At 65.5% G+C, this 51,113-nt stretch carries 54 protein-coding genes; 23 read left to right on the top strand and 31 right to left on the bottom strand.

Translation table 11 applies throughout. From position 1 onward, the window contains the following. The first annotated feature begins 56 nt into the window (after positions 1 to 56). From ccmA to ER13_RS17605, 7 genes are all read left to right on the top strand, one after another. A complete protein-coding gene (ccmA, locus tag ER13_RS02590) occupies positions 57 to 680 on the top strand; it encodes a heme ABC exporter ATP-binding protein CcmA (protein ID WP_035306138.1) in 624 nt (207 codons plus the stop codon). Further along, positions 677 to 1,384, top strand: a complete 708-nt coding sequence (ccmB, locus tag ER13_RS02585; protein WP_081836095.1) for a heme exporter protein CcmB — start codon at positions 677 to 679, stop codon at positions 1,382 to 1,384. Before ccmA ends, ccmB begins: the two co-directional genes overlap by 4 nt. 54 nt (positions 1,385 to 1,438) lie before the next feature. Further along, complete coding sequence (locus ER13_RS02580; RefSeq protein ID WP_035306135.1) at positions 1,439 to 2,158, top strand: heme ABC transporter permease; 720 nt, start codon at positions 1,439 to 1,441, stop codon at positions 2,156 to 2,158. Between the two features lies 1 nt (position 2,159). Continuing rightward, positions 2,160 to 2,378 (top strand): heme exporter protein CcmD, encoded by a 219-nt coding sequence (gene ccmD / locus ER13_RS02575; protein ID WP_035306132.1) that lies wholly within the window; start codon positions 2,160 to 2,162, stop codon positions 2,376 to 2,378. Next, positions 2,375 to 2,941 carry a DsbE family thiol:disulfide interchange protein gene (locus ER13_RS02570; RefSeq protein ID WP_035306130.1) on the top strand — a complete coding sequence of 189 codons (567 nt, stop codon included), beginning with the start codon at positions 2,375 to 2,377 and terminating at the stop codon, positions 2,939 to 2,941. The genes ccmD and ER13_RS02570 overlap by 4 nt, the downstream gene beginning before the upstream one ends. Before the next feature lie 58 nt (positions 2,942 to 2,999). Beyond that, positions 3,000 to 3,266 (top strand): hypothetical protein, encoded by a 267-nt coding sequence (locus ER13_RS02565; RefSeq protein WP_035306128.1) that lies wholly within the window; start codon positions 3,000 to 3,002, stop codon positions 3,264 to 3,266. Positions 3,267 to 3,435: 169 nt separating this feature from the next. Next, positions 3,436 to 4,044 (top strand): MarR family winged helix-turn-helix transcriptional regulator, encoded by a 609-nt coding sequence (locus ER13_RS17605; RefSeq protein ID WP_052004757.1) that lies wholly within the window; start codon positions 3,436 to 3,438, stop codon positions 4,042 to 4,044. A 62-nt stretch (positions 4,045 to 4,106) separates the two neighbouring features. On the opposite strand, the gene ER13_RS02555 is transcribed toward ER13_RS17605, so the two are convergent. Further along, positions 4,107 to 5,834, bottom strand: a complete 1,728-nt coding sequence (locus tag ER13_RS02555; RefSeq protein WP_368664381.1) for a methyl-accepting chemotaxis protein — start codon at positions 5,832 to 5,834, stop codon at positions 4,107 to 4,109. Positions 5,835 to 6,364: 530 nt separating this feature from the next. On the opposite strand from ER13_RS02555, the gene ER13_RS02550 reads away from it, so the two are divergent. Beyond that, positions 6,365 to 7,657, top strand: a complete 1,293-nt coding sequence (locus tag ER13_RS02550; protein WP_035306125.1) for a site-specific integrase — start codon at positions 6,365 to 6,367, stop codon at positions 7,655 to 7,657. 128 nt (positions 7,658 to 7,785) lie between these two features. Here ER13_RS02550 and ER13_RS17600 read toward each other — a convergent pair whose 3' ends face one another. Next, entirely contained in the window at positions 7,786 to 8,604 is an 819-nt protein-coding gene (locus tag ER13_RS17600; protein ID WP_052004755.1) for a hypothetical protein, read from the bottom strand. Positions 8,605 to 8,628: 24 nt separating this feature from the next. Beyond that, positions 8,629 to 9,501, bottom strand: a complete 873-nt coding sequence (locus ER13_RS17595) for a DUF2726 domain-containing protein (protein ID WP_052004753.1) — start codon at positions 9,499 to 9,501, stop codon at positions 8,629 to 8,631. Between the two features lie 190 nt (positions 9,502 to 9,691). Between ER13_RS17595 and ER13_RS02535 the strand changes: the two genes are divergently transcribed. The 7 genes from ER13_RS02535 (at position 9,692) to ER13_RS17590 (ending at position 15,595) form a co-directional block, all read left to right on the top strand. After that, a complete protein-coding gene (locus ER13_RS02535; protein ID WP_035306123.1) occupies positions 9,692 to 10,018 on the top strand; it encodes a hypothetical protein in 327 nt (108 codons plus the stop codon). A 12-nt stretch (positions 10,019 to 10,030) separates the two neighbouring features. Further along, positions 10,031 to 10,963 carry a hypothetical protein gene (locus tag ER13_RS02530; protein WP_035306121.1) on the top strand — a complete coding sequence of 311 codons (933 nt, stop codon included), beginning with the start codon at positions 10,031 to 10,033 and terminating at the stop codon, positions 10,961 to 10,963. Positions 10,964 to 11,163: 200 nt separating this feature from the next. Continuing rightward, positions 11,164 to 11,715 (top strand): hypothetical protein, encoded by a 552-nt coding sequence (locus tag ER13_RS02525; RefSeq protein ID WP_035306119.1) that lies wholly within the window; start codon positions 11,164 to 11,166, stop codon positions 11,713 to 11,715. Positions 11,716 to 11,791: 76 nt separating this feature from the next. Further along, on the top strand, positions 11,792 to 12,127 hold the full coding sequence (locus tag ER13_RS02520; RefSeq protein WP_035306118.1) for a helix-turn-helix domain-containing protein: 336 nt from the start codon (positions 11,792 to 11,794) through the stop codon (positions 12,125 to 12,127). Positions 12,128 to 12,368: 241 nt separating this feature from the next. Beyond that, complete coding sequence (locus ER13_RS02515; RefSeq protein ID WP_231492452.1) at positions 12,369 to 13,367, top strand: type II toxin-antitoxin system HipA family toxin; 999 nt, start codon at positions 12,369 to 12,371, stop codon at positions 13,365 to 13,367. Then, positions 13,364 to 14,215 (top strand): hypothetical protein, encoded by an 852-nt coding sequence (locus ER13_RS02510; RefSeq protein WP_035306115.1) that lies wholly within the window; start codon positions 13,364 to 13,366, stop codon positions 14,213 to 14,215. The genes ER13_RS02515 and ER13_RS02510 overlap by 4 nt, the downstream gene beginning before the upstream one ends. Before the next feature lie 3 nt (positions 14,216 to 14,218). Next, the gene (locus ER13_RS17590; RefSeq protein WP_146756759.1) at positions 14,219 to 15,595 is read left to right on the top strand and encodes a hypothetical protein; all 1,377 of its coding nucleotides are present in this window, start codon (positions 14,219 to 14,221) and stop codon (positions 15,593 to 15,595) included. A gap of 71 nt (positions 15,596 to 15,666) precedes the next feature. Here the strand turns inward: ER13_RS17590 and ER13_RS02500 are convergent, their stop codons facing one another. Genes ER13_RS02500 through ER13_RS02490 form a run of 3 tightly spaced genes read right to left on the bottom strand, consistent with a single transcriptional unit; the run spans position 15,667 to position 18,180 of the window. Continuing rightward, the gene (locus tag ER13_RS02500) at positions 15,667 to 16,710 is read right to left on the bottom strand and encodes a hypothetical protein (protein WP_035306163.1); all 1,044 of its coding nucleotides are present in this window, start codon (positions 16,708 to 16,710) and stop codon (positions 15,667 to 15,669) included. Between the two features lie 7 nt (positions 16,711 to 16,717). Beyond that, positions 16,718 to 17,485 (bottom strand): hypothetical protein, encoded by a 768-nt coding sequence (locus tag ER13_RS02495; RefSeq protein ID WP_035306114.1) that lies wholly within the window; start codon positions 17,483 to 17,485, stop codon positions 16,718 to 16,720. Then, the gene (locus ER13_RS02490) at positions 17,482 to 18,180 is read right to left on the bottom strand and encodes a hypothetical protein (RefSeq protein ID WP_197019704.1); all 699 of its coding nucleotides are present in this window, start codon (positions 18,178 to 18,180) and stop codon (positions 17,482 to 17,484) included. Before ER13_RS02490 ends, ER13_RS02495 begins: the two co-directional genes overlap by 4 nt. 13 nt (positions 18,181 to 18,193) lie before the next feature. Between ER13_RS02490 and ER13_RS18235 the strand changes: the two genes are divergently transcribed. Continuing rightward, the gene (locus ER13_RS18235; RefSeq protein ID WP_146756758.1) at positions 18,194 to 18,835 is read left to right on the top strand and encodes a sce7726 family protein; all 642 of its coding nucleotides are present in this window, start codon (positions 18,194 to 18,196) and stop codon (positions 18,833 to 18,835) included. Here ER13_RS18235 and ER13_RS02485 read toward each other — a convergent pair. From ER13_RS02485 to ER13_RS02460, 6 genes are all read right to left on the bottom strand, one after another. Further along, the gene (locus tag ER13_RS02485; RefSeq protein WP_035306113.1) at positions 18,792 to 19,877 is read right to left on the bottom strand and encodes a beta family protein; all 1,086 of its coding nucleotides are present in this window, start codon (positions 19,875 to 19,877) and stop codon (positions 18,792 to 18,794) included. The two genes, ER13_RS18235 and ER13_RS02485, sit on opposite strands and share 44 nt — an antisense overlap. Positions 19,878 to 19,884: 7 nt before the next feature. Beyond that, positions 19,885 to 21,144, bottom strand: a complete 1,260-nt coding sequence (locus tag ER13_RS02480; RefSeq protein WP_035306112.1) for an XRE family transcriptional regulator — start codon at positions 21,142 to 21,144, stop codon at positions 19,885 to 19,887. Next, complete coding sequence (locus tag ER13_RS02475) at positions 21,144 to 21,608, bottom strand: hypothetical protein (protein WP_035306160.1); 465 nt, start codon at positions 21,606 to 21,608, stop codon at positions 21,144 to 21,146. Before ER13_RS02475 ends, ER13_RS02480 begins: the two co-directional genes overlap by 1 nt. Before the next feature lie 260 nt (positions 21,609 to 21,868). Next, positions 21,869 to 23,119: a DUF6035 family protein gene (locus tag ER13_RS02470; RefSeq protein WP_035306109.1), complete on the bottom strand. Its 1,251-nt coding sequence runs from the start codon at positions 23,117 to 23,119 to the stop codon at positions 21,869 to 21,871. Between the two features lie 168 nt (positions 23,120 to 23,287). Beyond that, complete coding sequence (locus ER13_RS02465; RefSeq protein ID WP_197019703.1) at positions 23,288 to 23,977, bottom strand: HNH endonuclease signature motif containing protein; 690 nt, start codon at positions 23,975 to 23,977, stop codon at positions 23,288 to 23,290. A gap of 129 nt (positions 23,978 to 24,106) precedes the next feature. Beyond that, on the bottom strand, positions 24,107 to 27,085 hold the full coding sequence (locus ER13_RS02460; RefSeq protein ID WP_035306104.1) for a TrlF family AAA-like ATPase: 2,979 nt from the start codon (positions 27,083 to 27,085) through the stop codon (positions 24,107 to 24,109). 731 nt (positions 27,086 to 27,816) lie between these two features. Between ER13_RS02460 and ER13_RS02450 the strand changes: the two genes are divergently transcribed. After that, positions 27,817 to 28,389 carry a hypothetical protein gene (locus tag ER13_RS02450; RefSeq protein ID WP_035306100.1) on the top strand — a complete coding sequence of 191 codons (573 nt, stop codon included), beginning with the start codon at positions 27,817 to 27,819 and terminating at the stop codon, positions 28,387 to 28,389. Positions 28,390 to 28,470: 81 nt separating this feature from the next. After that, entirely contained in the window at positions 28,471 to 28,716 is a 246-nt protein-coding gene (locus ER13_RS02445; RefSeq protein ID WP_035306098.1) for a hypothetical protein, read from the top strand. A gap of 17 nt (positions 28,717 to 28,733) precedes the next feature. Here the strand turns inward: ER13_RS02445 and ER13_RS17865 are convergent, their stop codons facing one another. The 15 genes from ER13_RS17865 to ER13_RS02365 form a co-directional block, all read right to left on the bottom strand. After that, positions 28,734 to 29,138 (bottom strand): AlpA family transcriptional regulator, encoded by a 405-nt coding sequence (locus tag ER13_RS17865; protein WP_081836093.1) that lies wholly within the window; start codon positions 29,136 to 29,138, stop codon positions 28,734 to 28,736. Then, the gene (locus tag ER13_RS02435; RefSeq protein WP_035306095.1) at positions 29,126 to 29,332 is read right to left on the bottom strand and encodes a hypothetical protein; all 207 of its coding nucleotides are present in this window, start codon (positions 29,330 to 29,332) and stop codon (positions 29,126 to 29,128) included. The genes ER13_RS17865 and ER13_RS02435 overlap by 13 nt, the downstream gene beginning before the upstream one ends. Before the next feature lie 270 nt (positions 29,333 to 29,602). After that, entirely contained in the window at positions 29,603 to 30,208 is a 606-nt protein-coding gene (locus ER13_RS02425; RefSeq protein WP_035306091.1) for a lytic transglycosylase domain-containing protein, read from the bottom strand. Next, positions 30,202 to 30,717 (bottom strand): S26 family signal peptidase, encoded by a 516-nt coding sequence (locus ER13_RS17860; protein ID WP_081836092.1) that lies wholly within the window; start codon positions 30,715 to 30,717, stop codon positions 30,202 to 30,204. Before ER13_RS17860 ends, ER13_RS02425 begins: the two co-directional genes overlap by 7 nt. Then, a complete protein-coding gene (locus ER13_RS02415) occupies positions 30,714 to 31,931 on the bottom strand; it encodes a TrbI/VirB10 family protein (protein WP_035306090.1) in 1,218 nt (405 codons plus the stop codon). Before ER13_RS02415 ends, ER13_RS17860 begins: the two co-directional genes overlap by 4 nt. Beyond that, positions 31,928 to 32,956, bottom strand: a complete 1,029-nt coding sequence (locus ER13_RS02410) for a TrbG/VirB9 family P-type conjugative transfer protein (protein WP_035306088.1) — start codon at positions 32,954 to 32,956, stop codon at positions 31,928 to 31,930. The genes ER13_RS02415 and ER13_RS02410 overlap by 4 nt, the downstream gene beginning before the upstream one ends. Then, positions 32,935 to 33,618: a conjugal transfer protein TrbF gene (gene trbF / locus ER13_RS02405; RefSeq protein WP_035306087.1), complete on the bottom strand. Its 684-nt coding sequence runs from the start codon at positions 33,616 to 33,618 to the stop codon at positions 32,935 to 32,937. Before trbF ends, ER13_RS02410 begins: the two co-directional genes overlap by 22 nt. A 2-nt stretch (positions 33,619 to 33,620) precedes the next feature. Next, the gene (gene trbL / locus ER13_RS02400; RefSeq protein WP_081836091.1) at positions 33,621 to 35,030 is read right to left on the bottom strand and encodes a P-type conjugative transfer protein TrbL; all 1,410 of its coding nucleotides are present in this window, start codon (positions 35,028 to 35,030) and stop codon (positions 33,621 to 33,623) included. Between the two features lie 11 nt (positions 35,031 to 35,041). Further along, complete coding sequence (locus ER13_RS02395) at positions 35,042 to 35,791, bottom strand: conjugal transfer protein TrbJ (protein WP_035306149.1); 750 nt, start codon at positions 35,789 to 35,791, stop codon at positions 35,042 to 35,044. Continuing rightward, positions 35,742 to 38,165, bottom strand: coding sequence for a conjugal transfer protein TrbE (trbE, locus tag ER13_RS02390; protein ID WP_035306084.1), 2,424 nt, complete (start codon positions 38,163 to 38,165; stop codon positions 35,742 to 35,744). Before trbE ends, ER13_RS02395 begins: the two co-directional genes overlap by 50 nt. Before the next feature lie 7 nt (positions 38,166 to 38,172). Continuing rightward, positions 38,173 to 38,451: a VirB3 family type IV secretion system protein gene (locus tag ER13_RS02385; RefSeq protein WP_035306146.1), complete on the bottom strand. Its 279-nt coding sequence runs from the start codon at positions 38,449 to 38,451 to the stop codon at positions 38,173 to 38,175. Further along, the gene (locus ER13_RS02380; protein ID WP_035306083.1) at positions 38,451 to 38,771 is read right to left on the bottom strand and encodes a TrbC/VirB2 family protein; all 321 of its coding nucleotides are present in this window, start codon (positions 38,769 to 38,771) and stop codon (positions 38,451 to 38,453) included. Before ER13_RS02380 ends, ER13_RS02385 begins: the two co-directional genes overlap by 1 nt. A gap of 477 nt (positions 38,772 to 39,248) precedes the next feature. Beyond that, a complete protein-coding gene (gene merA / locus ER13_RS02375; protein ID WP_035306082.1) occupies positions 39,249 to 40,679 on the bottom strand; it encodes a mercury(II) reductase in 1,431 nt (476 codons plus the stop codon). A 186-nt stretch (positions 40,680 to 40,865) separates the two neighbouring features. After that, entirely contained in the window at positions 40,866 to 41,174 is a 309-nt protein-coding gene (locus ER13_RS02370) for a heavy-metal-associated domain-containing protein (RefSeq protein WP_035306081.1), read from the bottom strand. A 22-nt stretch (positions 41,175 to 41,196) separates the two neighbouring features. Next, a complete protein-coding gene (locus tag ER13_RS02365) occupies positions 41,197 to 41,598 on the bottom strand; it encodes a mercuric transporter MerT family protein (RefSeq protein ID WP_184279841.1) in 402 nt (133 codons plus the stop codon). 80 nt (positions 41,599 to 41,678) lie between these two features. Between ER13_RS02365 and ER13_RS02360 the strand changes: the two genes are divergently transcribed. Both ER13_RS02360 and merC read left to right on the top strand, forming a co-directional pair. After that, positions 41,679 to 42,128 (top strand): helix-turn-helix domain-containing protein, encoded by a 450-nt coding sequence (locus ER13_RS02360; RefSeq protein ID WP_035306075.1) that lies wholly within the window; start codon positions 41,679 to 41,681, stop codon positions 42,126 to 42,128. Between the two features lie 267 nt (positions 42,129 to 42,395). Then, entirely contained in the window at positions 42,396 to 42,806 is a 411-nt protein-coding gene (gene merC, locus ER13_RS02355; RefSeq protein ID WP_035306144.1) for an organomercurial transporter MerC, read from the top strand. A gap of 378 nt (positions 42,807 to 43,184) precedes the next feature. Here merC and trbB read toward each other — a convergent pair whose 3' ends face one another. The 4 genes from trbB to ER13_RS02335 all read right to left on the bottom strand — a co-directional run bounded on the left by trbB (position 43,185) and on the right by ER13_RS02335 (position 47,040). After that, positions 43,185 to 44,141, bottom strand: a complete 957-nt coding sequence (trbB, locus tag ER13_RS02350; RefSeq protein WP_035306072.1) for a P-type conjugative transfer ATPase TrbB — start codon at positions 44,139 to 44,141, stop codon at positions 43,185 to 43,187. Then, a complete protein-coding gene (locus tag ER13_RS02345; RefSeq protein WP_035306069.1) occupies positions 44,141 to 44,578 on the bottom strand; it encodes a hypothetical protein in 438 nt (145 codons plus the stop codon). The genes trbB and ER13_RS02345 overlap by 1 nt, the downstream gene beginning before the upstream one ends. After that, complete coding sequence (locus ER13_RS02340) at positions 44,571 to 46,442, bottom strand: type IV secretory system conjugative DNA transfer family protein (RefSeq protein ID WP_081836097.1); 1,872 nt, start codon at positions 46,440 to 46,442, stop codon at positions 44,571 to 44,573. Before ER13_RS02340 ends, ER13_RS02345 begins: the two co-directional genes overlap by 8 nt. 193 nt (positions 46,443 to 46,635) lie before the next feature. Then, on the bottom strand, positions 46,636 to 47,040 hold the full coding sequence (locus ER13_RS02335; RefSeq protein WP_035306061.1) for a thermonuclease family protein: 405 nt from the start codon (positions 47,038 to 47,040) through the stop codon (positions 46,636 to 46,638). A 101-nt stretch (positions 47,041 to 47,141) separates the two neighbouring features. Here ER13_RS02335 and radC point away from each other — a divergent pair, with 101 nt between their 5' ends. Genes radC through ER13_RS02320 form a run of 3 tightly spaced genes read left to right on the top strand, consistent with a single transcriptional unit; the run spans position 47,142 to position 50,835 of the window. Then, positions 47,142 to 47,822: a DNA repair protein RadC gene (gene radC, locus ER13_RS02330; protein WP_081836096.1), complete on the top strand. Its 681-nt coding sequence runs from the start codon at positions 47,142 to 47,144 to the stop codon at positions 47,820 to 47,822. Next, positions 47,819 to 48,730 carry a toprim domain-containing protein gene (locus ER13_RS02325; RefSeq protein ID WP_035306060.1) on the top strand — a complete coding sequence of 304 codons (912 nt, stop codon included), beginning with the start codon at positions 47,819 to 47,821 and terminating at the stop codon, positions 48,728 to 48,730. The genes radC and ER13_RS02325 overlap by 4 nt, the downstream gene beginning before the upstream one ends. Before the next feature lie 38 nt (positions 48,731 to 48,768). Continuing rightward, positions 48,769 to 50,835, top strand: coding sequence for a ParB N-terminal domain-containing protein (locus tag ER13_RS02320; protein ID WP_052004749.1), 2,067 nt, complete (start codon positions 48,769 to 48,771; stop codon positions 50,833 to 50,835). The last annotated feature ends 278 nt before the right edge of the window (positions 50,836 to 51,113 follow it).

Genomic DNA, 51,113 nt, shown 5'->3' with positions numbered 1-51,113 from the left:
CACCCAGTCGCTCCGCGACGCCCCTCCCCGGAACGGGGAGGGAGAGTGTCGCCGTCATGATCCACACCCTCTCGATCTCCGACCTAACCGTCTCACGCGGCGAGCGTCGTCTGTTCCAGGGCCTCGACCTGCGCCTCCAGGCCGGGGAAGCCGTAGTGCTGACGGGCGCCAATGGCGCAGGCAAGACCAGTCTTCTGCGAACCATCGCGGGCCTGTTACGCCCCGACGCCGGCGAGGTCGCCTTCCATGACGGCGACGGCAATCCGCTGGATGAGCGGCTGGCGCGCGGCCGCGAAACCCATTTCCTCGGCCATCAGGACGGACTGAAGACCAGCCGAACGGCGCGCGAAGAACTGGGCTTCCAGTGCGATTGGCTGGGTCATGTCCAATGCGGCATGGACGATGCGGTCGAAGCTTTCGGCCTGAAGCCTATGCTCGATCTCGAGGTGCGACGCCTGTCCGCCGGGCAGCGCCGCCGCCTGGCCATGGGCCGGCTGGTCGGATCGCCGCGCGCCCTGTGGCTGCTGGACGAGCCGATGGCGCCGCTGGACGCCCGCTGGCGCGCCGTCTTCGCCGACCAGATGCGCCGCCATCTCGACGCCGACGGCCTGATCCTCGCCGCCGTCCACGACCCCCTGCCCCTGCCGGCCCGCACCCTGGACCTGGGAGGCCTGACGTGAGCCGTCCTGTCGACGCCGAACCCCGCCCGCCCGGCCTGCGCGGCGCGACGCGCGTGCTGCTGGAGCGGGAGTTGGACCTGGCCTGGAGCGGCGGAGGCGGCCCCCTGCTGGCCTGCGGCTTTTTCGCCTGTCTGACCGCCGTCCTGCCCCTGGCCGTGGGGGGCGATCCGCGCACGCTTTCGCCCGTGGCGGGAGGGATCGCCTGGCTGGCCCTGGCCCTGGCCTCGCTGCTGTCGCTGGAGCGGCTGTTCGAGCGGGATCTCGAGGACGGCGCCCTGGACCTGCTGGCCCTGGGCCATCTGCCGCTGGAATCGGTCGTTCTGATCAAGGCCCTGGCCCAGTGGATCGCCGTCGGCCTGCCCCTGGCCCTGACCGCGCCCGTCGCCGCCCTGGCCCTGGGCCTGCCGCCGGCCTTGGTCCCGCTTACCGCCCTGTCGGCCCTGATCGGCGGCGCGGGCTTCGCCTGCACCGGAACCCTGGGCGCCGCCCTGGCCCTTGGGGCGAAGCGGGGCGGGCTGTTGATCGCCGTCGTGGTCCTGCCCCTGTTCATCCCCCCGGTCGTCTTCGGCGCCGGGGCGCTGGAACGCGCCGCCTCGGGCCAGTCGCCCGCCCCGGCCCTGGCATTCCTGGGCGCCTATGTCCTGTTCGCCGGCGTCATCGCCGCCTTCGCCGGAGCAGCGGCCGTGCGAAATGCCCAGGGATGACTGAGTTGATCCGCCGCTTGCCCGCCGTCGCGACCCCGCGTAATCGCTGAGCCCATGTTCGGCCTGTCCAATCCGCAGCGTTTCATGGCCTTCACCGGCCCTCTGACGCCCGTCCTCTGGGCGGTCGCGGCCGTGTTGCTGGCGGTCGGGATCTGGCTCAGCTTCTCCGTTCCCGCCGATTATCAGCAGGGCGACACGGTGCGGATCATGTTCGTCCATGTGCCCGCCGCCGTCTGGGGCCTGGGCGCCTATTCGGCCCTGGGCGTCTCCAGCTTCTTCGCCCTGGTGTTCCGCCACGCCCTGGCCGACGCCGCCGCCCGCGCGGCCGCCCTGCCCGGCGCCGCCTTCACGGCCCTGGCCTTGTTCACCGGCTCGCTGTGGGGCCAGCCGATGTGGGGAACCTGGTGGGTGTGGGACGCGCGCCTGACCAGCGTGCTGGTCCTGTTCCTCTTCTACCTCGGCTATATGGCGCTGCGGGCCTCGATCGACGACGAGCAGAAGGGCGCGCGCGCCGCCGCCGTCCTGGGCCTGGTCGGCCTGATCAACCTGCCCATCGTCAAATTCTCGGTCGACTGGTGGAACACCCTGCACCAGCCGGCCAGCTTCCTGACCCCCGGATCCTCAGGCCTGGACCCCGTCTATCTGCCGCCGTTCCTGACCATGCTGGCGGCCTATGGCGTGCTGTTTTCGGCCCTCTGGCTGACGGCGATCCGCACCGAGATCCGCCGTCGCCGCGTCCTGACCCTGCGCGCCCGTCAGGCCCTGGAGGCGTAAAATGCTCGACCTCGACATGACCCCCTACGCCGCCTTCGTCTGGCCCGCCTGGGGCGTCAGCGCCCTGGTGCTGATCGCCCTGACCGCCCGCGCCGTCATCGCCTCGCGAAAATGGAAGCGGGAACTGGAGCGTCTGGAAGAAGACCAGAGCGCGACATCAGACGCGGCAGTCTCCCGGCGTCCTCAAGTAGCGCGAAGCGCGGTAGGACCCCAAAAGTGAACCGCTGGCTGGCCCTGCTCCCCCTCGTCGTGGTGGTGGCGCTCGCCGCCCTGTTCATCGGCTGGTCGCTGAAACGCGATCCGGCCTTCAAGCCCGACGCCATGGTCGGCCAGCCCATCCCCGAGACGGTGCTGCCCATGCTCACCGGCGACACCGCCGGACCCGGCAATCTGGACCTGAAGACGGCAGGCGTGGGCCGGCCCATGCTGGTCAATGTCTTCGCCTCGTGGTGCGCCCCCTGCCGGCTCGAACACCCCAAGCTTCTGGCGTTGAAGGCGCGGGGGATCGCTGTCGTCGGCGTGGCCTACAAGGACGAGCCGGTCGCCACCCGCGCCTTCCTGGACGAGCTGGGCGACCCCTATTCGATGGTTCTGGTGGACCACGAGGGTCGGGCCGGTCTGGACCTGGGCATTTCCGGCGTGCCCGAGACCTTCGCCGTCGACGCCATGGGCCGGATCACCGCCAAACAGTCTGGTCCCCTGCTGAACGACGCCGACATCGAACGACTCGTCGCCTCCATGCAGGCCCCGCCCCGGCCCGCTCCCGGTGAAAAATCGCATTAACTCTCTTTCGAGAGGCCTTGTTAACGATTGATCGCTCCGGATGCGTTAACGTTTGGGCATGAGCGCGATTCGCCCCGGTTTGCCGCAGCCCGTCCCGTCGCAAGGTCTCGACCTGCCGACGGCGCGAAACGCGCAGGCCGCCTTCTTCCGCGCCGCCCTGGATCAGCCCTCACGCGCTCAACCCAGTCAGGAGCCCGCCGCCGCCGTCATGCCCACGGTGCGCACCGCCAATCCGGCGCGCCCCGTCGAACCCGCCCCGGCGGCGCCGGAACGCGAAGAGCCCCGGATCATGCGCCCCGGCTCCTATCTCGACATCAAGGTCTGATCCGACCCAAGCAGAGCGCGACCCTCGGGCCGCCAGGGCGATGCGCTTTGCCGTAGAGCGCGTCGGGACACGTCGTCCCTCAGGATTTTGAGCTGGACACGGAGGGATACCCCTTATTGCGCTCACCTGGGCTTTCAAGGACTCTCAACGCCGAAAACGAGAGACGGCGATGGCAGAGCGCTTCGAAACCGGCCGCTGGGAGAAGACGACGTGCCAATGTCCCAAGTGGGGCGACGTGCAAACCTGCGGACCGGCCAATCATCACGCGGTGGGGACCATGCTGCAGTCCGCCGTCATCCGGCTTGCGCGTCGATGGACGGCGCGGGTGGACGAGGTGCTGGCGGAAGGCGGCCTGAACGCGGGCCAGCTGGCGGTTCTGAACCTTCTGGCCCAACGCCCCTCCGGCTTGATCCAGAGGGAGGCGGCCGATGCGCTGGCGCTTTCGGAGGCCGTCATGTCGACGCGTGTCACCGGCCTTCTTGCGGCGGGTCTGGTGGAGCGCCAGGCCCTGAAGGGGGATCGACGCGCCCACCTCCTGCGCCTTACCGACAGTGGACGAGAGGCGGCGAAACTCTGGTCGGCCTGCGCCTCATGCGTGCAATACAGCGTCGAAAGCTCTGTCTCGCTCCAGGACCTCTCGACCGCCCTCGCCGTCCTGTCCCGGATGAACGCCGCCCTTGGCGCGCACGATTGTTCCGTTACGACGGACGCAGACCCGGCGCCGCAGCCCCGAGGCTGCGCCTGCATGCCCGGACCGGTCTCTATGCTCGGCGCGTGACCGGTATTCCCATTCGCTCCTGAGCCGCGCCTGGGCGTCCCGAAGATCGGGACGGCGGCTCGCTAGAACGCCTCCCAGTCCGATGTCGCCGGCGCAGCCTGGACCCGTCCGCCGCCGACGGCGACGAGGCGGACCGGGCGAGGCTCGGGCGCGGCCTGCTGTCGGGGTGAGCTTCCCGCCGTTCCCAGCTGAAACCGCCCGATCATCGTCATCAGCCCTTCGGTCTCCTGACGGAGCGAATGTGAAGCGGCCGTGGACTCCTCGACCATGGCGGCGTTCTGCTGGGTGACCTGGTCCATCTGGTTGACCGCCACATTCACTTCGCTCAGGCCCGAGGACTGCTCACGGGCCGAGGTGGCGATGTCGCTGATCAGGGCGTCGATTTCGGCCACGCGCTCGACAATGACCCCGAGAGCCTCTCCGGTCTCGCCGACCAGTTTGACGCCCTTGGTGACCTGCTGCGAGCTGCCCGCGATAAGTCCCTTGATTTCCTTGGCGGCTTCCGCAGATCGTTGGGCGAGCGCCCGCACTTCGGAAGCGACGACGGCGAAGCCGCGGCCGGCCTCTCCAGCGCGCGCCGCCTCGACCCCGGCGTTCAGGGCCAGAAGATTGGTCTGGAAGGCGATCTCGTCGATCACCCCGATGATGTTGGTGATCTCCACGGCGGATCGCTCGATTTCCGACATGGCGGAGATCGCCTCGCCCATGACGTCGCCAGAGCGTTGGGCGTCCCCCCTGGCCCCGAGCGCGACGGCGGCCGCCTTCTGCGCATTGGCGGCGCTGCTGTTGACGGTCGAGGTGAGCTGATCAAGCGCCGCGGCGGTCTCTTCCAGACTGGAGGCCTGCTGTTCGGTCCGGCGCGACAGTTCGTCGGAAGCGACGCCGATCTCGTCGGCGCCCGCGCGAATCGCGCCCGCGGTCGCGCCGACGCTAGTCATGGTCGCCTGGAGGGTTTCAACGGCGCTGTTGAAGTCGATCCGGAGCTTGTCGAGTTCGGGTATGAATTTGGTCGTTATCCGCTGCTGGAGATCGCCCTCGGCCAGCGCCGTCAGCGCATCGCCGATCACGGTTACGGCCTCCACGCGCTGCGTCACGTCTGTGGCGAATTTGACCACCTTGGCCACCTTGCCGTCAGGACCGAGGATGGGGTTGTACGATCCCTGGATCGTGACGACGCCCCCGTCCTTGCGAACCCGCCGAAACTCGCCGGACTGGAACGCGCCGCTCGCGAGCGCCGCCCAGAACTGCTGATAGTCGGGGCTGTCACGGTATTCCTGTTCGGCGAAGATCTCGTGTTTGCGGCCGACGACTTCATTGAGCTGGTAGCCCATGACATCGAGAAATCGCTCGTTGGCGTTGACGATCGTGCCGTCCAGCTTGAACTCGATCATCGCCTGGGATCGCCCGATCGCCTGAATCTGGGCCGCGAAATCCTCGCTGGCGAGCCGGTGATGGGCGTCCGCCCACTCCACGACAAAGCCGGCTGGCTTGCCCCGCCGCTTCAGCGGGCTGACGTGAAGGTCGAAGGCCAGGTCTCCGACGCGGATGGTGGCCGAATGCGGCTTGGTCAGGGCCGCCAGCATGCCGCGCTGATGGGCCGGGTTCTTGTGAAAGATGTCGATGTTGCTGCCGACCAGTTTGGCGACGCTGAAGTTCGGAAGTTCCTTGCGCAGATCCGCCTCAGCGGCCTGCAGCAGGTCTTGAACCGCAGGATTCAGATAGGTGATGTTCAGGTCCTTGTCCGCGATCATCACATTGGTTCGCAAGGCTTCGACAGCTTCTTCAAGCACCAGCGACGCCGATCGTTTTCCCTTGCCCAACATTGCGTCCCAGTCTTTGCCCGGTTGATTCCCTGCTTGGATATCATCCATTCGCTACCAAGACGTATGGATATGCTCAGCCCCCGAAGCATCTGAATCGACACGCCGTTTTACGCTTCAGCACGGTGGGTTCCGGCGCCTGTCGGCCCGGCCTTTCATGACGAACCCGCCGCCTCCGACGGCGCCGGGACAACGGACGTCCACCGTGATGACCGAAGGGATGGAGGAAACAAATCGGGGCCTGCCGCGAAACGACAGGCCCCTGATTTTGTCAGTCTCGACTTGGAGCGGGCGAAGAGATTCGAACTCTCGACCCCAACCTTGGCAATGTTGGGGATCAGCATTTCCGGGCTTTTCAGCACGTTCCAAAAATCAGTTTTGTATATTGTTTTAACTAGGTTTTCTTGTTTATCCGGTTACGGAGCGTTTCGCCCGGTTTCACTTGAGTTGGTAGCGGAGTGGTAGCGGTGGCTCGGAAATGAGCGTAGATTTCCATCGCCATGACGAAGCAAAAACTCACCAAGCGCGTGGTTGAGAGCGCGCCCGTTCCGGAGAGCGGCGAGGGTCGAATTTGGGACAGCGAGATCGCAGGCTTCTGCCTCCGGATCTATCCCGGGACCGAAACCCGACAGGGCCATGCCGCCAAGCCTGTCCGAAGGATGTTCGCCATCAAATATCGGGTCCGCGGGATCCAGCGCTGGCTGACGCTTGGCGAGCATGGGGATGGGCCGGACAAGCTCACGGCGGATCGGGCTCGCAAGGAGGCGGCGTCGGTGGTGGTCGATGCGCGGCGCGGCATCGATCCCGGAGAAGCCCGCAGGCGCATCGAGGGCCTCACCGTCAAAGGCCTGGTCGAGTTGTATCTGGAGAAAGGGCCGGACGACAAACCGACCAAACGGGATTCGTCATGGGCCATGGACCGGACCAACCTCGAGCGCCACGTCGCGCCCCTGCTTGGGAAGATGGCGCTTGATACGGTCACCCGCGACCACATCACCGGGATGATCCGATCGATCACGGCCGGGAAGACCGCCAAGGATGTAAAGACCAAATTTCGTGGTCGATCCATCGTGAAGGGCGGAGCAGGCATCGCTGACCGCACCTATTCCACCCTGCGGGCGACCTTCAACTGGGCGATCGATAAGGGCCATTTCGCCGGCCCGAACCCCTGCGCGAAGGTCGAACGCAAGCGCCGACCGGCGGTCGAGCGCTTCCTGTCCGAGTCCCAGGCCCAGGACCTGATCGCCGCGCTCGACGCTCTGGAAGCGGATGCGACGATCTCCGAACGGCAGGGCGCGGTCTATCGGCTTCTGCTTCTGACGGGTGCGCGGCGCAACGAGATCGCTGGTCTGCGCTGGACGGAGGTCGACTTCGACCGGCGCCGGCTCGTGCTGCCGCCGAGCCGCACCAAGGCCGGTGGGCGCACGGGGGATCGTCGGATCTCGCTCAACGACATGGCCTTCGGAATCCTGCAGCGTCTCTACAAGACGCGCGGGCGAAGCCAGTTCGTCTTCCCGGCCACCAAGGGCGACAACGGATATGCGACGTCCGAGTCCAAGATCTGGCGCGACAAGGTGCTCCCCAAAGCCAAGCTGGAAGGCGTGCGCATCCACGACCTGCGCCACAGTTTCGCAAGCTTCGCCTTGGCCGACGGGGCCAGCCTCCCGATGATCGGCAAGGCGCTGGGACACGCCAACAGCCGCGCTACAGAACGGTACGCCCATTTGAGCGATGACCCAGTTCGGGCGCTTGCGGAACGGATTGGCGAGCGCTTCAGTCCTAAGGTGACTTAGCAAGCGTCTCTCTGATGGGCAGGTATGCCATAAGGATCCAATCCGAGTTTGACAGGCCGCAAGTTACGACACTCAGGGCGCCCCAATAGGCCGACCAATAAACCTGCAATTTCGATCAATCCGACCCTTCAGCATTGGCTGGATGTCTCGGGCGGAAGAACTGGGCATATCGCGAAGTCGAACACGCTATCGCGGCCGCACGCGTCACAGGTCCATTGGAAACCCTGGCGGATCTCGTCGGGAAAAATCCGATGGATACCGTCGCAATTCTCGTGTGCGCATGGCGCTGGAAAGGCTTTCGTTGTCCATTTTCCCTCCCCGTCCTCCTCGAAGAAGACGAGATGGTCAGCGCCGCAGGCTACGCATTTTGCAGGAAACTGACCTGCTTCGTCGCGCGGCAAGCGTTTGCGCATGTCCTCGCCACATCTGAAGCACGGGCAGTGAGAGAAGGTCCCCATAATGAAGGAGGTCTTCGCTGGCGTGACGACAGGATCGAGTTCCTCAACCAAGGCTTCGCATCGCCGCCGCAACTTTTCGAAATCGGGGCCGCCCTTTTCATTTAGCTGCTTCAGGGTCGGGAAGTGCAGGTAGCTCCCAATGGCGCCGTAATTGTCCTTCAACGTCGCTTGGCGGATGGGCTGCTCGAAGAAGACAGCGGCGCGCGCGTCATCCACTCCGGGAGCCAGGTTGCGGGCGATCTTGACGGTCTGTGGAGTATCGGCCCGAGGGTCGATTTCAAGAAGCAGCCTCAGAACCTTAGGTGGCTGCCACGTCTCATAGACGCTGGGCGGGACATCTCGCCTGTAGTCGTGCAGCCGGTCGTAAGCGATCGCCTCGAGCGTCAGGCGCAGTTCCAAGGCGGCATAGCGTAGCGCCTGGTCGTCACCTTGGGCCAGCAGCGCCTTCGCCCGCGCAAGTGCCTGACGGGCCTCATGACGGAACTGCATGCTCGCCCTTTCCGGAAAACAATGTCACAGGTGCCACCGATCTGTGACGTCGCCGCAGGAATGACTCCCTCGGAGCTGGAGGCCCCCCATCAGGTCGCGGGCTTCCGCATAAACAGCCTCCATCGGTTTGCCGCCCTCGCCGCTCTGAACCCAGTGCTGGACACGGTCGGCCAACTTGACGGACAGAATTTCACTCAGGAGGTCGCCAAAGGGCGCCGGGAAGTTCTGATCGCGCATCGCGCCCTTGAGCAGGATTCCGACCGTCGGGGTGACGGCGATCAGTTCTGCGCCTCGATAAAGCTTGTCGTCCGTCAGACCAAAGAAGCCGGATCCGCACGGATGGTGGATCAGGCCGCGCTTGTGCAGCCGCTCGATGCGCACCCGCGGCAACCCGGAGATCCAGTAAGGAAACTTCGGCTCGCCCGGCTCAATGCTCATAAGGAAAAACGGGTCGAAATCCTCTTCCCAAGAAATCCGCCCTGCTTCTTGCTCCGCGTCGAACGCCACCTTCATCTCGGCCACTTCGACCAGCCAGCCAAGCAAAGTGAGATGGCTGTAGCCAGTAGTTAGATGCTCGCTGTGAATCCGAAGGATCGGCAGGTTATCTCGCTTGCAGAGCTCGTCCTTCTTGGCGTCTCGCTCCCGCTGGCGGACACTTCGGTGCGACGCTCCGTCGAACTCGATCGCGTAGACCGGGTCACAGTCATTGCGACAGATCACAAAATCGAAGTGCGCTTTTAGCGCGTAGGTCTTGAGGTCGCCGGTTGCCCCGACCTCGTCGGGATCAATCACGTCCGCGACCCGAACTTTCGGAAAAATGGACAGGCCGAATCGGTCGGCGACCGGCTTGACCGCGTTGTGGGTCATCTGCTCGTAATGATCGAAAAGGCGTTTCACGGCCGGCTCCGGGTTGACGCGTCAGCCCTAGCACGGCGAGAACATAGGGCGAACCGCACAAAGGGATTGATCCTCCTGTGCGCGACCGTTGCGCGGTAGTCGCGCGATACGGCCACCCGCGATTGCGGCCTAGCTTTGCCGTATCCATATCTCCGATGGTCGAGTTTTCGACGGGATGGGGGTGCCGCACATGGCCACTGCAAACTATTGGCTGAGCTTCATGGTCGCGACTGAACGTTCTGCAGCGAAAGGCGTCGAGTCTCTTCGCCGCCAGTCGATCTATGCGGCCGTCCAGGTCTTCGACTCGGGCTACTGGGACGAGACGACCTCGTTCATTCTGTTCGAAGCCGATGATGACATCGACGTGGTCGGCAAGGCGGTGGTCGCCGGCCTCGATTCTGATCTCGACCTCCTGATCCTCCGAAAGGTGTCAAGCGCGAGCGCCCGGTACTGGGGCAAGGTCACGCAGCCAACCTCTCTGGGCGGCTACGTCGCAAACATCGCCCGCTTGCGCTGATAAGGACGCCCCATGCCTGATCTTACACAGGGGCACGCTCCGCCCGCCTATTGGCAGCAGTTCGAAGACCTGACCGTAGGCGCGGCCCGTGTCGTGTTCGGCGACCCGACGCCGCAGAAGGTCGGGCGGCAGGGCCAGAGCCAGAACGGACTCGACGTGCTCGTTCAGGCGGAAGATGGCCGCACAATCGGCATCCAGTGCAAACAGCGCGATGAGCGCGACGCGGACAATGTGCTTCTGGCTGGCGGGGCCATCACGGTCAAGGCGTTGACGGACGCTGTCCGGCGCGCCGAGAGCCATCCGGCGAAACTGGACCTGTTTATTCTCGCGACGACGGCCAAGCCGGACCGGGCAATCCAGAACAAGGCGGCCGCCATGGCGGCTGCCCGCAAGAAGGTTGGAAAGTTCGGTGTCCTGACCTGGTCCTGGGGCGACTATGACGCGGTCCTGAATCGCGATGCACGGCTGCAGGATGAATATTATCGGACCGTCGCCCAGGGGCTCACGGCGCCCGAGCGCGATCAGAAACTGCTCGGGCTTTTCGCGGTCGCTTTTGATCGTCCTGCGTTTCGCGACCCGTTGAGCTGCGAGCATGCCGACAATTTCAAACAGGCCCTAATCGACACTCAGCGCCTTCTCGCGACCGGTGATCTTCTCGACAGGGAGGGGAGACGGGTGCAACGGGCTATTGGTGGGGTTCGCACGCTCAACGATGACGATCTTCGTCTTGGAGCTGAGGCTCTCGCCGGTGAGCTGAACGACTTCAGGACCACCTTGCTGAGAGCCGAGCGAAACGGCGATGTAAGCCAGCACAATGACTGGCTGATGATCCCGAACTTCGCGGTTCAACAGGCTTTGGAAGACAAGCGGCGTCGCGTGGTCACAACCTTGAATCGATTGCTCCTTGCCGCTGACCTTGCACCGCTCCCGCAACATTCCTGGTGAAAAAGCCGTGCGGCCCTGAAGTACGCGCAGGGCGCGCCAGCGTCCTCAAGGACAGGCATGTGCTTGGGCCCGTTGAGTTGTTCTACCCCGCCTATCTCGTGACATTCTGACGTGCGGGCGCCTGCACCGCCGGTTTCGCTGCCATCAGCCTTGGCGGCATTGTTTGGTCATCCCCTGCTGAAGACAGATGAAAGGATCGCATGGATAAGTACCGCATAGCCCTAACCGAGGCCGAAGAAGCGCTGGTCTCCAAGATCGACCTGCGCCTGTCTCATCGCAATCACGATGAAGCCCATGCCGCCTACAACGCGAATGCCGAACCCATTCTCGCCCTCCTGGCTTCGCTCAGCGAGCGAGACGGCGTGCCGCCCCAGAGGGTCCGCTACTGGAACGATGTCGAATACAATCCCGGCCGGATCAAAGCGTCGAGAAAGGGCGGGTTCGAACGCAATAACTGCCGGGGCGAAGACATCTATACGCACCCGAATTTCATCAAGCACCTTCGCTACATATTGCTCGGCGCCGACTTGCCGGAAGCGCTTATTCTCGATTTCGAGGAACAAGCCGGCAATCCCGAGTGGGTCTCGCTCAGCGACGCTATCCCGCTTGGCAAACACGCCCGCAAACTCGTGCGTCAATACGGTCTGGAGGCCCATCAGGCTTCGGAAGAGTTCTTCAAGTTGTGCCTGGACATGGGTCTGAGCCTCTCGGTCGCCTTGAGCATCATGAAAGCAGTTAAGCAAGCCCGCTAGGCGCTCTCTGCGAGGGGTAGATAAATTGTAAGCTTCGTACTACATATTAGGCCAATCCGTAGTGCGAAGGTGTCAAATGCCTACACCACATACGCCTCCCGCCGCCGTGCGGCGCGTCATGCGAAAGCTCGGCGCGGACATCCACGACGCCCGTCGGCGTCGGCGGCTGCCAATGGCCGTCGTCGCGGAGCGCGCCTTCACGTCCCGTTCGACCCTGCAGAAGATCGAGGCTGGCGACACCAATGTCAGCATCGGCATCTATGCTGGCGTCCTTCAGGCGCTCGGCCTGCTCGACGGTCTGGGCCAGATCGCCGACATCGGCAACGACCCGGTCGGACAAGCGCTGGCCAGCGCGGAACTGCCCAAGCGCGTCCATCTCAAGCGAACAGGCGGATCATCTCGCGATGACTGACTTTGAGGTACATCTCGACCTGGATGGACGCACGCGCCCTATCGGCCTGGCGAGGAGCAATCGCGTTCGAGGCACGGAGACCATCCTTTTCGAATATGATGGCGCGTGGCTCGCCGATCCAGACCGGTTCTCGCTAGAGCCTGCCCTTGCCCTGACCCGCGGTGCCTTCGCCCCTCCTGCCGGACTGGCGACTTTCGGCTCCATCGGAGACTCAGCGCCCGACACATGGGGGCGACGTCTTATGCAACGGGCCGAACGCCGCCTTGCCGAACGCGAAGGCCGCGCCGTTCGCACCCTTGCGGAAAGCGATTACCTGCTCGGCGTCGCCGACGAGACCCGCCTGGGGGCCCTCAGATTTCGTTGGGCGGGCGAAGATATGTTCCAGGCCCCGATCCGCGCCGGCGTCCCCGCCCTGATCGAACTCGGGCGGCTGCTCCAGATCACCGAACGGGTCCTCCGCGACGAGGAAACGGACGAGGACCTTCAACTCATCTTCGCCCCCGGCTCTTCCCTGGGCGGGGCCCGGCCCAAAGCGTCGGTCATCGACCAGCACGGACACCTCTCCATCGCCAAATTTCCGAAGGAGACCGACGAATACAGCATAGAGACGTGGGAAGAGATCGCGCTCCGACTGGCTGGCCAGGCGGGCATCACCACCCCTCACCATGAACTCATTGAGGTCGCCGGCAAGGCGGTGATGCTGTCGCGGCGCTTCGATCGCGCCGGCCCGATCCGCACGCCTTTCCTGTCAGCCATGGCGATGATGGGCGCCAAGGACGGCGAGCGCGGCAGCTACCCGGAGATCGTCGACGCGCTTACGCAACATGGCGCTCAGGGGAAGACCGACGCTCATGCCCTCTATCGGCGGGTCGTCCTCAACGTGCTGATTTCCAATGTCGATGATCACCTGCGCAACCATGGCTTCCTTTGGCTCGGCAAGACGGGATGGTCCCTCTCTCCCGCTTACGACCTCAACCCTGTGCCCACCGACCTCAAGGCGCGTGTGCTGACGACCAACATCGACCTCGATGAGGGCACTTGCTCGCTCGACCTGCTTGAGGCGGCTTCGGAGTTCTTCGGCCTCACGCTGCAGCAGGCCCGCGCCATCATCAAAGAGGTCGCGACCGTGACCGCGACGTGGCGTGACACCGCCAAGGCCGTCGGCGCCCGCTCCGCCGAAATTACCCGGATGGCCAGCGCCTTCGAGCACGATGATCTCAAGCGGGCGCTGGCGCTATGACCCGAACCTTCATCTACAACTTCACGCCGCCATCACTGGACCCGTTCCCGGGCGCGACCATCGCGCTGGACGTCTCCGACATCGAAGACGCCGGCATCCGCGAAGTGCTCCAGACGCCGGGCGCAGCCTATGGCGCCTGGTCGATCCTGGATGCTCTCCTCGCCCCGACCGGCGCGGGCACATCCTTCCTCTTCAGGCAGCCGCTGGGCCAGGCGCGCGAAGTGAAGGTCGCGTTGTCGGGCCTGTTCGGGCGGTTCGTCGCCCGCGCTTATCTCGAACGATATTTTGACCTCTCCGTTTTCGCCCATCTCGGCAACCAAGTGATCGATCTCGATCGCCGCAAGCAGGCCAGGATCAAGCGCCTCGCCCGAGGCGACCTCCCTGACTGGATCGCATTCAAATCCGATCTGACCTCGCTCACGATCGCGGAGGCCAAGAGCTGTCACGACCCGGGAGGCCCCGCGAAAGCACTCGCGCGCGCCTGGACACAAGCCGGGCGCATCGACGTGACGGTCAAAGGCCAAAAGGTCACCGTAAAGCGGATCGCGGTCGCCACCCGTTGGGGCGTGGCCAATTCCAATCCCGCTGATGCTCACCTGTCGGTTCGCGATCCCATCGACGAGGGCGTTCCCATTGATCCGCAAGACAAGGACGCCCCGTTCATCGGGCTGCTCCGCCTGCATGTCGCCAACCTGATCGAGCCCCTTGGCCATGCCGAACTCGCACAGGCGCTGCGCACGCTCACACGCCAGACCTTTCCGCGACCGCTCGCGGTCGCCCGACCGGACCGCGCTGGTGGCTGGATCATCCCGCTCGGCGGGGACCGACACATAATTGGAGGGGTCTGAACCGTGGACACTGGATTTGTTGATCTCGACATCCTCATCACCCGAATTCGGCATCCGCAGTCGAAGGTGTATTTTCTTGATGCGGTGAAAGCCTACAAGGCCGGCGCGCTGCGTGGCGCACTCACCTCAGCCTGGGTCGCCCTGGTCTACGACCTGATCGCCAAGTATCGCGAGCTGAGCGCTATGGGCGATGCGGCCGCCACGGCATTTCTTCAGGCGTGGGACAACGCGACCGTCACAGGCGATATCCCCAAGCTGCTTCAGCTTGAGGGAGGCATCCTCGAAGACGCAACGGCCAACACTCAGGTCGTCAATCGCATCGCCCGAACGCATCTGGAGCGCCTGCGCGAAGATAGACATCTTTGCGCGCACCCGGCCTTCTCGGCCGAGGCGGATCTCTTCGCGCCGTCGCCCGAGCTGGTGCGGCTTCACCTCGTCAATGCGGTCGATCTTGTTCTGTCGCAGGAGCCCTTGCAAGGCAAAGCGATCTTCGAGCTGTACGACATCGACGTGCAGTCGCCCGGCTTTCCAACGGAATACGCGCGCATCCTGGACTATGTCGACCAGCGCTACCTGGCGCGCGTCCGCGCTCAGAACGTCCGCAACTTCGGCACGGTGCTCGCAAAATCCATTCTCAAGGGCGTGCCCGCGCAATGGGAGCCGCTCCATCGCAAGATAATCCCCTCGCTGGTCGCGGTGCGCGAACGCGCCGCTGAGGCCTGGCCGGATATATCGCTGGCGATCGTCAGGCTCATAGACAACCTCGAGCCGGCGAACCGCCCTCGCGCCATCGCGTTCATCGCCGCTTTTCCGGATTTCTGGCCGCAGCTTCAGGAGCCGACTCGGACGGCCCTTCAAGCGACCATCGACAACGCCGACCCCGCGGCGCTCGCTGACTACCGCATTCTGGCAGGCGTGACTGTCCCACAATTCCGCGCCGCGCTACTGCCGCTGATCGCCGGCCTCAATCGGGAAAATTTGGTCGCCGCAATCGCCTCTCAGCCGCTCGCCGACCTCTGGCCTCGGGCGGTCGATCTGTATCAGGCTTCTGGCAGCTGGCGCGGATCAGAGGTGAACTTCAGCGATCTCATCACGCCGTTCGCCGGCCGCCTCAACGGCCAACAGCTTGACCAACTCCTCGATGCCATCATCGACAACGGGCAGAACTGGGATGCGTCCGAAACGGATACGCTTCTGCTCGGCGTGCTCCGCGACGCGGCGCCCGCTGATCGGCCGACCCCTGACGCGCGCAATCGATTCTACCAACACGTTCGCCGCGTGCGCCGTGCCGACAAATACGAAGACGTTCTCACCTTCCTACAGTCCGACGGCTGGGTGCTGCCACCGCTGGAACAGCCGGTCGACGACGAACTGGATTAGAACGCAGGCGCTCAGGAGGCCCACGCACGAAGCAGAATCAGACAGGCAGCTCCGGATCGCCGCGCACCTGGTCATCCAGGCGCCTGAACCCGCCCCAGCAAGAGCGGCAGCTTGCTGTTCTTGAAATCCCAATCCGAAAGTGGCGCGAACCATTCCGGGGCCGCCTCTCCATGGAGCTGGATGACCTGGTCACCGTCTATCGTCTGCGCAGCATAGTAGCGGCTAAAAATGCGGCTGGCCCAGCCTATACCTTCCCAGCCCTGATTGGACGATTCCTCTGGGTTCGCGACAAACTCGACACCCGCGAACTCGCCGCCGTCGGTGACTGCAAGCGGCCCCTCAATGGACCACTCCCCGTAGAGCAGAAGCACTTCCGCAAGCTTGCGGTCCCTAGGATCCGTCAGCTCGACGTCGCCGCTATAGAGTTTCGCCGACCCGATGATGAAGTTGGCCAGCCCCTCCGCGCTCAGCGAACGCGGCATATCGGTCGACGCCCCGAGCACCAGGCGCAGCGGGGCCTTGGTCATGATGATCACCTCGCCGAGCCTTCCGGACTCGTTGGCGATCACCGCATCCTTCATCGTGACGCGGAGACCGCCGTTCGGACGGCGGAAGCGATCCGGAGAGATGACCGTCCAGATGTTCCAGAGCGACCAGAATATCGCCAGCTTCAACGGCGCGCCAACCATGTCCGCGTAGGTCTGGAGCGAGGCCAGATACGCAGCCGTCATTTGCGTTTTCTGCTTGAAGGGCTCCTTGCTTCGGACGTTCTTGACCTCGACGAGCCACTGCTCGCCGTCGTCCAGCACCACTCGGAAATCCGGCGCGCGGCAGGTGTCGGCGGCATGGACGCGGCCAACATCCTCGGTCTTGAGCAATCGAAAGTGGCCCAGGCTAAGCACCGTTGCTTCAAACAGGCGCTCGGTTCGCGAGCCATGAATTAGCGTCGGGTCCGCCAACGCCTCCTCCAGCTTTGGCGTTGCGTCGGCGACAAAGCGTTCGACCAATGACGGGTCGTTCAGCGCGATACAGTGTTCGCGCGCAAATGCGGCTACCGACGCGAGCAGGTCGAAGGCTTTGGTCTTTGGTCGCTCTGGCGGCGGCTGGTCGCTCACAACCCCGTCATCCCGCCGGCGGCTCGACATCCGGCGGGTTCATATAGGCTTGGAAGCCGACCAGATCAGCGTCGCTCGGATTTTCCGCCTCGGGGATGAACCGAATGGTTTCGGCAATGTCGCGGCGCGTGACGTTTCTGATGATCGCGCCGCCATTGCTCAGCTCATACTCCATCGAGCCGCACCAGCGGTTGGGGCGGGCAAGGCCCGGCGCGAACGCAATGGGCTTCTTGTTCCCCTTCTTGCTCACCTCGTGCTTGGCGAGCGCGACGCGGATGAATTCGAGCGTAGTGAAGCCCATCTCCGTCCGCCGCAGGTCGAGGCGCATCTGCTCAACCAGTTCGGGCCGCTCCTGGGCATCACGCAGTTGCTGCGCGCGCAGCTCGCGATCGTAGTGGCGGTATCCTAGGTCTCGTTCGAGATGGGCGGCCTTGAGGCCGATTCCTGAATTCTCGGCGAGCTTGATGACGTCTTCACAGCGCTGGCGCCATGTCCGCAACAGCTCGTAGGCCGCGTAGATCCACATGGGCGAGAGCGCGCCCAGCAACGCGATCTTCCCTCGCGGCGGCTCGTCATCGAACTGGTGGCGCATGACCTCGTGCTCCAGCGCGTTGAGCGAATTATCGACGAGGCAAAGCTGGCTCGCCTGCATGGCTAGGTAAGGGTTGGCGGCAAAGCCGGCCAAGCTCATCAGCGCTTCGTGGAGCTCACTCGTGCCGATCTCAGCGACATCGCGATAACGCGGCTGATCGTCAAATTCGTCGGCGTCCGTCACGTTGTTTCCCCGCCCGTTGTCGCGAACCGATAGGGCGGATCGATCACCGCCATCGGAAGAGTGTCAGCCAAGCCCCAGAAACGCGTTGTCGCCCGGATATAGCAAACGAGGTCGCTCGCGCGGATTCTGAGATGTTCGCTCGCAATCGGCAGCCCTGCCAGGAGATCGTGATAGTCGTTGGCGGCCTCGTCCCATAGCGCCGGCGCGATCGTCTTCAGTTCTTCGCACGACGAACCTTCGCCATGACGCACGACGTTGGCGACCACGAACATCTCGGTCAGATCAGCACCCAACCCGCCGTGCCCGACGTCTATCCCGGCGCGCTCGGCGCAGATCGCCAGGAGCTCCCGGAAACCCCGCGCCTTGGGCATGTCCGTCGCGTCATCGCGATGGACCGCTCGCGCCCATATACTCAGTTGACGCTCGAAGGTCGCAGCGAGGATCAGCGTGAACGCCTTCGCCGCCTCATTGGCGGTGTAGTTGTCGACCTGGGCCGCAGCGCGAACGAGAAATTGATCCATCGTCGCCGCCTCGCCGCTTTCGAGCGACGAATGAACCGGCAGCGCCTCCATCGCGGGCTGGACCACCCGCTCAAACAGTCGCGCAAGGTTGGCCTGGAAGATGCGCGGCAACTGATCCTTGACTAGCATTTTTCGCCCCTTGTCGCCCTGAGTTCGTTCGGTCGCGTCGATCAACGACTTTGCTGGCATGGCCAAACCGCTTGCCCTGAGCAATTCCCGAGAGCTATGCCGGGGTATGGCAACCCTGTTCAAAGATGGAGACGTACGGCGTGCAGTCTATGCACGTATGCTCGGCTCCGCGATGCGCAGCGCTGATACGCTCGTGATCGATGAACTCGGTCTCGATCACGGATCCTGCCGGATCGATATCGCCGTGATCAACGGCCACATCCGCGGGCTAGAGATCAAGGCCGAAGCGGATACCCTGGCCCGCCTTCCGTTCCAAGTCAGCGCTTATGGCGAAGTCGTCGATAAGGCCTCTCTCATCGTGGCCGAACGTCACCTCGACGCGGCTCGGCTCCTCGTGCCCGACTGGTGGGGGGTCGTGCTAGCGCGACGGTGCGCCAACGGTGAAGTCGCGCTTAGGCGAATCCGTGACGAAAAGGTCAACCGCTCTATCGATCCGGTGACACTCGCGCGCTTGCTGTGGCGCCCGGAGATCGTTCAAATGCTACGCGATCTCGGGCACCCGGAGCGCACGCTCAGAGCACCTCGCGATGCTCTGTATCCTATTCTCGCCTCCGCCTTGCCGCGACGCGTGCTAGGCGCGCGGGTCAGGGAAACGCTCAAGGCGCGGGCAGTTTGGCGAGATCGTCCAAGACCACAGTGATATGGTGGTTGGTCGCCACCCACTTCCAGACCGTGGGGTTGCCGCGCTTGGCGGCGCCAGCGTGACAATCCTCGATATAGGCGCTGCCTTCCGAGAACGTTGCGCCGTGGTACTGACCCGAGCTTAGGATCAGACCGCATAGGCCGGGGTAGGCCTGGTTAGTCTCGCCCTTCTTGCGTTTGGAGCGCGCGACCAGCCAGCCGCCGTCCGACACCGCATAGCGTACGTTCGGGGATCCCCGCATAAATCGCATATCCCCTTGGGCGAATTTAACCGCCGCGACCGCATAGTCGCCAAAGGACGGACGTCGTTCCTGGGGCGACTGGGCCGTCACCAAGGCTGCGTAAAGCCGCCACTCTTCGCGCGACACGGTCTGGATCGGGAGTTTGAGCTCGGTCATCGTCTCGGGGAAGGACGCCGCCATAACGACAACGCTACGCGCGGACAGCATTCTCGCGCCGTTCAGGGCGGCGCGTATGACGCCCACAAGCGGGCCTTGGGGCGAATAGGCTGGCGCCCCCAGATCCAGTACGATGTCGAGTTGGGCAATGTCGATCGCCAAGGCTTTGAGCAAGGCATCAACATGATCGTCAAAGTCTGGATCGAGCGCCTCCTCGAGCGTGCACCGCAGGACCGCGCCGTTCATGTCGATAGCATCGATGTCGTGGACCGCCTTCCGGTAGGCAGCGTCGCTCTCGAGGTTGATGACCGGCGTCAACGAGGCCCCAAGCTTGCGGGCCTCATCGAACAGGAACGTCATCGTGTGCCGGCCGTCCGCCATGCGGGTCGCAGGGGCCAACTGGCGGCCGTCGATGAGCGCGGGACGATCGCTCCACTTCTTTTCCAGCTTGGCCGCGAAACCACCGAGGTGGTCGTCGATCTCCTTCTTCGGCCGCCATTGCTCGAAATCGAAGTCCGGCGGCAGGACCTCGATTAGAGGAACGACCGCCGGCTTCAGTCCGGCCGCGAGTTTGAACAGGGCCTGATACTCGCCCATCCGCCAGCGCAGGAGGGGGACATACTGGGTCGGGGCGATCGCCATTTGAACCTCAAAGACCAAATTGGCGGCGCACTTCCCCGGCGCCGACGAGAGAACGGAGAACAGTGTAGTCGCCAGCCTCGCGACGAACCCGGCCGGCGATGACCGCTGGGCCGACGCCGAAGCGTTTGGCGTCAGTCAGCACTGCTTTCTCCGTGCGCGAGAACCGTGACACCGCGAGATCCCATTGAGCCACAGGCAGCAGCGCGTTCCGTGCAAAGCCGTCTGCCTCCTCTTCGTGGCGCTCGTCCGACGGGCTCTCCGTGTCGTCGAAGATGGCGGCAAAGGCTTCCGGGCCGATGTGGAGCTTGAGGTGTCCGATCTCGTGCAAAAGCGTGAACCAGAAATTGTCCAGCCGGTCATGGCGGAGCGTCAGGCCGATCAGCCCGTAGCCGTCGAACGAGCCCATGGCTGCGCCGTCCAGCAGGGTTCCGGGTAGATGCCGTTCGACAACGAAGGCGATGCCGATCTGGCGCAGGTGGTCGACGGCCTTCAGTGGGCCGTCGGCATCCAGGGTCAGGGCGACGAGGGCAGCGATCCAGGCATCATCGATCAAGGCGGGATCGAAGGTTGCCGTCGGCGGGTTTCGGGCGGCCAGCTGTCGCACACGCGCTTCCCATGCCGCGATCGCCGGTTCGTGCACAGCGCCGTTCGACCGCACAGACTTCCGGTGCAAGCCGGCAGGGACGAATCGGGCCGAGCCACTCCGCAGGAAGGCCGGCACGAGGTGGTCGGCGGACTTGCGCGCCTGCGTCAGCGTTCCGGAGAAGTCTTCGAACCAACCGCGCTTGTACATCTCGGCCAGAGGGAAAGCCTGCCAGGCGGTGGGATCGACCGACTCCAGGCTCCCGTTCCCGGCGAGCGACGCACGGTTCTCGATGCGCACGTCGAGCGCATCGGAGACCTCGATCAAACGCTCAAGGCTCGCGGATCGATAGCGTTCGGCTTCGTATCGCTGGACCTGTTGTTCCTTCAGCCCCAGAAAATCCGCGAGATCCTTCTGGCTCATGCCTCTCGCGATCCGTGCGCGGATGAGCGTCTCGGGGAGATCGGCAAGGCGTGCGGCCGAGAACGTCGTCTGCGCTCCTGACTTCAGGGCCTCGTAAAGGGCGACATCGGCTTCGAGTTCCGCCACTTGGCTTTGGAGCGCACCGCGCGCGATGACGGCGAACGCGGGATCGACGTTGGTGGCCGCCGGCGCGCCCGCCGAGGCTTTCAGCTGGTCCAGCGCCGCGCACGTGGACCGGTACTGTCTTTCGTTCGTGATCATTACAACGCCCCTTTCGAGGTCGCGAGCGTCAGCCGCAAAATGCCTTTGGGCTGGCCCGAATGTTTCTCGATCTGGAAGAAATCGAGGAAGGTGCCCGTCGCGCCGTTCGGGGCGAAGGCCGGAAACATCTCGCCGAGATATTTGGCTTTTTGAGCCTCGCGCTTGCCGGCGAAGTTCTGGAGAACGGGGTCAAGCAAGGAAAAGTCCATCCCCGCATGATCCCAGCAGCCGTCGAAATCACCGGGGTGGTCTTTCGCTGTGGTGAAGCTGCCATCGAGGTAGACGGCACGGCATCCGGCGAGCCGGAGCGCCTCCACCGCCCGTTGAAAACCACCGAACAACCACTGTCGGTGTGGCGTGGTGGCGAACCGGGCGGCAACCTCCTCCAGCGTCGTCTCGTGGACGCCCGAAGGCAGAACCGCCCAAGGCGCGCCAAAGCCCGGATCAATAAGGGAAGGGATCATGAACACAACAATATCGTTGTGTGCATGTATTGTCCAGTCGGGTGAACGGTGTGCGCGGAGGTGTGTGCGGAACAGCCTTGGCGACGCCTGCTTGGCGTCCGGCCGGCGGGATCATTCGTAAGAATAAGCCAGATGGTCGGTGCTCGACTTCGCCCAGGCCGGAAGGGCGCCAAGAGTCTCCAGCTGTAGCCGCAGCGCCCCATCGAAAACTTCTGGCAGCAAGACGTGAATCGCCGGCCAGATCGCATGCGCCTCTAGCACTAGATTGCCCTCGCCCAACTCGAGTGCCCTTCGGAGGTGCACGCCGACGGTGCCCTCGAGCAGGGGGCCTGCCGAGGTTCGGGCGAGCACCGTTTGAAGAACCGGCGCGAAGGGCATGAGGGGGTGTCCCGACAACTTGCTGTTGAGCATCGCCTGGATGTTCGGCTGTCGGGAAGCGTAGTTCTTGAACGCCCCGCGGCGTAGCGAAGTGTCGAGAACATCACCGCGATGAAGTGCGCAAATTGCCAACGATCGAGGTTTTGATGCTGCCAAAGCGCCAGACCGGGCACGCGCGCACACAGATCGCTGTTGGCCGCAATGAACGCCGGCGTCGTGAGCTCCGAGTAGGAGAAATCAGTGCGGGCCTGCAGCGCCACCTTCCAAGGCGCGCGCACGGCCTCCCCTCGCGCCAGCAAACTCGGCGTGACCCGATCCTCATAGTAGGGCCAGCCGGTTTCAGGAAAAGTGAGATCATTGACAGCGACCTGTCTCTCGTCGCCGAAGCTGCCGTCCGACTTCCGCAGGAAGCAGGTTAGCATCAGGCGTCGAGCGGCTAGAGACGTCTCTATGGCCGCCTGATCGAGCACGAAGGCGTTGTCCCGATGGCGGAGGATTACGTCACGGAACGACTGCGGCAGATCGCCCGACTGGAGTTCGTGCCCCAACAGAACCCAGATCAAACCGACCCCTTCGCGCCTGTAATGCAGTGACCGGTCGGAAATCTCCGTCTGGAAGGTGTTGGACAACTGGATCTCGAAGGCGACCGTGCGGCCGTTAGTATACGTCACGAGTACGTCCGGGTATCGGCCATGGCCGCCGGCGGTAGGTGCAAGATAGGTGTCTACTGCCACCCGCGTGCAGCTTGGATCCTGTTTGGCAAGTTGGGCGATCTGCTCGCAGATCAGCCGGTGCGCCGGGCTTTCCTGGTGACCGTGGTACTGGCCCGCCTTCAGGCTATCGGGGTCCTGGGTATCGCCGGTAAACCAAGGACAGGCGGCAACGGCGCCCTTGAAGTGGGCGAAATAGGGAAGCCGTTTTTGACGGAAGGCGCGCGCCTTGATGAAGACGGCGCCGCCGCAACGAAGACAGGCGGCAATGGATCGGTGATCCCGTCCTCGCCGAGCGTCGGTAATGCGTTGCCTCAGCAGGCCCCACTCAGCCTCGGACATCGCCATCAGCCGCTCGGCCGTGATCGGACCGACCTTGTCGATCACCGCCACCTCGATGATGCGCTGAGGTTTCTGGGCCATTTCCGTCCCGCCAACTCCGAATCAGGAAGGATTGCACACAGTCGGTGCGCCAGTATCGGTCGTGACTTGGTGAGTCGGCTGGTAAAGCTAAAGTCCGCCTTCGGCAGAGGTGCGGTCACATCGGCGCCAATGCGTCTCGCCGTGCCGCATCGTCGCTCAGCTCGCCCTTTAGGTATAGTCCTCGAAGCTGGAGAAGGCCTTCATCCCTTTAGCCGCGTTTGACTTGGCGATGCGCGTTCGGCTGATCCTCTGCTGAAGATAGACGCACAGGGCGTCGAAGTCCTCGATCGCCAGCATCCTCCAGGGGCCTCTGAAGTTCGCTTCAATATTCTTGGAAATAGCCTCGTAACTGAACTTCGTGTCGCGCGTTTTATCGGCGCTCGCGAATTCATTGTATCGGCTGATCAGGTGCTGAGTATACCGGCTCGCCTTGAGATCGGCCCCGATCGTGCCCGCCGCGGGCTGAATCTTTACCGTGTTACGGGTGGTCTTCACATTGACGGTTTTGGCTATGATCGCGCCGGGGCTGTCGATGACGACGTTGCCACTATTGTTGGTCACCTCGATGCGCCGAAGGTCGCCGAGGAGGATCTTCGCATAGAAAGCATCGGTAGCCTGTTCGGGCCGTCCCATATCACCTTCTCGGATCCGCTTGATCTCCTCGAGCGCCTCTACGGAATAGACATCGGGTTCGGCATCCACCATTTTATGGTGTCGACGGCATAGCAGAACCAGGTTTTCGAAGCCCTGCCGTTCGTCCTCGCTCTGGGTGACGTCGAAGCGGGGGCCGCCCTCATTTCGCGCCCGGATATGGCAGATTTCGCCGGTGATCGTCCCCACGGCTTCGACGATGGGCAAGTCGCACCTTGGAAAGGCGCAGAGATTCCCCGACGTCGCGAAGAGCCTTTTGATCGTCGTTTCCGACGGCCTCATCTCGCGCGACGCGCGCCAGCAAACGGCTCGACCGAACTTAGCCTATTCAGCACCTCATCGCTCCAGCCTGACTCTCAATCTGCGGGCTCGTTCCTGGAAGGCGCCTTCCCCACCTTCCAAGATGTCGCAAACCGCTTTTCTGATGTCAGCGTTCTCCAGGCCACCGGACTGATAGGTGATCGGCGGCAAGGCACCGTGCGGATGCGGCCCTGACTCAGCGATGATGATCTGATCGGCGTCAGTGTTGATCACAAGGTTGGCGTTATGCGTCACCATGATCACCTGGCGGTTCGATTTGGCTTCGATGAACAGACCCACCAACTCTTCGAAGACGGATTTCGGGTCGAGGTTCTCCTCCGGCTGGTCGATGATCAGCGGGCGGCCATCGCCATCGTCCAACGCCAGATAGAGCAGCAACAGGACGATGCCGCGGGTTCCGGGAGACAGCTTGCGGATATCCACGCCATCATATTCGATGCCGTAGTGGATCTCGATATGACCAGTGCTGAACAGCCATTGAGCGAAGCGTTTCGACCAGGCCCGAAACTCCAGCTGCTCGGTGTGGGCGACCGGCGAGTGGTCGAGCAGTTCCTTCTGATAAAGCCGACGAAACTCCGCCATCGCCGACACCACCTCAGCTGACGACCCTGTCTCCCAAGCCCGCTTGAGGACCTCGTTGGCCTTCTGAAGCAAGGTGCCCTTGCCTCGGAACGCCCCGCCCTTGCGGAGATCGATCAAACCCTCCTCGGCCTGCCCCGCCCACTGGGCCACGTCGGCGACCCGCGCGACAGAGAAGGACAGCTTCTTCAACGTCCCGGAGGCCGCCGCCAGACGCGCCATCAAGGGCCCGTACAATTCCTCCAGAACGGTTTGTTCGGCGATGAGGGCGTCGAAAGCCCGGCCATAGGCCTCTTCGCGTTCGGCCTGCAGATCCCGGGCACGATCCTTGGCGCCTTGGCTGTCTTGAAGTTTGGCCGCGAGGGTCTGCATCGCCGCAGTCTCGGTCGCGATCCGGCCCGACAGCGCCGTGTATTGCCGCTGCGTTTCCTTGTCGGAGCTGACCAGTTTTTCCAGCCGCCCCATCTCGGCTTCCAGGACCGCCTGCGACAGCGTCGTCAGGTCTGTCTCATCAGCAAAGAACGCCGTGTTCGCATCACCGGCTGGCGGTGCAGCGCCCTTCAGCCCCGCGATCTTGCCATCAACCCATTTGACGTAGTCGTTCAGGTCGTCATCGACCTTCCCGGTATAATCCAGAATGAAAGCGGCCCACTGGTCGTTCGACATTCCACTGTGCGTATGTCTGGCCTGGGTTTGCCGCAGTGTCTCCGGCGCCTGGTTGCGCCGAAGGTCCCTCACCTCATCCTGAAGGGCCAGGAAGGTCTGCCGCTGGTTTGTGAACCGCCGCAACTTGGTCCTGACCTCGTTGGCCGCGCCAGCCAGCTCGGTGTGACGCTGAGCCCTCTTTTCGCTGCCCGCCGAAACAAGCTTGGCGCGGTCGGCGGTATAGGCGTCGACCAGTTGCCGCTTCTGCGCGACCATGGCCTCATAGCTGGCGACCAGCTTTTCCTTCTCGAGTTCAGTGCCGATCCGCTCCGAGATCTGGGAGACGGCCTCGGCCTCACGATCGCGCGCCAGACGATGGCGTGAAGCGCGATGTTCCAGCAGTTCGGCGAAGTCCAACGCACCGTCACGATCATGATCGGGATGGGCCTCGAAGATCACTCTCTCGATCTCGCGGAGGAGTCCGTCGGTCAGGCCGCTGGATGAGCACAGTTCCTCGACGAACTGCTGGGACAGGTATCGCGCCCGAGGATAGCTCAGCGGGCCGTTGGCATCGGCCCCATCCAACGACCGCGTGCCTGGAGCGCCCGCCGCCCAACTGACCTTCACCTTGGCCTGGCCGATAAGAGGCCGGGCGCGCACCAGGAACGAGGGGTTCGCCCATTCATCGGCGGCCCAGGCCTCGTCCGATATGGAATCGCAGCCCGCCGCGATCATGTCCGCCAGGGCCGTCTTGCCCGATCCCCGCGCGCCAATAATGGCCACCAGGCCGGAGTTCAGAGGGATGGTCGACGTCTGGAGCCAAGGCGCGTCGAGTATTTCAATCTCGGAAATAACCTGGGACGGCGTTGCGGACTTCGGCGGCTCGGCGCCGACATGGGCCCGGCCCCGGGGGTCGATGCAGGCCTGTCGCAGCGTGTCGAATTCCAGCCCGCCCTTGACCCATGAGAATCGGTCGCCGAACGGCGTGGCGACGTCTTCGAGCCTGTGCGCGTCACTGCCATGAAGGCAGGGCTTCAAACCGCCATATCGGGCGCGGATCGCCTGGGCGTCGAGATCCTTTTGACCGAGCCAGAACTCCCGCTGCGCCTGGCTGCTGGCGAATATGATGTCGGCAAATCCCTCGATCTCGCGACGAATGGTCTGGTCGGCGGCCTCCCTCACGCCCGATGTGCCATCGGTGGCGCCGCCGGCGACGGCGATCAGGACGTTCTTCTTGGCCCATCCGCTCTCGCCGAACACCTCGCGCAGTTGCCGGAAATTGACCTTGAACTGGTTCGCCCCGTAGGAGAGCGCGGCGCCGTCGTCGGTTATGTTCGGGTCGGCCTTCTTGCCCAGGCGTATCAGGTCGGCGCGGGTGCAGTCGTAGCGATCCTGCTGCACGGTGAAGTGCAGCCGGGATAGAAGGCGCTGCAGTTCGGCGATATGGTCCGGGTCCTCGGGGCTGACGAACAGATGCAGATTTACGAATCCGCCCTTCGCGGTCGCCACATCCAGTCTCAGCTCGACATTGGGAAATATCAGCGTCGCCTTCGGCAATCGCCCGTCGGCCTTGTGCTGCAACACCCGCTCATAGGTGTCGGTGACATAATAGTCGGTGACGGCGATCGCCTCGATGAGCGGCGTGGCCCTTTCAAGCGCGGATAGATAATCCTCCCACGCCGTGGGGCCGGTGAACTGATTGTTCATCACGGTCCCGGGCGCATGGATGTGAGGCTCCCAACGGCGCCACTCAGAACCTCGACTAATCATGCTTCCCCCGTCCCGCTTTTTTACGCCACCCTATCGTGTAACGATCATCAATTCGCGTGCAATGACCTTGCATCCCTACTCGGGCGACTTCTGTTCCTGAACTTGTGCGAGCCGAAAAGATCGCTCAGCAGCGACAGCTGTTTCGCCGTCTGTCACAACCCTGTCGAGGCTCATGCCCAACACGTACCGCCCCCTCCTCAGCCTCCCGGCTCTCGCGCTATGCGCCCTGTTCCTGGCTGCTATGGCGACACCCGCATCGGCCGATCCTTGCGAGGGGCGGCTCCCCTCCCAGCCGGGTCAGCCGTTCACGGGATCGGTGCGCTATGTCGGCGACGGGGACAGTTTGTGCGTCGGCAGCTCCAGAGATCCCAATAGCTGGATCGAAGTGCGGCTGGCGGATTTCGACGCGCCCGAACTCCACTCGCCTGACGGACGGCTATCCCAGTCGCTTCTGCGACAGGTCGCGTTCGGACAGAATGTGGTCTGCGACGCACGCCGCGGCAGGAGCGGCCGCGTCATCGTACACGACCGCGTCATCGCCGTCTGCCGTGTCGGTGGCCGCTCTATCGGAGATCTGCTCCGCGCGAGACGCGCCCCCGAGGGCGGTAACTAACCAGCCGGTCGTCGGAGGCCAAGGCGCGCCGCCCTTCCCCATGAACCCCAAAGGCTCGACAAGACCGTCGCGGTAATCGCTAAAGGCGTCGACGGCAGATCGTTGGAGCAGAAGCGTTATGAGCGGCATTCCGGAGCGTATGAAGTACAAGGCGCAGGTTTACGATCTTGCTCTGAGCGCCTTTTTCAAACTCAGGGAGTTCGACTCAGCCGCCCTGGATCAGCCCCGCGCCGAGACCGGCTGGGACATCGCCGAGGCCTTCGTCGCGGCCGCCATGAGCGGAGTGACCTATAAGAGCAGCAGCCGGGATCGGCGGTTCGAGGCGGCCAGTCTTTTGCGGACGCTCGCCGATCAGGTTGAAGAGGACGGCCTGGCCAGCCTGGAGTGGAGCCATCAGGGCAAGCTCGACGCGCGACAAGCCTGGCGGCCCGACATCCGCTCAGCCGAAGGACTTGCCGAGCTCGACCTGCGTACCGACGCGGTGATCGAGGGGCTGATGCGGCCGCTCCGGGCGCTGACCGTCCCGGAACGGCGCGCGATCGTCTGCATGTCCTTTGTGCGCATGGCGCTGGCGCACATCGGGGACCTCAACGAGCAGCAGCCTGCGGACGCTCATCGGGTTCGCGAATACACGCTCAAAATGCTTTCGCCGCTGCTCGCAAGGTTGCAGAGTTCGGACACGCCGGACTGACCCAAGCGCCTGCGGTGGGCACTCAGGCCTGGCACCTTCCCGCCGCCCCCTCTATGGCGCGTTGAGCTATGAAAGACCGCCATGGCCAAATACGATCCGCTCCGGGATTATCTTCGCAAGCAGAAGACCGATGAACTCGAGCTCTCCTTCGCCGAGATGGAGCGCAAGATCGGCTATATGCTACCCAAGAGCGCGGGCCTGCCGCAGTGGTGGGCGAACACAACCGACCCGGCCACGACCCACGTTCAGCGCAAGGCCTGGGGCGACGCCGGCTTCGACGCCTTCCTGATCGCCGGCGCCGACCGCGTCCGTTTCAAGCGGGTCTAATCGACCCGGTCCGCCCGCTAGCCTCCGAAGTCGAACGCAGCCTGGTTTTCCGGAACACCAGATTTCCGTTTCCGACGGCTCCTGACGGGCTGATCCGAACCGGTCGCAGCCTCAGGCGCCGGTCTTCTAGGCGGCTCTTCCAGGGTTCTCCTGACTGGCGGTCTAACCGGCTCCGGCCTCTCCACTATGGCCCGGGGCTCCGGCAGACGCCTCGGTGTCCTCGCCCGTCGCCACGCCAGCAGCTCGCTCTGCCACCATCCGACTCGGTTTTGCGAGACCTGGACGCAGGCCGGGAAATCTCCGGTCTTCTGCATGCGCCAGACCGTCGTCCGGCTCAGACCGCAGATCACCTTCACCTGCGACCAGGGGAGAATCCGGTCTTCCAACGCGTCGAACGGAGGCGGCTCGCTCACACTGTCCATGACACCGCCTCGTCCGCCCGGCGCTCCAGAACCTCGGCCAGCAACCGGGCGTCCCGCGCCGCATCGACCGGATCTCGAACCTCCCAGGTGCGAAGAACGTCCTTCAGGGCGAAGCTGACCGCCGGGTCGACCAGCAGGTCCGCGACGCTGGGCGCCCACTCCGTTCTAAACCCTTCCAATCCCGCCTCAGCCATGACGCCGACCCCTGGCCGCGGGCGGGGCAGACGCGCGAAGGTCGCTGACCTGATCCAACGCCCAAGCGCGAAGCACGCCACGCGGATAGTAGGGCCTGTGCCGAACGTGGAGACAGGGAGGGCCGTTGCCTCCGGTGGACCACAGCCGAGCGAGGGTCTCGGGTTTCATGCGGATGCCGAACTGGATCAGGAAGGCGGACGCTTCCTTGCGGGTCAGCAGATCCTCATCGGCCGCGTCAGTCACCGCCGCCACCGGTTCTGTGGCGGGTATCATCGATCAGTCTCCGGCACCCGGCACTGCCGGGAATTGCGGGCGCCCCTCCCGGCCGAGAGCGCGAGGTAGCAGTCAACGGCTGCGGCGACATAGGCTTGCGTCTCCGCAATGTTCGGTATGCGCCCAAGTCTGGCGACACGATCCGGCCCAGAATTATACGCCGCGAACGCAAGCCGGACGTCCCCGAAGCGGAGCAGCTGCCGGGCCAGATAATCCGCTCCGCCGTTGAGGTTCTCGATCGGATCGAACCGGTCTCTTACCGCGAGATCCGCCGCCGTTCCCGGCATCAACTGCGTCAGGCCGCCGGCCCCGACCGGAGACACGGCATCGACCCGGTATGCGGATTCCACGATCACCAGGGCATGAAGCATCTTGGGGTCGATGCCGTGGCGCTCCGCGGCGACGGCGATCGCGTCCATGAACGGCTGTGAAAGGGGCGGAAGTCGGGGCGTGAGGTCATCGACGCCGGCCCCGTCCGACACAGGCTGCGCGGCGGGACGGCCGAACAGATCGCCGCCGGCGTTGCGCCAGTCGACCGCTTGAGCGGATGCATTGCCCGCTGCGAGCGCCAGGGCCAGAGCGGCCAAAAAGGGTCTCACCATGTCAGGGTCTCCCGAAACACCCCCTCCAGGTCTCGGGTCCGGACGGGGCCAAAATAGCGACTGTCGAAACTTCCCGCCGTGTCGCCGAGCAGGAAGAGCTCGTCCGGCGCGAGCCGACGGCAGCCGGTCCAGCCGGGCAGAGCCGCGCCGCGCCGATCACGATCCAGAACGTGAGCCACGCGGCCAGGCATTCGAACCGCAGTTCCCTGCCGGCAGACGGGATCGCCGCCGACGGCCGCGACCCGTTTGATCAAAAGGACCTCGTCCGGCATGCCGAGCGCGCCCAGGTAGCGCCGGGCGATGGGGGGTTGGGGCAGAGCGACCATCGCGCCCCTCTCCGGCGCGCCGCCTGGATGTCGCAGATACAGGCCACGCGGTACGCTGGGGCTCTCGTTGACCAAAGCGAGGGCTGGCGTCTGGTCGGCGATCAGGGCGCCCAGGGTGAGGAAGAAGACGGTGACGCCGAGCACGGCCCAGCGGTTTCCAGTATCGAGCGGGGTCCAGGTCATGGCCGGTACGGCTCCAGGATCAGGTCGCGGGTGATCATCACGCGGACCGCAGCGCCGGCGCGCAGACGGATCGACGGCCGGACGTCCAGCTCCCGGTCCACGAGCCGCCCCCCGACCTGGGAGCCCTCGATGGCGGCGGCGTCCCCGGCGTCGCCGAGCAGGCCGCCCGAACCCTCGCCATCTCCGTCACGGGCGATTTGGCCGAGGGTGGTGATCGCGCCGGCGAACAGGGTTCCGACCAGCAAGGGGAATAGCCGCCGATCGACATGGCCGCTCACGCCCACGGCGCCTTGCGCATCAACGCCGGGCTCACCGGTCAGCACCAAGCTCTTGCCGTTGGGCAGGATCAGCCGGTCCCAGGTCAGGAAGGCCCTCCGGTCGCCATAGGCGCTTTCGCCCTCATGACGGCCGATAAGCCGGGTCCCTTGGGGCAGGACGAGATGGCGGCCGCTGACGGTGTCATAGACATTCTGCGACACCGTCGCGACGACCGGCCCGGCGCGCGCGGTGTCCACCCCGGTCAACAGGACCGCAGGAATGATCGCGCCGGCCTTCAGCTCATAGGGTGACAGCGGCGCCGTGAGGGTGTGGCCATTATAGGTGGCGCCGACGTCCGCAGCGTCCGCACGAGCGCCGGCCGTCGCTGGAGCCGTCCCGGCACGCGCGGCAGGACCGGCCCCGGTCGATTGCCCCTCGAAGAACAAGCCCGATCGCGCCGCCTGTTCGCCCGGACTTGGCCCGGTCGCCCGGGTCGTCCGCGATGGCGCATAACCGGCGCTATACCGGCCCGGCGCGGGCGGCGGTGGCGGAACACCAGGCTCAGCCGTCTCGGGCTCGGTCCCAACGCGGGGCTCGGGCAGCCGGTCATAGGTCGCCGGCTGATCGGTGACCGCTTCGGAGGGCCGAACGGAGCCCCGGGCCTGGTCCTCCCGGCCTTCGACGGCGCGGAGCCGGGCGCTGTCGCGCAGTTCCGGTTGGACGACGAAGGCCCAGGCCAGGGAGCCGGAGACGAGGATCACGCCGCCGATCACGATCGTCTGGACGACCGACTTACGCAGCCGGGTGACCGGCGGCCGCGGCGCCCGCATCGACAGGCCGGGCGGCGGCGCCTTCGCCGCGCTGGCCAGGTCGGGTCTGACCTCAGGGCCGACGCCTGACGCTGCCGAGGAAGCGACGTCGTCGGGATTGTGGGGGCTATCCTGGAACGAGGTCATCGGGCGGCTCCCTGGAGGCGGCGGATACGAACGATCTGGGGGCGACGATCGCCGAGCCTGAGCTCGGCGCGATCAAAGACGCGATCGACGATGAACAGACCCCCGGCCTGGCGGTAGTTGACCATCTGGCTCTCGCCGTCGGCGGCGATCACGAACAGGGCCGGCGCCTCGTCGATCTGAAGATCGGGATTGAAGGTGATGAAGGTGCGCTGCCCGTCGTTGAAGACCGAAGCCGGCGTCCACCGTGCACGGCGCCCTTGCGGCTCTATCCGGTAACGGGCGTCGATCGGTCCCTCCGGCATCGCCACCGGGTCCGACACGCGGATCTCTGCCGCCTCGGCGATCGGCGCCCTGGTCGGGGGATCCATCGCCTCGGTGTCCCACGCGATCGCGGCATTGAACCCTGAGGCGTCACCGCTCTTCAGGTCGATGAAATAGACCCGCCGGTTGGTGGTCAGGACAAGGTTGGTCTCAAGTCTTCGTTGCAGTGGCTTGAGGAGGACGTGGGTTCGCTGACCTGCGCCCTCCCCGGACGTGGTCTCCCCGATCTGCCAGCGGACGGTGTCGCCGGCCGCCTTGGAGACCAGGGTCTCGCCGGCCGCCAGGGTCAGGGTGGTGACCCGCAGAGGCGCGGTCCAGACCTCGAACACCCGACCCGGAGACCAGGCGAAAACCTGGACCCCGCCGACGAAGGCGTCTGAACGGGACGGGGCCCGGGCGTCCAGATTGGCGGCGACGATGGCGCGGCGGCCGGTCATCCCCGTCGCCGGCGCCACGGCCGTCGGCTGCGCCTCATAGGGCGTGCCGACGGGAACGGCGGGCGCCGGGGTCGCATCGGCGACCAGCGCCTCATCGACCGGCACCGTCGATTGCGGCAGGGCTTCGGCTTCGGCGATGACGGCAGCCTCGGCCGTGACGACGGGCAGGGGCGCAACCGTCGGCGGCATGGTCGTTCGGCCGAATACGGCGCAGCCGGACAGGGTGAGGCCCAGGCCGGCCAGGATCAGGAGGCGTCGGGGGTCCATGATACGTCCTCGATTTTCAGTCCAAGGGGGTTCTTCATCAGCTCGGCCTCGGTGCGGGGCGGCTGGGTCGTTGTGGTGATCAGGGCGCGCCAGCGCTCGACGCCGGCCTGCTGGCCGTTGACGAAGCGAGTCTCGCGCCATTGAAGATCGTAGGTCCGCTCGGTGCGCCGCACGACGTTGAGCACCTCGACGTTGACAGCTTCGTGCCCGACCTCGGCGAACGGGTCGTGGGTCTGGGCCCAGGCGTTGAGGAAGCTTGCCGCCTTGGGCGTCATCAGGTCGTAAGCCCGAAGCCAATTCTGACGGATGACGATGGGGTCGATGGATTTGGAGCGGACATCGCGCACCCAGCCGGCCAGCGCGTGGCCGATCTGGGCCTCGGTCGGCTCGTAGCGGCCGCCGATCGCCGTGATCCTCTGGGTCTGTCCCAGATCGGAGACCTCGACGACGAAGGGTTTGACCACGGCCCGGTCGGCCTGCACCCACCAGCCCGCCCCGAGGAAGCCGGCGAGGACGAGGTTGGCCACGGCGATACGGCGCCAGTTGCGGGCATGCGCCAGGGACAGGCCCATGCGGTCGTCCCAGACCTGGCCGGCGCGCTGATAGGGGGTAGTCTCGGGCGCCGAGGCCAGGGCGCGTTTGGGACGAAAGAAGGGGTGCATGGTCAGGACTCCTCGGTTCTCAAGTTGGGAGACAGGACGCCGCTGGTCTCACCGGCGGGCATCAACCCCCGCCCGGCGTTGGCGACGAAGAAGGCCTGCAGGGCCTGGGCGCGGGCAGGCGGTCTCGATCCGCCTGACGCGGTCGATCCGGCGGCGGCCCGGTGAAAATCGGAATTGGCGGCCTGAGCCTCCGCCGCGACCTTCCCGGCCGGCCGACCGGAACGCGCCCCGCCGCCATCGTTGGCCGCGCCGCCGGACCCTGTGGCTTCGCCCGAAGCCGAACCCGATGCCTGGCGAGGCTGCCAAGCCACGGCGGGCTCAGACACGCCGCCAAGGGAAGACGAGGGTGCGGCGGACATCGCCCCGCCCGACGGCCGGCCCGTGCCGGACGGCGAGGGATTGTCATTGGAGGGTTTGGGAGGCGTCGAGGGCGGAGGCGACATTGGCGGGGTCGGGGGTCGGCCGCCTCCAGCGCCGGCCGCAGCCCGGGCCGGGCCAGACATCTTCGCCGCGCCGCCTGCGACGGCCGTGCCCGCACCCGCGATCCCGGCTCCGGCCAAAGCGGCGCTGCCGCCGACGGCGATCCCGGCCGTGATGGCGGAGCCGGCGCCCAGGGCCGGCCCGCCCGTGACCAGGGCCGAGGCCAGATTAGGGATGAACATCGCCAGCATGGCCAGAAGGATCGAGGCGACGAGGATGCTCAACGCCTCGTAGATGTCGGGATTGGCCGAGGGCTGGAGCTGGTCGAAGACGGTCCGGGCCCCGGAGATCACGATGGCCAGGGCGAGCACCTTGAGGCCCGACGACACGACGTATCCGAGAGGCCGCTCCGCGAGAAAGGCGGACTTGTTCCAGATGCCGAAGGGCAGGAGGATGAACCCGCCCAGAGTGACGATCTTGAACTCGAGCAGGGCCACGATGATCTGCAGCGCCAGCACGGCAAAGGCCAGCATGATGCCGATCATGGCCAAGCCCAGGATCAGGGCGTCGGCCATGTTGCCGACCACGTCGAGCGGATTGTCGACGGGCGCAGGCGTCTCGCCGAGCGCCTTCACGATCTCCCAGCCCTGGGCCAGGATGGCCCCGGGATTGAGAAAGTCGGCCCGGCTGAGCGAACCGCCGCCGGCCGTCAGACCAAGCTCAATGAAGCCGGCGTAGATCGTCTCCGACAGCTGTTGCCAGTCATTGATCAGCCAGGCGAAGGCTCCGATCAGCAGCACCTTTCCAAAGCCGGAGGCCAGGACTTCGCGATTGGACGACATCGCCCACTGGATACCGGTCAGGGCGACGACCAGGACGATCAGGAGCCCGAAGACGCCGTTGACCGCGCCCTGCAGGGCGTCGAACCCAGCCGAAATGGTGTTTGAGAACACCACCATCAGCTCATTGGGGGTTTCCACTCCGACCGACATCGTTCCGCTCCTCAGTCCCGCGCGTGCGACAGGGGATCGAAGGCCGGTGCGGCGGGCGTTCCGGCCGAGCCCGCCCAGCGGCGGCGACGGGCCTCGTCCCCCGAGGCCTGGGTTGCGGCGTCGCGCGCCGTCGCCTCGGCCAGAAGCCGGGACTGGGCCAGCATGATGGTGCGCAGCGCCGCCAGATCCTCGGCCAGGACAGCCAGCATCTGGTTGGAGGACTGGATCGCGGCGGTCTGGCCTGCGGCGGCCTCGCTGGCCGAGAGGGCGCCGGTCAGCCGCTGATTGCGTCCCTGTCCCAAACGTTCGAGTTCGGCGGCCGTGCGCGCAACATCCTCGGCCGTGCGCCGGGCGTTCGCGGTGCGGGCCTGACCCTGCTCCAGAAGGCGCAGCATGTCCGAACCGGACAGGTCATCGGGATAGAGGCTCTGGAACTGTTGCTCCAGGCCGCCGACCGAGCTGGCGATTCCGCGCGCCGTGCGGGCCAGTTCGGCCATGTCGCGCAACGCCTGGCTGTTGCCGGTCAGGTGGCTGTAAGGCGAGGCCGCAAGGCTCTTGGCCTCATTGGCCAGGCTCTCCAGCTGACGCGCCGCCTGAAGCGCGTTTTCGATGTGGTTGCGGGGGTCGAAGACGACCTGTTGTGCAGGCGCCGGGGTCGCGGTCGCCAGCAGGCTGACCGCGATGAGGCCGGCGGCCAGGATCTGGGCCGGCCTATTCGGCCGCGAGCGGTCGGGCGAAGGCGTCGAAAACAGCATCAACATTGTGCACTCCCTTGGCTGTGAGAAATTCCCGCGCGAATCCGGCCCCTCCGGAGGCGGCGAGAATGTCGTCGATGAGGGTCTGGTCTTCCGGTGCGCTGGCCCCGCACAAGGCTAGGGCCACGCCGGTCAGGCGCAGGTCGAACAGGCGTCGGCCGCGCGGCTGGCGCCAGTAATATGCCCGCTTGGGCGTGGCGAAGGCGATCAGCTCGAGCTGGCGGCGGTTCAGGCCGAAGGCCTGGTAGAGCCGTGCCGACGAGGGTTCGAGCGCGCGGGGGTTGGGCAGGAAGACCTGGGTCGGGCAGCTCTCGATCAGGCTGGAGGCGATCGGCGAGGCGGCCACGTCGTCCAGGCTCTGAGTCGCGAACACGACGGCGACCCGCTTCTTGCGCAGGGTCTTCAGCCACTCCCTGATCTTGGCGGCAAAGGCGGTCTCGCCGAGGAAGAGCCAGGCCTCGTCGAGCACCAGCAGCGTGGGCCGACCGTCGAAGCTGCGTTCGAGATGATGGAAGAGCGCCGCTAGAACCGGAGCCACGGCCGAGGGCGTGGTCATCAGGCTTTCGAGCTCGAAGGTGTCGAAGCGGCTCGGAACGAGCGCCTCGCCCTCTCCGTCGAGCAGGGCGCCGTGCGGACCTTTGAGTGTCAGGGGCTCCAGCGCCGCAGCGACGGCCTTGTCCTGAACCAGGGCGCAGAAGACGGTCAGAGTGCGCTGCGGCACGGGGGCGTCGGCCAGGGCCGCGAGCGCCGCCCAGATCTCTTCACGAATCCTTGGAACAGGCTCCAGCCCCGCGAGCCGGACGGTCTCTGCGATCCATTCCGACGCCCAGGCCCGTTCGATCTCCTGGTCGATGCGCGCCAGAGGCTGCAGCGAGAACCGCGCGCCGGGCTCCAGTGCACGCCAGCAACCGCCGGCAGCGAGTGTCGCGGCCCGCGCCGATCGGCCCTTGTCGAAGAACACCACCCGCGCTTCGGGGTAGCGGAACCACTGCAGGGCCAGGAAGGACAGAAGCGCGCTCTTGCCCGAGCCCGTGGGTCCGACGACCATGGCGTGGCCGACATCGCCAACGTGGAGCACCAGCCGGAAAGGTGTGGATCCCGTCGTCCGGGCCGTCGCCAGCGGTGGGCCGTCCAGATTGAGGTCCACGGACGGGCCGGCCCAGACCGCCGATACCGGCAGCAGATCGGCCAGGTTCAGCGTCGAGACGAGCGGCCGGCGGACGTCAGCATAGGGCTCGCCGGGCAGTGAGCCAAGCCAGGCCTCAACGGCGTTCAAATCCTCAATCCGGGCCAGCAAACCTTGGGCGTTCAAGGCCGCCTCGACGGCTCGCGCCTTGGCGGCAGCGCCCTCTTCCGTCGCATCCAGCACCGTTACCGTGAGGGTGAGATAGCCGAAAGCGCAGGCCTCGGCCCCCAGGGCAGCGAGCGCCCCATCGCACTCCTCGGTCTTGGAGGCCGCGTCGGTATCGAGGAGCGGCACCTCCTCCTTGGTGATGGCTTCACGCAGGAGAACACCGACACCCTTGCGTTTGGCGAACCAGCGCTTCCTCAGCTTGACGATCTCGCGCTCGGCCTCCGGCTTGTCGAGACCGATCCAGCGGGCCGTCCAACGGTAGGGAAAAGGAAGGGCGCCCAGCGCGTCGAGCAACCCGGGCCGGGTGACCGATGGCAAACCCCGCACGGACACGACCTTGAGCCAGCGATCGCCGAGGCGTGGGGCGATCCCGCCCGAGAGGTCGGCGTCCGCCAGCCAGGCGTCCAGATACATCGGCGAATCCGGCGCGGCGACCGGGAAGGTCCTGGGCGACACGCAGTCGTGCAACCAGGTCAGCAGGTCGGTGTCGTCTAGCGGGTCGATCTCGGGAAGGGCGTCCGACAGGAGGTCGAGCGTGGTCGCCGCCTCGCGGGTGAAGACCGCCACGGCCTGGCGCCAGTCCGCGCCGCCCTTGGCCAGGCCGTCGAACAGCCAGCGCTCCATTCTCCGCGTCTCGTCGGCCGGCGGCAGCCAGGTCAGGGCCAGACGAAAATCCGTCTCGAAGGCCGGGTCGCCGGCCTCGAAGCGGCTCCGACGTTCCTCGTCGAGAAGCCAGGCGACATCCAGGTCGAACGCGCTCTCCGGATAGGGGGCGGCCTCGCGGCGGCGCGCCTCCATATGCAGGCACCAGCCCGTCCCGAGCCGCTTGAGCGCATTGTTCAGACGCGCCCGGACGGCCATCAGCTCGTCTTCGGTCGAGGATTCCAGGTCCGGTCCCCGGAACCGAAAAGCCGTCGTGAACGAGCCGTCCTTGTTGAGGACCACGCCCGGCGCGACCAAGGCGGCCCAGGGCAGGTGGTCGGCCAAGGCCGCCGGGCGTCTGCGATGTTCTTCGAGAAAGCGCATCGGCCCCTCACGCGTCCAGATGGCCAGGCAGGGCGAGGTGTCGCCGGAGCACGTCGAAGAACCGGCGGTCCGCCCTGGCCGCCCACAGGCCGATCGCATGGGCGACGGCCCACCACAGGAGGCCGAGCCACCAGATCCGCAGTGCGAGGCCGAGCACCACGGCGATCGTGCCCATGGCGATGGCGTAGTCTCTCGGCATCCCGGCCATGAGGACGGGCTCGGTCAGGGCCTGGGCGACCGGAAGGTCCCAGCCCTCCGGTCGGCCGTCTTGGAGGGAGCCGGCCATCATCCGATCTCCGCCCCGCCGGCGAAGCCGAAGAAGTCGAGGAAGAAGGTCGAGGCCGCGAAGGCGATGCAAAGGCCGAACATGATGCCCAGACCGCGCCGCATCGAGGAACCGTTCTCGCTCATCGCGATCCCGGCGCCGAAGACGACCACCGCAACGACCGCTGCGGCCTGGACCACGGGCCCGGTGATGGACTGGACCACCTGCTGGAGCGGCCCTTCCCAGGGCATCCCTGAACCTCCGGCCAGGGCCGGCCGGGCCATCATCAGGCCGCACGTCATCATCGCGCCGAACAGGCGGCGCCCAAGTCTTCCACGCATGTCTTGCTTCCTGTGTTCAGCGCGTCTCAGCGCGATGCATCACATTGCAAGCAAATCTATCCACAGGTTGTCAACTGTGTGGATCGATTATTTTACGCGACTTGCAAACGACTGTCAGACAACTCGAAAAGACTCAAAATATGACTTGTGATGACTTGTGGTCCAAAAGTCGCCCCGACCTCGATGGCGACTTCCCACGACTTGCGTTTCGTGCCCGACAGCGCTCGTTGCCAAACGACGCCGCCTCAATTTCAGGTGAAGGATTGGCCTCAAGCCAAGACGCTGATTGCGTAGCCGTCGTCACCCAACGGCTCGACGCCGACCACAGCCTGGACCTTCCGCCCGGTCAGGGCGCGCCAGATGTGGGCATCTAATCGATCAATGGATGATCGTGCGGCGCGGTGTTCAGAGGAAAATTTGGACGACTGGCTTCCCCAACCCGACAGATGGCGAAATCGAAAGCGTCCGGTCGTGCCCTCAACCGGCGCAGCAAGAGAGTTTGCTGACGTCCTTGTTGAATGTCAGTGCGGCCAGCTTCAGGCCCTCGACGGTCGTAAGATAGGGGAAGATCGTGTCGGCCAACTGCTCCACCGTCATTCCGCATTTGATCGCCACCGCTGCGGTCTGGATGCTGTCGGCCCCTTCCGGCGCTAGAATATGCGCGCCGAGGAGTTGCCGCGTGCTGCGATCCGCCACCAGCTTGATGAGTCCACGCGTGTCCCTGGCTGCGAGCGCGCGAGGGACATGGTCCAAGGTGATCATCGAGGTCTGGACATCGTGACCAGCCGCGAGGGCCGCAGCTTCCGTCAGTCCCACCGTCGCCACCTGCGGATCGGTGAAGACGACCGCCGGCATTGCGCGATTGTCGTAGACTTGAGTATCGCCGTTCAGGGCGTTCCTAGCGGCCAGTCGCGCGCCGTAGGCGGCCATATAGACGAATTGGTCGCTCCCGGTGACATCGCCCGCGGCGTAGACGCCCGCGCGCGTCGTGCGCATCCGGTCGTCGATAACGATGCCTCCCGTTGGGGACATCTGAACGCCCATCTCGGATAGCCCCATCCCCTCGGAGTTAGGAACCCGGCCCGTCGCGTTCAGAACACGCTCCGCGGTGATCGCCCCGGGGCTGCCGGACTGCGTGAAGGTGAGCGTCACCTCCTCGCCGGACGAGTTGATGGCCCCGTATACGGCCCCCGCCACGACCTTGACACCCTCTTCGGTGAGATAGCGTTGCAGCGCCTCGCTGATTTCGGGTTCGCCCTCAGGCAATAGCCGGGAGCGGCAGGCGATGGTGACGCGGACGCCCGCCCGGCTGAACATCTGGGCCAGTTCCGCGCCGATATAGCCGCCGCCGATAACCAGCATCGATCGGGGCAGGGACTCCAGTTCGAGCGCGGTCGTACTGGTCAGGTAGGGCACGGACTCGATGCCGGAGATCGCTGGAACCCCTGGACGGGAACCTGTCGCGATGATCACCTTATCCGCAGTCAGCCGGACGCCTCCGACTTCCACGCCGCCCTCGATGAGTCTCGCCGCGCCAGCGTGGTAGGTGATGGCGTCATAGCCCTGCAGCACGTTCTCGTACTTGGCCTGGCGAAGGTCGTCGACCAGTCTGTCCTTCTGGCGAACCGTCTCGGACCACTCAGCGATGGCGGCCGATGCCCGGACGCCGTCGAAGCGGCTCGCGGCCCGGGCCTGGTGTAGGGGTTCGACCGCCCGGATCATGGCCTTGGACGGTACGCATCCGACGTTGACGCAAGTTCCGCCTATCGTTCCGTCTCCGACGAGCGCGACCCGAGCGCCCTGTTCCGCCGCCGTGATGGCGGCCGAAAATCCGGCCGATCCCGCCCCCACCACGACGAGATCGTAGGTCTTGGCGATATCTCGTGAGGGCGTGCAACAATCACTCATTCGGTCCGGATCCTTCTAAATAGACTCTGCCGCTAACAAGGCGGCTTCAAACCCGACAGGCCCGGCCTTCGTCGGATAGCGGCGCGAGCTGGATGTCATCACGATCGTCTGCTGACGCGGAGACTGACCGCGGGAAACCTGATCGAATGTTAGCCTCGAGGCGTCACGACCGGATGCCGGCAGCCTCTATCGGCCCGCCTGAACACGCGCGGGATAGCCGGCCCTGGTCGATGCGAGCGCAAGGGCGGCAGGCGTCACCCGGGCGTCATCATAGGTCACCATCGCCACGGCCTGTCCAGTCCCGCCCGGGGTCACGGTGACGGTCACCGCCGCAACGCCGGGCACGCGCGAGATGGTCCGACGGACGATGGGAGCGCACGTCCCGCAGGACACATTGCTAACGTCGAGCCTCACCGTGCGTTCGGCGGCCTTGGCGGCATCGGCGGTTGTGAGAGCCGCCGCGAAAACGAGGGCGGTGCGGATTGAAAGGCTCATGATCGTAGTCTCCAAGAAAAAATCAGGCGCCGATCAGCAGCGGCGCGACATAGGGAAATGCCAGAGCGAGGACGACAAGCAGGGTCGCCGTCCAGAGCGCGATCTTGACGAGGCGGGTCGAGGGAGGCCGGGCGCAGTTCACCTCTTCGGCGCAGAGGGCCCGCGGCTGACGGTAGACCCGGTAGAAGCCGAGGCTCACGAAGACCACGGCGGCGGCCACGAAATAAAGGTGGTAGGGGGCCAACGCCGTGACGTTGCCGATCCATGCTCCGCTGATTCCGAGCGCGAACAAGGTCAGGGGCAATACACAGCAGGAAGTCGCGCCGATCGCGGCGACAAGTCCTCCGACGGCAAGCCACCTGCGAGCGTTGGGTTTGTCGTTGCGCGCCAAATGTCCGCCGAGTTCTTGCTTGCCGTCTGCCATTGACACTCTCACGTCTTCACGGGTCGATACACACTAGGTAGGGTCTGTAGTCACTACAGATACAAGGGGTAAAACGCTTTATGGACAAATCGGCCCTGCGGGATACGGCCCCACAGCTTCCTATTGGCGAGTTGTCCCGGCGGACCGGGGTCAACATCGAAACCGTGCGCTATTACGAGAAGATCGGCCTGATGCCCGCGCCTGCTCGCAGCAGGGGTGGACACCGCCTCTATGGCCGCGGCCATCTGCTCCGGCTCAATTTCGTGCGCCGGGCCCGGGAGCTTGGGTTCACGCTGAATGAAATAAGGGATTTGCTCGAACTGGCCGAGCAGCGCGATCTTCCGTGCGCGGAGGCACGCGTGGTCGCCGCCGCCCATCTGGGCGACGTCCGCTCCAAGCTGGTTGCCCTGAGGAAGATGGAAGAGGTGCTCGTCGAGATGGTCTCGCGCTGCGCCGATGGCACCACGCCGGATTGCCCGATCCTGGAAGCCCTGTTTGATTCCGAGGCCGGGAGCCGGCCGGCGCGGTGAACGGCCCCTGCCCGCCCGCAGCTTTCAGGATCGGACTTTGTATCCCGCCTCATCCAGGGTTCTGGCCGTTGATCTCTGGCGCTGTTCCGTGACGGTGAGCCTCGCCTCACCACGTCACGCAGTCGACTCGACGGATTCTGCAAAGACGAGAACGCTCTTGTATCTGTAGGGACTACAGACCCTACTCTGTTGTCCGAGACGGTCGACACCAGCGCGCTCAACCCTTGCTGGGGTCAGATCGCCGTATCCAGCTCACCGAGGAAAATCATGCCGGACCAAAAACCCATCACCCGCGCAGCTGACAAGGCGGGCGTAGTCGGCGCGATTGTCGCGGCTATGGGCTGTGCGGCGTGTTTTCCCGCACTCGGCAGCTTGGCTGCAGCCTTGGGTCTAGGCTTCTTGAGTCAGTATGAAGGGGTCTTCATCCGCTACCTGCTCCCTCTGTTCGCGGTCATCGCGTTGGCCGCCAATGTGGCCGGCGGCATGCGCCATCGGCGATGGTCGAGAATGACCCTAGGCATGGTCGGACCTCTGCTGGTATTGGCCGCCGCCTTGCTGATGGCGAGCTTTGGCTGGCCCACGGCTTGGCTCCTTTACCCAGGGCTGACGTTGATGATCGCTGTGTCGATCTGGGATCTGGTGTCCACGCCGAAAAGGAGGCTCACCGGCGCGGCTTGAGTTCCCTCTCCCCGGTAAAGACGAGCGGATGAGCACCAAGGCCTCTCGTCGTAGGATCACACCCTGCGGCCAACTCATCGTTCGTCAGAACAGGATCGGTGGTAAGGAGATTCAGAGCGCTGAGTCATGTCCTTGAATCTGCAGGGCCCACAGACTCTATCTCCGTTCCGAAGCGATGCGGCCGGTCTGGTTACGCGAGCTAGACCCGAAGAAGTGGCGTGAGGACCCAACCTTGGCTGCTGCCTGTCGCCCTTGTTCTAGCGCCGGCCGAATCGGTGCCCATGTCGCTTGGCGCTGCTGGACTATTTGTCGGCCGACCACGCTGTCGCCCTCGCCGACGGCAAGGTGATCGGCCCCGCCGAATACGTTCGACCAAAATCAGGCCAGGACGCTGATCGCGTAGCCGTCGTCGCCTGCGGGCTCGACCCCGAGCACAGCTTCGACCTGCCGTCCGGCGGCGGTCCGCCGGATGTGGACAATTCGATCGACCGCCTGAGCGATCGCCCGGCTCGGCTTACGCGACGAAACTTCGGCAATCAGGTCTTCGATTCTACGCAGAACATCGTCGGCCGAGTTGGCGTGAAGGGTCGACAGTCCGCCGGGATGGCCCGTGTTCCAGCTCTTCAAGGTCTCCAGCGCTGCCGCCCCGTCGCGCATTTCACCGACGACGATCCGATCGGGTCGCATCCGCAGCGCGTCACGAACCAGATCGACCACACCGATCGGGATCGGCTGTCGGCGGGTCAACACCGACACAGTGTCCCAGGCTGAACACTGAAGCTCTGGCGTATCTTCAACGAGAAAGACTCGATCCCGGGCGAAGGCCGGCTCCGCAAGAACGGCGTTGGCGAGGGTGGTCTTGCCGGATCCGGTGCCTCCCGAGATGAGGATGTTGAGTCGCTGCTCCGCAGCGCCACGCAGCACGACCGCCTGCTGATCGGTCATGGCGCCGTCGCGGACATAGTCTTCGAGACTCCAGATTACAGAAGGTCGTTTGCGGATCGAAAACGCAGGCGCGCTCGTGACCGGCGGCAGCATGCCCTGAAACCGTTCACCTGTCCCAGGCAGGACTCCAGCGAGCCGGGGATCGTCGCGCGTTACGGTCTCGCCGACATAGTCTGCGATCAGACGAATGACGCGCTCCCGCGACTCCGCCGACAGCGTCGCGCCTGTATCCCGACGCCCTTCGCCGCTGCGGTCGAGGATCAGACGGCCATCGGGATTAACGAGGATCTCGACGACCGCCGGCTCGACCAGGGCCGCCAGAATGGTGTCGCCCAATGCATGGCGCAGCGCCTCGAGCTTGCGCTCGGCGATGATCGGATGGACCGCCATCAGTTGGCCTGGCCGAACGCCCGGCCTTCGTCGGGCACGGGACGTTCAGTCCGTCCGGCGACAATGCGGGCGGCCGTGGCGTCCAGGAGTCGTTCGATACGACGATCGACGGCCGCCTGGACCGTGGGGTCCTCGTCGACGATCGCGTCGGGGAGCCGGACGAAGAAGGCGCGGGCCACCTCGATCAGCAATTCCTGGACGATCTGCATGTCGCGAGCCGTGGATCGCATATGGTCGCGAAGCGACCGTTCGAGCTGCAGCAGACGATCCTCGGGATCAGCCTGGGGACTCTTCTGCAGGCCACGGGCGATGGCCCGGCCCGCCGCCTGACTGAGCGGCATCTTGCCGCTGCGCGCCTCCCGATTGAGACCGGATACGATCTTAGGATCGGTCAGATAAACCTGAACGCGGGCGCTCGCCGCTTCTTTCCTAGCCATCGCCTAGACCTCGCAAATGATCGAACGCCGCATCCTGCGCGGCCATCTCCTGCGCCACCCGCCCGTAGATATCGGCCACACGCGCTGCGACCTTCTTGTCGTCCATCGCTGCGGCCACTTCCTTGAACAGCGGCAGAGACGCCTCTGCATCCTCGCCCAGACTGCGGCGACCGGCCCATGGGTGCGGAGTTCCGGGCGGCGCATCTAGCCGTTCTTCTTGGTCAGGCGCGTGGTCGCGCGCCCGGGTCCGAAACGGTTCGCGGACGTCATAGAGAAGCTTGGTCGTCCGCAGCGGTCGGGCGCCGGCGGCGAACACCAGCTGGATGTCGTCCGGAAGGGCGCGGATCTCGCCCGGCTCCAGCAGCGGCCGCTCGATCTGCGACCGGGACACCGAGCTGCGGCCAGCCGCCAGCCCCGCCGGCGAACTGCGGCTGGTCCGGGTCTCCAGCACGGACCCCGTCAGCTTCGACACCTTGTCCTGGGTCAGAGGATCGAGCGCGCTGAAGGCCGTGTAGATATGGAGGTTGTCGAGAATGGTGTTGTTGGCGCCGTAGGTCTCGACGATATCGTCAAGGGACTGGGCGACGAACATTGTCTTGATGCCGTAGCCGCTCATCAGGCGCAGGGACTTCTCGAAGAAGGCCAGTCGGCCCAGCAGCGGGAACTCGTCCATGAGCATCAAAAGGCGCCGGCGCTTCTCGCGGCCCGCGTCGTCGGCGTGCTCTGCGGCGGTCAGGGCCTGGGCCGCCGCGTAGAAGAGAAGCCGGATCACCGGTCGCAAGGCGACGGCGTCGGCCGGAGCGACCTGCACATAGAGGGAGACCGGCGCCTCGGCGCACATCAGATCGCCGAGCGCGAAATCCGATGCCGACATCGCCCGAACCAGATCGTCGCCGGCCAGCCATTTGAGATAGCTGCGCGCCGTGCCCTGCACCGAGGTGCGAAAGCGGTCGTGCATCGCCGCGTAGCCCTTCACCGCCGTGGAGATGAACGGATGGACCTCGGGGACGCCCTCGGGACCCAGACGATGAAGGGTCCGGACCATGACGTCGGCGGCGGCGTCCAGATCGGCGAGGATCGTTCTCACCGTCAACAACGTCTTGTCCGCGTCCGGCGCCGTGTAGAGGACGTGCAGGATCACGGCTTCGAGAATCTCGGACGCCGCCTTGTCCCAGATGGCCTCGTCGTCCCGTGCGCCTCCCGGATCGCTGAGGATGGCGACCAGCCGCTGGACCTGCGCCAGTTCCTGGGGCCCCGGTCTGATCTCCGCCAGAGGATTGAAGCGCGCGGACGCCGGGTCTCGCGGGTTGAAGTAGAGCGCATGACTGTGCTGGGCGCGCCAACCGGCGGTCACCCGCCACAGCTCCCCCTTGGGATCATGGACCAGGACGCTGTCGGTCCAGCTCAACAGGGTGGGGACGACATGGCCCCGTCCCTTGCCCGCGCGGGTCCCGCCCGTCACGAGCGTCGGGCGCAGGTCGGTCGTCGCCAGAAGACGGCCCTGCAACCGCCCGAGGACGCACCCCGCGTCGTGCCTCAGGCCCGCACGGCGAGCCTCCGCCAGGCCGCCCCACCCGCGCGTTCGCTTCACGGCGCCGCCGTCGAACAGAAGCAGGCCCCCGGCGCCCGCGGCCATCACGAGCATGAAGACCGAGAGCGGCAGGGCGAAGGCGTCCCCCTCCGCCGCCCCGAACCTCTGGCGCCAGACGAGGATCATCCAGGGCCAGTAGACGCCTGTCTCGTCCAGCCGGAGCGCCGGCCCCAGCGTCACATGATAGCGATAAAGCCAGGCGAAGGTCTGGGTGGACGCCTGAAGCGCGACTAGTAGTGCGGCGACAAGACCGGCGAGGCGTGCTGGCGGCATGACGACCATCCGTTCGAAGACCATCGAGACTTCGAGGGAGAGGGCCGTTTGAGGCGACTTTCTGGCCGCAAATCCGGTCCTCGGGCGCCGTCGACGCCGATATAGAGGCGTGTCACGCGGGTGAGCCGTTTTGCCCGATCCGGCCGGACCGCAATATATTCTCGCTGTCGGCTCGTCTCCGAGCCGTGACGGGTCAGTTGCCGCCTTCGCGCACCCCGGCGGCCCTCAGGAGGTCGCCGACACGACGACCGTCGAGCCGGCAGGTCGCGATCACCCGATCATAGACGATCACCCGGCCGCTACGTCCTCGCGTCGCCACGCATTCGAGGCGTCGGCCCATCACCAGACGGCGCAACTGGTCCCGGGCGGCGCGTCCGCCCGGTGCGTTGAGCTCCGGGGCATTGAAGTCCGCGAGCCTCACCTCGATCCAGGTGGAGGGGTTCGTGCTGTCGCCGACGCAGAGCCCGTCGCCATCGCCGACATAGCGGGTTTGCCCCGAGAAAACCTGTCCGGCGCGATCTGGCAGTCGCCCCTCGCACGGATCGGCATGGGCGATCGCGGGCGCGGCGAGGAGCGGGAGGATGAGCCACCATTTCATCGGATCAACCTGGGCCGATCCGGTCGGATCGAAAAGCGCGATCGGGAAGAAAGGAAGGGCGGCCGGGAATGCTCCGCTTGGGAGCCTTGCTGGAGACCGCCATGCGCCCGCTTCCTGACCTCGAACCCGCGATCGCCGCGGCTGGGCGTTCGCCCGACACGAGTTCCCTCGCCAACCTCGACGACCGCGCCCTCCTCGCGCTTCTGCTGGGCCGCAGCATGCGACAGACATCAATGCCCGCCGTGGACGCCCTGTTCGACCGGTTCGGCGACATCGCCGCCATTGCTTCCGCCGATGTGCCGGAACTGGCGCGCGCCAGCGGACTGGGACCAGCGGCTCTCACCGACCTGAAACTGCTTCGTGTGCTCAGCGAACGGCTGGTCCGCGCCGAGGCTTCGAGACGGCCCGTCATCACCAGCTGGACGGCCTTGCTCGCCTATGTTCGGGTCGCATTGGCCGAGGAACCCCGCGAGCAGTTCCGGGCCCTGTTCCTCGACAAGCGCAACCGGCTCCTGAGCGACGAACTGGTCGCCCAGGGCACGATCGACCATGCCCCCGTCTATCCGCGCGAGGTCGTGCGGCGGGCGCTGGAGGGGTCGGCCGCGTCCATCATCCTCGTGCACAATCACCCTTCGGGCGATCCCGAGCCGTCCCGCGCCGACATCGAGATGACGCGGAAGATCGTCGACGCCGCCAAGGTCTTCGACATCCAGGTTCACGATCATCTGGTCGTCGGGAGGGACGGTACGGCCAGCCTGCGCACCCTCGGGCACTTCCGGTGAGCCTGCGCCAGATCGTGGCGATCCTCGGCGGAGACCTCTACCAGAACGGCTTGCGCGCCAATGTGCCGGCGCCCGGCCATGGGAAGGCGGACCGTTCCGTCTCGCTCCTGCTCGATGGCGGCCGTGTCGTCATCCACACCTTCGGCGCGGCCGATTGGCGGGAGGTGCGCGACGACCTGCGGCGTCGCGGACTGGTCGATCACGGCGGTCGGCTCATGGGTGTCGCGGACACGCCGGACAGGCCCGTGATCGACCACCCCCGACGGCGGGCGGTCGCGGGTGCGCTCTGGCAGGATGGGGTAAGGCCCGCCCGGACCGGCGTGGTCGCACGTCACCTCGCCGTGCGCGGCGTCGCTTGGCGGGAAGACCTCGACGACCTGCTCGAACATCCCCGCGCGCCCCTCTCGGTCTACCGGCCGGGGCGGCGCGTCGGACGCGCGATGATGACCGGGATCCGGTCGCCCTCGGGGGATCTCACGGCCGTCGAGCTCACCTATCTCGCGACCAACGGGCAGGTCGCATCGGGTCTGAGCGTTCCCCGCAAGACCGTGGGCCAAGTCCCGCCGGGATCGGCCGTACGGCTGCGTCCCGCGGCGGCGCGGATGCTGGTGGCCGAAGGCGTCGTCACCACCCTGTCCGCCATGGTCCGCTTCGACCTGCCGGGCTGGGCGCTCATGTCAGCCGGAAACCTCTCGCGGTGGCATGCACCCCACCATGTTTCGACGGTTCTAATCGCCGGAGACCGGGGCGAAGCCGGGGAGATCGCCGCGATGCGGCTGGCCAGGCGGCTCGAGCGCGATGGCGTGGAAGCGATCGTCGCCTTTCCCCCAGCCCCGTTCGGCGACTGGAACGAGGCCGCTCGAGACCATCAGAAAGCGGGAAAGGAAGGGCGCGGACGGGCGCCGTAAAGGCGGGGATGGACCTCGCCTACGGCAGGAGAGCCCTCATGTCCCGTTCCACCGCCGTCGCCGTCGTCGCCACCCCCTTCCAGGTCGCGTCGACCCGTAACCGCCCGCTGGTCCATCTCCGTGATCTCGACATCGCCCCGGAGAACCTTCGCTTCGGCGAGCCCTCCGACGATGACATTCCGCTGCTTGCCGAGACTCTGTTCGCCGCCGGTCAGCTGCAGCCCCTGACCGTCCGGCCCGGTCGAAAGAAGGAAGCCGCCAACATGGCGCTCGACGGCAGGCGGCGCTTGCTGGCGCTTCGTCTTCTGGTCGAACAGGGACGTATCGACGACAGCTTCCTCGTCGATGTCTTCGTCGAGACGGATCCCGCCCGCCAGGCCGCGGCCGTCCTGCTCACCAACACGGCCGTGCCGGTCCATGTCGCCGACATCATCGCGGCGATCGGCCGGATGCTGAAACGCAAGCTCGGCGTGCCCACGATCGCCAAGGCGCTGGGATACGCGGAAATCGACATCAAACGTCTCGCGGCCCTTGCCGCCCTGCCGGATGTCGCGCTGCAGGCGCTGCGGCTCGGCCGGCTGAACCTGCGCCAGGCGCGCCTGCTCGCCAGGCTCTCCGACCCCGACGAGCAGGCGGAGCTGGCCCGGATGACCCTCGACGGTCACGGTTTCCAGGATTGGCGCGTGACCGAAAAGCTCGACGAGGCTCGCGTCACCGCGCGCGACCCTCGCTGCGCCCTCATCGGCCCGGAGCGATACGCCGAGGCCGGCGGCCGCTCCGAGACCGATCTGTTCGGCGAGCTGCCGCCGGTGCTGCTGGACCCGGCCATTCTCACGGAGGCCTGGACCCGACGTGCACGGGAGATCGCCCTGATCTACGAGGCCGAGGGCCTGGCGGTCCACGTCACGGCGGGCCCCGAACCGGACCTGCCGGACGATCTGGAAGCCGCCGGTTACGTCTACGGCGGCATGCTTCCGGCCACGGAGATGGCGGCCTACCGCGACAAGCGAGACGCCTTCAACGCCGCCGTCGAAGGGGTCGAGGCGGTCCTGACGGAGACGACCGACGCCGAGGCGGTGGACGCCGCGCTCGACGTCATGATCCGCGACCGCCTGGCCATGGATCAGGCGGGATGGAGCGGCCGGGCAGCCACGACCCTGGTCCTGCGTCCTGCACTACGCACCGGGATCGAAGTCCGGTGCTTCACGCCCGTGGAACCGGAAGTCGAGGACGAGACCGACGATGAGGCGCCCGCCTCCGCGGGGGGCATCGCTGCCGCTCCCGTCTACCGGCCGCCCGAGGTCGATACGCCGGAACCCGAGACCGAGGGCGTCAACCACGCCCTTCACGCCGTGCGCACCGACGTGGCCACCCGCGGTCTGATCCGCGCCCTCGCCGACGATCCCGGCGTCGCCTTCACGGCGCTGATCGCCCGCCTGTTCAATCAGCTGGCCGTCAGGACCTCCGGCCAGAGGTCCGAGTCCGCCCTCGCCCTGACCGCGTCCGCCTTCAAGCCGACCGGCGGTCGCGTCATCGAGGCGTTGGACGGCGAGGTCCGCCAGAGGCTCGACGATCGACGCGCCGCGTGGGAGGCGTCGGGCCAGACGGTGATCGCCTGGGTGCATGGTCTCGCCCATGGCGACAAGATGGGTTTGCTGGCCGAGCTCACCGCCCTCTCCCTGGATGTTCGGGAGGAGCGGACCACACTGATCCGCAAGTCGGCCCGGGCCGAAGCCGCTGAACTCGCCGAGCTTTGCGGCGCGGACATCAGTCTGCACTGGACCCCGGACGCCGAGTTCCTGAAGCCGCATTCCAAAACCCTGCTGCTGAAGATGCTGGAAGAGATGGACCGGGCCGATGTGAGAGCGGCCCTGCTGAAGAAGGCCGATCTGATCCCCTGGGTCGAGGAGAATGCGGCCGAGAAGGGATGGGCGCCGGCCAGCCTGTCCTGGACCACACCGCCCGACGTCGACGAGGTCGCGGCGTCGGACGCTGACGGTCCGGAGAGCGATACGGCGGAAGAGAGCGAAGGCGATGCTGACGACGGCGTCGGCGCCTTCGAGGTCACCGCTGAAGGCGAGGCGGCGCTCGACGACGCCGCCTGATCCAGGCGTGAAGACGACGAGGCCCGTCGCGACATCGTCGCGGCGGGCCTTCGTCATGGGATGCGAGCGCAAGGGCGGCAGGGGGCGGGCCCGGGGGGTGTCTCTTTTACACATCTCCGAGCCCACGGGACTCCTGAGCATCTCGCATGCCCTCTTCCGCTTGAAAAAAAAAAACAATCGGCGTGTGAATCCTTAGCCCCACTACCCTCGGCAGCAAGAACCATACGACCAAAATCACGAAAATATTCACGCAAATCATTTGGATTCTAATAAAACGC

It is taken from the genome of Brevundimonas sp. EAKA (assembly GCF_000698025.1).
Lineage (GTDB): Bacteria > Pseudomonadota > Alphaproteobacteria > Caulobacterales > Caulobacteraceae > Brevundimonas > Brevundimonas mediterranea_A.
Note: the sequence above shows the minus strand (reverse complement) of the source record. Positions and strands in the feature narration are given on the sequence as shown.

Coding starts and splice junctions, on each gene's coding strand:
- ccmA (WP_035306138.1), top strand. CDS start 57: ATGATCCACACCCTCTCGATCTCCGACCTAACCGTCTCACGCGGCGAG.
- ER13_RS02580 (WP_035306135.1), top strand. CDS start 1,439: ATGTTCGGCCTGTCCAATCCGCAGCGTTTCATGGCCTTCACCGGCCCT.
- ccmD (WP_035306132.1), top strand. CDS start 2,160: ATGCTCGACCTCGACATGACCCCCTACGCCGCCTTCGTCTGGCCCGCC.
- ER13_RS02565 (WP_035306128.1), top strand. CDS start 3,000: ATGAGCGCGATTCGCCCCGGTTTGCCGCAGCCCGTCCCGTCGCAAGGT.
- ER13_RS17605 (WP_052004757.1), top strand. CDS start 3,436: ATGGCAGAGCGCTTCGAAACCGGCCGCTGGGAGAAGACGACGTGCCAA.
- ER13_RS02550 (WP_035306125.1), top strand. CDS start 6,365: ATGACGAAGCAAAAACTCACCAAGCGCGTGGTTGAGAGCGCGCCCGTT.
- ER13_RS17600 (WP_052004755.1), bottom strand. CDS start 8,604: ATGCAGTTCCGTCATGAGGCCCGTCAGGCACTTGCGCGGGCGAAGGCG.
- ER13_RS02535 (WP_035306123.1), top strand. CDS start 9,692: ATGGCCACTGCAAACTATTGGCTGAGCTTCATGGTCGCGACTGAACGT.
- ER13_RS02530 (WP_035306121.1), top strand. CDS start 10,031: ATGCCTGATCTTACACAGGGGCACGCTCCGCCCGCCTATTGGCAGCAG.
- ER13_RS02525 (WP_035306119.1), top strand. CDS start 11,164: ATGGATAAGTACCGCATAGCCCTAACCGAGGCCGAAGAAGCGCTGGTC.
- ER13_RS02520 (WP_035306118.1), top strand. CDS start 11,792: ATGCCTACACCACATACGCCTCCCGCCGCCGTGCGGCGCGTCATGCGA.
- ER13_RS02515 (WP_231492452.1), top strand. CDS start 12,369: ATGCAACGGGCCGAACGCCGCCTTGCCGAACGCGAAGGCCGCGCCGTT.
- ER13_RS02510 (WP_035306115.1), top strand. CDS start 13,364: ATGACCCGAACCTTCATCTACAACTTCACGCCGCCATCACTGGACCCG.
- ER13_RS18235 (WP_146756758.1), top strand. CDS start 18,194: ATGGCCAAACCGCTTGCCCTGAGCAATTCCCGAGAGCTATGCCGGGGT.
- ER13_RS02485 (WP_035306113.1), bottom strand. CDS start 19,877: ATGGCGATCGCCCCGACCCAGTATGTCCCCCTCCTGCGCTGGCGGATG.
- ER13_RS02480 (WP_035306112.1), bottom strand. CDS start 21,144: ATGATCACGAACGAAAGACAGTACCGGTCCACGTGCGCGGCGCTGGAC.
- ER13_RS02475 (WP_035306160.1), bottom strand. CDS start 21,608: ATGATCCCTTCCCTTATTGATCCGGGCTTTGGCGCGCCTTGGGCGGTT.
- ER13_RS02470 (WP_035306109.1), bottom strand. CDS start 23,119: ATGGCCCAGAAACCTCAGCGCATCATCGAGGTGGCGGTGATCGACAAG.
- ER13_RS02460 (WP_035306104.1), bottom strand. CDS start 27,085: ATGATTAGTCGAGGTTCTGAGTGGCGCCGTTGGGAGCCTCACATCCAT.
- ER13_RS02450 (WP_035306100.1), top strand. CDS start 27,817: ATGAGCGGCATTCCGGAGCGTATGAAGTACAAGGCGCAGGTTTACGAT.
- ER13_RS02445 (WP_035306098.1), top strand. CDS start 28,471: ATGGCCAAATACGATCCGCTCCGGGATTATCTTCGCAAGCAGAAGACC.
- ER13_RS17865 (WP_081836093.1), bottom strand. CDS start 29,138: ATGGACAGTGTGAGCGAGCCGCCTCCGTTCGACGCGTTGGAAGACCGG.
- ER13_RS02435 (WP_035306095.1), bottom strand. CDS start 29,332: ATGGCTGAGGCGGGATTGGAAGGGTTTAGAACGGAGTGGGCGCCCAGC.
- ER13_RS02425 (WP_035306091.1), bottom strand. CDS start 30,208: ATGGTGAGACCCTTTTTGGCCGCTCTGGCCCTGGCGCTCGCAGCGGGC.
- ER13_RS17860 (WP_081836092.1), bottom strand. CDS start 30,717: ATGACCTGGACCCCGCTCGATACTGGAAACCGCTGGGCCGTGCTCGGC.
- ER13_RS02415 (WP_035306090.1), bottom strand. CDS start 31,931: ATGACCTCGTTCCAGGATAGCCCCCACAATCCCGACGACGTCGCTTCC.
- ER13_RS02410 (WP_035306088.1), bottom strand. CDS start 32,956: ATGGACCCCCGACGCCTCCTGATCCTGGCCGGCCTGGGCCTCACCCTG.
- trbF (WP_035306087.1), bottom strand. CDS start 33,618: ATGCACCCCTTCTTTCGTCCCAAACGCGCCCTGGCCTCGGCGCCCGAG.
- trbL (WP_081836091.1), bottom strand. CDS start 35,030: ATGTCGGTCGGAGTGGAAACCCCCAATGAGCTGATGGTGGTGTTCTCA.
- ER13_RS02395 (WP_035306149.1), bottom strand. CDS start 35,791: ATGTTGATGCTGTTTTCGACGCCTTCGCCCGACCGCTCGCGGCCGAAT.
- trbE (WP_035306084.1), bottom strand. CDS start 38,165: ATGCGCTTTCTCGAAGAACATCGCAGACGCCCGGCGGCCTTGGCCGAC.
- ER13_RS02385 (WP_035306146.1), bottom strand. CDS start 38,451: ATGGCCGGCTCCCTCCAAGACGGCCGACCGGAGGGCTGGGACCTTCCG.
- ER13_RS02380 (WP_035306083.1), bottom strand. CDS start 38,771: ATGCGTGGAAGACTTGGGCGCCGCCTGTTCGGCGCGATGATGACGTGC.
- merA (WP_035306082.1), bottom strand. CDS start 40,679: ATGAGTGATTGTTGCACGCCCTCACGAGATATCGCCAAGACCTACGAT.
- ER13_RS02370 (WP_035306081.1), bottom strand. CDS start 41,174: ATGAGCCTTTCAATCCGCACCGCCCTCGTTTTCGCGGCGGCTCTCACA.
- ER13_RS02365 (WP_184279841.1), bottom strand. CDS start 41,598: ATGGCAGACGGCAAGCAAGAACTCGGCGGACATTTGGCGCGCAACGAC.
- ER13_RS02360 (WP_035306075.1), top strand. CDS start 41,679: ATGGACAAATCGGCCCTGCGGGATACGGCCCCACAGCTTCCTATTGGC.
- merC (WP_035306144.1), top strand. CDS start 42,396: ATGCCGGACCAAAAACCCATCACCCGCGCAGCTGACAAGGCGGGCGTA.
- trbB (WP_035306072.1), bottom strand. CDS start 44,141: ATGGCGGTCCATCCGATCATCGCCGAGCGCAAGCTCGAGGCGCTGCGC.
- ER13_RS02345 (WP_035306069.1), bottom strand. CDS start 44,578: ATGGCTAGGAAAGAAGCGGCGAGCGCCCGCGTTCAGGTTTATCTGACC.
- ER13_RS02340 (WP_081836097.1), bottom strand. CDS start 46,442: ATGCCGCCAGCACGCCTCGCCGGTCTTGTCGCCGCACTACTAGTCGCG.
- ER13_RS02335 (WP_035306061.1), bottom strand. CDS start 47,040: ATGAAATGGTGGCTCATCCTCCCGCTCCTCGCCGCGCCCGCGATCGCC.
- radC (WP_081836096.1), top strand. CDS start 47,142: ATGCGCCCGCTTCCTGACCTCGAACCCGCGATCGCCGCGGCTGGGCGT.
- ER13_RS02320 (WP_052004749.1), top strand. CDS start 48,769: ATGTCCCGTTCCACCGCCGTCGCCGTCGTCGCCACCCCCTTCCAGGTC.